We start from the raw sequence: 57,671 nt of genomic DNA, 5'->3' as shown, positions 1-57,671 counted from the left end.
GCTAATGATTAGTAAAGAAACTCAATAGGCTACGGCCAATGAGTAATCAACTGTTGCGGAGCCTGCACAATCGTAACCCTCAATTGCTGCTTAATAACAATAAATTAGCGCACAACAACAAAACAAAGCCACTCAACGGGCAGCTAATGATCAATAATATGCATAACCTGTTAATCAAGCTGCTAAATTCGACGAAGTAGTTACCGATATCAATGCACAATATCGGAAGGTTTTAAGTGATATTGTTAATACATAAATACCTATTGCAGTTGTATCGGTTATAACACAAACAGCTGCAGTTGCTGTTACTATAAATAGTGACATAAAAGACAAATTGTTGATTTAGCTGCCATCGTAAAAAAAGCGTCGTAAACTATTCCGCAGCGGTTAATAAATACAGAAGAGAGCGAGGCAGAAGCCACTCGTGTCTTCGTTTTTCGACGCGAAGCTAGTCCCCGTAAGCAATAATAGGCCTCCAATGTTCGGTTTTACCGAGCGTTGGAGGCCTATTGTTGTACTGCGCTATTTATATATCCTATAGTCTATCAATCAATGGTTGCATAAAATTATTATTGATCTTAGTAAGTTTATGGTGATTGACTAAGTTTAATTCATAGGCTAATCGTTCAGGATCATTTTGGTCATTAACTTTAATGATTCCTCGTTTTTTAAAGTTAAAATTTTCAACAATATGCTGCATTGCTTTATTGTGACGGTGAGTATCAACCCGAAAGTTGTTGATTCCTTGCATTTGGCCTACTGTTAACAAGTTAGAAAAGAGCAACTTGCTAAGCCCTTGTCCCCGGTAATTACTACTGATAGCGACTCGGTGGATGGTAGCGTAGGGCTCATCTGGTTGTTGCCACTGTCCCTGTGCAATGTTACGATAAGTCGGTTCTGGTGTAAGTTGAAGAGTAGCAGTTGCCGCTACCTCATTATCATTAATTAATACCCAGTTTGCTTGCATTGCAATATCTTGAGCAAAAGTTTCCCGATCTGGATAACCGTTTTGCCATTGTGGACTACCATTCTTCTTTAGAAGTTTTTTTGCATCATTAATTATTTTCATGATCGCTGCTAAATCTTGAGTTTGAGCGCGTCGTAAATATACTTCTGCCATTGAAATCCTCCCTTAATTGATAATATTTCTATTGTACGACATTTGGCTTGATTCGGTGAAAAAATAGGTGAGATGATATTTCAGAAACAAGTAGTTTGCGTTAGAATGAAAAGCAATGATATGAATGGGGGATAAGCGATGGCATTAACATGGGCAATTATTTGGTGGTGTTTGCTACTGGTTATTCTCGTCAATGAAATTGCCGCTATTTATACTGTTTTTCGTGAAAAACGGGATATTGCTGCAACTTGGGCATGGCTCTTGGTACTAACATTGATTCCTGGTTTTGGCTTTATTTTATATGCCTTCTTTGGGCGAAAACTACCTCATAAACGATTAGCCCGAATAAAATCACAGACACAATTAAAACTAAAACAAGCACTAGAAAAGCAAAAGCAACAATTTATTAATATGCCGAAGCCTAAAGACCAGACAGTCCAGATTTATCGACGGACTATCATGCTCTTTCAGAGTATTGATGACTCGTTTTTGACTCGACATAACACCGTTAATATTTTTACAAATGGTAATGTGCTTTTTAAAAAAATGTTTGATGATATTGCGGCAGCAAAAAAGAGTATCCATATTGAGTTTTATACAATTTATAATGATCAAATTGGTAATGAATTACGGACATTACTTGAACAAAAGGCTGCTGAAGGGGTTGAAGTTCGCGTTCTTTATGATTCATGGGGATCGATGGGAGTCTGGCCAAGTTTCTATGATCATTTACGTGAAGTCGGTGGTTATGCGGCTCCGTTCTTAATGTCGCGAAGTAATTTTTTTGACTTTCGGATAAACTATCGGGACCACCGGAAAATCGTTGTTCTTGATGGTGAGATTGGTTATATTGGTGGCTTTAATGTTGGTGACCAATATCTAGGACGAGTTCCTAAATTTGGCCCATGGCGGGATACCCACCTTCGAATTATTGGCGGGGGTGTTTATGGCCTTCAGCGAAGGTTTATCGGCGACTGGAATGCGTCAATGAAAAAAGATAAAGATAAGATTATGCATTACCATCCTTACTTCCAACCAATTAGGGTTCACGGTAATGTTGCGCTACAGACTGTCTCTAGTGGTCCTGAAGCGCCATTAGAAAAAATTAAAATGGGGTATTTACGTCTAATTAATGCTGCTCAGGATCACATTTGGATTCAAACTCCCTATCTAATCCCTGACGATAGTATTTTGGATGCGTTAAAAGTAGCAGCTCGCTCAGGGATCGATGTTCGGATTATGATTCCTTCAATGCCTGATCACGCCTTTGTATATCGGGCAACGCAGTATTATGCACGAGAGCTCGCTAATCATGGTGTAACAATTTATTATTACCAAAAAGGTTTTCTCCATGCCAAAACAATGATGATTGATGGGCGGATGGCTTCGGTTGGGTCTGCTAACCTTGATTTTCGAAGTTTTAAATTAAACTTCGAAATTAATGCCTTTATTTACAGTCAAAATACGGTAGATAATCTCGAGCAAATTTTTGTTAATGATATCCGCGATTGTCAGGTAATTACGCCTGCAATGTTTGCCGATCAACCACGCTGGTTAAGATTTAAACAAACGGTATCGCGGTTACTTTCCCCAATTTTATAATGATAGAACGAGTAGGAGTGAAATACATGCCTACTCGTTTTTAGCTAAAGAATATATGTTCGTTTTATGATAAAATTAGGGCAGCACTTTAAACGATAGAAAGGATTAAAGATTATGGGAACACTGGGATTTGTTTTAGGAACAGCAGCGATGGACCATCAGCAAGTGTTGGTTGATCAATTAGTCGACCAGATAAAGAATGCGTCTGCTGAGGAGACTTTTTATTATTTAGTGCCTAACCATATTAAGTTTGAAACTGAAATTAATGTCCTTGCTGGTCTTCGTGATCGCCAAGGGCTTAGCGGGAGTGATAGGTTTGCCTCTTCACGAGTGCAGGTGCTGTCATTTAGCCGCCTTGCTTGGTACCTTTTGCGAGATACCCCCGCCTTTCAAAAGCAACACCTTTCTAAGATTGGGATGGCGATGCTAACTTCTCAGGTTGTTCAAGAACAGGCGAATGATCTCCGTTTATATGCGAGCGAAGTAAAGCAACCGGGATTTATTCAAAAGATGACAGCGCAACTTGAAGAATTAAAGAATGCCAATATAACAGCAGATGACTTAGCTGATATTATTTCCCAGGTGAAGTCAGCAAATGATCCAGCTGCTAATCAAGCGTGGCTAGCGAAAATGCATGATGTTGAAATCATATATCATGCTTATGAAGACCGCTTGCGTGATCGGTTCATTGGTAATAGTGAGCTATACCGGCAATTAGTAACTTACCTTCAAAAGTCGCCAGAAGTCGCTAAGATGCACTTCTTTATCGATCGCTTTGCTCAGTTTACTGCAAATGAACAACAGGTGGTTGATGCATTAATTACGAATGCAGCTTCGACAACTATTTCTTTAACTCTTGATCGTGGGTACCCAGACCAGAATCATCCGAATCCCAAGGAACTTCCTCCCCACAATAATCTGTTCTATTCCTCCGCAATGCAGTTTCGCCGTTTGTGGAAATTCGGACAAATGCATCAAAAGGAAGTGAAGGTTTTACAAAATGTAGCATTTGCAACGACTCCTCGTGTTAATGCAGACCTACAACAGGTTGATTCGTATTTTAAGCGGTATGCAAGCGAACCGATCGGGCCTGGCGAACGAGAAAATCTTTCTTGTCCTTCCAATATTCAATTTATGACGACCACCAATCGGATGACTGAACTGAATAATGTGGCCACCCGGATTCGACAATTAGTTGCTAGTGGTAAATATCGTTATCGTGACTTTCTTATCCTTAGTCGGCACCTTAATGGTTATCAGACAATGATTGAACCGGTTTTTGCAGCGCATCAGATTCCAATTTTTAATGATCACGAACGCTTGATGGATAATCATCCGCTAGTAACGCTTCTCACAACACTATTAGAATTACCCCAACGAGGATATAAAACAGCAGATATTATCCAATTGCTCAAGACGTGGTTACTTGTTCCGCGGACTGGTACTGGTGATCTGATGGGCCTAAGTGATTTTCAAGCAGCTGTTTTTGCTACTGAGAATTGGTGCCTTAAGCAGGCAATCGAAGGAAAAGGTGCTTGGACAACCAATGATCCAGAAAAGATTAAACAATTATGGCAAGCGCCAGGAACGGACCTGAGCGATCCAAAGTATGAACAGTCTCGGCTGAAAAAATTAAACGACCAGTTAACTCTTGTAAAAGATTTTGTTGCTAACCAACTACTGCCAGTCTTAGACCAGTTTAAACAGGCACAAACAGGACAAGATCTTGCAACTGCTTTATATCAGTTCTTAGCTGCAATAGGAGTTACGGAACGATTATACGCGTGGCAGCAATACCAAAGTACTCGTGATTTGGACCTTGCACGTCAACCACAACAGGTCTGGGCTACTTTTTGCCAGATCCTTCAAGAATATGTAGAGATTTTAGGTCAACAGGAACTACGGGAGGGAACCAATGAGGTGCTTACTAATTTTAGTGAGTTACTCCAAGCAGGGTTTGCAGCCGCACAATATTCACAGATTCCTGCGACTTTAGATCAAGTAGTAATCTCGGAAACTGGAATTGTCCAAAGTGAAAATCGAAAAGTAGTTTTTATGATTGGCTCAACTGATGATGTAATGCCGGAGCTGCAAGAAAGTGATAGTTTGCTAACTGACCAAGATAAAGATATTTTAAGTGCTTATCTTGATGAGGATTTTCAATACCTTCCGGGAACAGCAATTGACCAATTAATTGATGAGCCGTTTGTCAACTATACTGGTTTTATGAACGCTAAGGAACGGTTAATTTTCTCGGCACCGCTAACTGATAGCGATGATAAGGAGCTCAGTATGTCGCCATATATGCATGATATGGCCCGTTACTTTGGTCAAGCTGTTTATGAATATCCATTAGCTACAAGTAAGGCCGGCCAAGAAAACGCTATTGAGTTTGTTAGTGCCCCGCTTGCAACAATAAACCGGTTAGTTGAAGTTAGTCGGCAAATTCGTGATGAACAAGGGGTGGGGATCGATCGTCAACCGGTCATGCCAGTTGGTTGGCAAACGGTCATTGAATCTTTGGTTAAGTTAACTAAGCAATGGCAACAAGCATCTGATGCTAAGCTCCAAACAGAAGGAATATCACTAGGTCAGCGCCTATCCTTAGTTGCAGCTGGGTTCCATTATCAAAATAAGATTGATTCCCTGGGCAATAAACTGGCGCAAGCCCTATATCTCCGGACGGCTCTAGATGCTGATCGTGATCGGGTATTATATGCTTCGATCTCTCAGCTGCAAGATTTTTATATTAACCAGTATGAATATTTCCTTAAGTATGGTTTGCGGTTGCAAAAGCGAGATGAGTTAACCTTATCTAATGATCGAATCGGAACCTTCTTCCATAAAGCAATGGAAAGTTTTGTTACAACAATTCGCGAAAATAATTTGTCATTTGCTGATCTGGCACACAAAGATAACCAGCTGCAACGTGACCAATTGATTGACCATGCATTAGTTACAGCCCAAGAGAATCAGCCCGCCTTATTACGCCTTGTCAATTCTTCGGCCCAAGCCCAATTCCAATATCAGCAATTAACCTCAATTGTTAAAACAATGTTAATTACTCTGTGTCGTCAAGCTGAATACACCGGATCACAGCCAATTAAAACCGAGGTTCAGTTTGGACGAATTGGTAATCAGCAGCCAGGCAACCTTGGCTCGCTTGACTATCCCCTTAAAGATAATCATCATATTTATCTGCGAGGACGAATTGACCGTATCGATAATCTTAAGCAAGGAGACCATAATTTCTTGACGGTTGTTGACTATAAATCGAGTAATCATCTTTTCGATCTTACATCGGCTTATTATGGCCTCTCTCTTCAACTCTTAACCTACCTTAATGGCTTACAGGCAAACTTAACAGAATTAGAAACGAGCAATCCACGACTAGCTGGAGCATTATATCTTCGGTTAAATAATCCAACAATTAAGGCTACAGAGTTAAAGAAAAATTCCCTTGATGATTTGAAATTAAAAGAGCACCAATATAAGGGAATTCTCTTGAATGATCCACAATTATTGCGGGAATTAGATAAAAGCTTAGGTAAGCAAGCCTTCTTATACCCACTCAAGGAATATAAGAACGGAAAAATTAAAGCGAATAAAGAAGCCCTTCTTGTTACTCCACAACAACTTGATTGGCTTCAAAATATGAATAAGGAACTTGTGATTAACGCTGGTAATCAAATTTTGAGTGGTGATTTAAAACTGAATCCTTACCGATTATTAGCTGGAAGCAACCGCCGAACAGGACTTGATTACAGTGACTTTTTGGACGTGTTTCAGTTTGATAATATGCTTGACCAGCAAAACTACCGGGACTTAAATCCTAATTTGGCAAAAGAAGCATTTGATGATGTAGTTCGAAACGATGATGAGGAGGATAAGAAGTAATGGCTGGATTTAAACCAACGCCTGCTCAATCCAAGGCGATTAGTGACCGTGGTGAAAATATTCTAGTTTCAGCTTCCGCGGGATCAGGAAAAACGGCGGTACTAGTAAATCGGACAATTGAATTAATTAAAGAAGGGCAAAGTATTGATCGCATGCTCCTCGTAACATTTACTGATGCAGCCGCAAAGAATATGCGGGATAAAATTAGGGCGGCCTTACAGAAAATAGTCCGCGATTCCTCTAATCCCAAAGATTTGCGTGACCGAATGAGTAACCAGATTAATCGGCTTGCAGCTACGGATATCAGTACAATCCATGCTTTTTGTTTAAAGTTGATAAAGCGCTATTACTACTTAATTGATCTTGATCCCCAGTTTCGGCTCTTAACTGATGAAACAGAGCGCTTGTTACTTCAAGAAGATGTCTGGCATGAAGTTAGTGAAGAGTTGTATCAACATGCGGAAGAGAAAGTTCCTGGAAGAGCTTCTTTTGGCGAACTAGTTCTTAACTTTTCTAGTGACCGTGATGACCAGGGGCTTGACGACTTGATTCTGCGGTTATATGAAATTGCTAATGCGCAGCCTGATCCTGAAAAGTGGCTTCAAAAGTTACCAGATAATTATGATTTAGGATCGCGCTCACTGTTAGAATCTAATTTTTACCAACAACAGTTAAAGCCCCTTGTTATTGAAAAGCTTAATCAGTTTATTCAAGATTATCGTGAATTAGCAACAAGGGCTAGGGATAATGGATTAGACCAAGCAGCGGAGGTTATTAGGAGTGATGAAGACCTGATGCACCAGCTTCTTTCCTCGTTAAGTGGTATTGCTGTTAGTGATGTTTGCCAAATGATGGCCCAGCAAAAATTTGGTAATTTTCGGGGACGGCCAGGGGCAGATGACCCACGTATTGATGTGTTTAAGGATATTCAAAAGCAACGTAATCAGCTAAAAAAACAGTGGGAACAAACAGTCAGTGATTATTTAGGGAAACTGGAAGCACCAGAACCAATTGTCAAAGAAAAGCTGATAACGGACTTAACGACTTTTCGTGATCAGTTTGCGGCCTTGTTGGGTAAAGCGAGTGCCAATCAATTAGACACTAAAACTGTTGATTCATTGCAAAAAGACCAACAGATGATGCAGGAACTTTTAAACTTATTGCAACCACCTACTTGGAATGCTATTCGGGACTTATTTGCTAATGCTAAGTTTGCACGGATGAGTGGTAAACCGAAAGACGATGAGGTAGCTGAGGAAGTATATAAATCATTAAGCAGTGCTCGAACAGGGATAAAAAAACAATTCGAGCAGTTAGTTGATCGCTTCTTTAATTATCGTGAAGATCAATTTCGAACAATTTCAACACGTGCCCAAGAACTTTTACGGGAACTGAGTGCGGTGACGATTAATTTTCGGCGACGGTACCAACAGACTAAATTGAATCGCCATGTCCTTGAATTTAGTGACTTAGAGCATTATGCATACGCTATTTTAACGCCACCAGACAACCGGCCAAACTGGCAAACCCTCGTCAAAGATCTTCAAAACCATTACCAAGAAATTATGATTGATGAATATCAAGATACTAACCGCCTCCAAGAAAGTATTTTAATGAAATTGACATCTTCTGAACGTAAGAACCTATTTATGGTCGGGGATGTTAAGCAATCGATTTATCGATTTCGTGAGGCCGATCCAACATTATTTCTCGGGAAATATCAAAACTATCGTCAAGGTGGAGACGGGGAAGCAATCGTCCTAGGGGAAAATTTCCGGTCGATGACCAACGTGACTAGCTTTACTAATGTTCTTTTTGAACAACTTATGGATAAAGAAGTTGGTGAGATTGATTATGATGAAGATGCTCATTTAAAATATGCGGCAACCTATTATGAAGAAAACCAGGATAATAAGGTGCAACCAACAGAAGTGTTGCTGTATGATGCCAATGCTATTAATCCAGCAAATGGAGACGTTGAACACGAGGATGACAAATTAGCTGGCGAATTTCGGATGATCGGGATGCGCATTAAACAGATGGTTGAAAACCAAGAGTTAATTTTTCATCCAGAAGATGGGCAGATGCATCCAATCCAATATGGTGATATTGTTTTGCTTGAACGGACAAAGTCAATCAATAATACATTGATGGAAGAGTTTAATAAACTTAATATTCCACTGACAGTTCACGATGTTGAAAGTTATTTCCAAGCTACTGAAGTTCGAGTAATGATGTCGTTACTGAAGATAATTGATAATCCACAACAAGATATTCCCTTAGCTGCAGTTCTGCGGTCACCGATTGTCGGGTTAACCAACCAAGAACTAGCCTTTATCCGTCTCCAAAATCGGTCGGTCGATTACTACGCTGCTTTGCAATCATTCATGAGCAATTACCAACGAAAGGCTCTTCGTCACCAATCACTTCTTACTTCTGAACAGGTAAGCGTGCTCTACCAAAAAGCAGATCACTTCTTAGGTTTGTTGCGTGTCTTTCGTCAAACGGCACAGCAACAAACTCTTGTTGACTTGATTTGGCAGATATATGACAAAACAGGTTACCTTGATTATGTTGGAGCAATGCCGGGAGGACACCAACGGCAGGCAAATCTCCATGCTCTCTATCAGCGCGCCCACTCCTATGAACAGAGTAGTTTTAAGGGACTTTATCAATTTATTCGCTTTATTGAAAAAATGCAGGAACATGACAAAGACTTAGGAGTGGCACCGACGCAGTTAACAGCAAATACGGTTAATGTTATGACGATTCACGGAAGTAAGGGACTGCAATTCCCCGTGGTCTTCCTAATTGATGCCACGCATGGCTTTAATAAGGGAGCGGCTCGTGAAAATGCAGTTGTTGATGCTGTGGCCGGGGTAGGAATTCGTTACATCGATGATCAACGGGTTATTTATGATACGCCTCAACGACAAGCAGTGATTGAAGAGATCCAGCGGGGAGAACGGGCAGAAGATCTTCGTGTTCTCTATGTTGCATTGACACGTGCTGAACAGCGGTTGGTCATTACGGGATCTTTTAATGAAGAAATGCGGACCCAAAGCCTTGCTGGTTCATGGCAGCGATGGCAAAAAGCCTATCAGAGCAACCGTTTACTAATTGGACCACAGCCGCGAATTACTGCCAATTCATTTATGGACTGGGTTGGTCTTGCCTTAGCGCGCTATCCAGAATTCAATGCTCAACAATTGAGTCGAGGAAACGTTACGCTAGAAGAAAGTACGCTTGCAGATACTAAAGTTACTGGGTTAGCGACTGATCCTCACTTTATGGCAAAAACATACACGGCTATTGATGTTAGTGATGGCTTGGCAAAAATTGGGCAAAGTGCTAGTGCTAATATAGCTAAAAAGAACAATACAGGAGCAACTAATGCCTCTGCCCAAGAGATTGATAAAATTTTGCGCTATCGGTACCCCCACCTGGTTGCTACTCAAACCACAGCTTACCAATCAGTTACCGATGTAAAACGGGTCTTTGAAGATCCTGATACGCGTGATATGGCGCGGTGGGATTTTGATCAGCAAAAAAAGGTAAAGACGCAAGGAATTTACTTAAATAATAATTTTGAGGTTCCAGCTTTTATTCAGCAGACTACTCATGAACCTGCAGCCACAGAAATCGGGACAGCAACACACCTTGTTTTCCAAAAACTACCACTTGATGAAGGGCTCATTGATGCGGCATTTGTTGATCAAGAAATTCAAAAATTAGTAGCAGAAAAATTGATCAATCCAGTTGTGGCAGCGCGAATTAATCTCGAAGGAATAGTAGCCTTTTATCAGACTGATATTGGTCAGAAGATTTTAAACCATCCCACTGATTATCATCGAGAAGTTCCATTCTCAATGATTATGAATGGTCATGAGTTATTTAAAGGAGTAAATGTTAGCGATGATGAACGTATTTTAATTCACGGAATCATTGATGGCTACCTAAAAACTAACGAGGGTATTATTTTGGTTGACTATAAGACTGATCACCTTAACAAAGATTACCGCGATTTTGATTTAGCACGGATAAAGGACCGGTACCGGGGGCAGTTAGAGCTTTACAAAGAAGCTTTGAATATAATGGAAGGGATTCCAGTTGTTCAAATGGGACTTTACCTGTTAGAATTAGGAGAGTTCGTGTTATTTACAAAAGAGGGTGATTAGTTGGTAACGATTAAGGATATTGCACAAAAAGCAGGGGTATCGGTTTCAACTGCTTCCCGAGCGTTGAATCATAATCCACGAATTAGTGAAAAGACACGCCAGCGAATAGCGACGATTGCTGAAGAGTTGGGTTATCAACCAAATTTCAATGCGCAGAACCTAACACGAGGCGAATCAAACATGGTAGGGATTATTTTTCCGGTAACCAGTGATACTGCACCTGCCAACCCGTTTCATATTGACTTGTTGCGGGGAATTAGTGTGGCGTTAAAGCCGATTCACTATGAAATGGTTGTAGCAATTGCACCAACTACTACTGACCTTCTACAAAGTGTAAAATCGATGGTCGAACAGTCAAAGGTTCATAACTTTTTAGTGCTTTATACTATTAAGGATGACCCCATTACCAATTATTTGCGCCAAAATAACCTTAATTTTGTCGCTATAGGTCACCCCGATAAGTTGCAAGACCGTTTTGTCGACAATGATAACGTAGCGGCAGGGCGGGCAGCGGCTGATTACCTGATGGATCATCAACAGGTTCACCACCCGGTATTTCTTCAATCTGCCAGTAATTGGGTATTTGAACAGGATCGAAATCAAGGTTATAAGCAGAGTATGAAAAGTCATCACCTTCCTGCTTTGAGCTGGCGATATTCACCAACAGGAATAGCAGTTAAAGATTTTATTAAACAACATCCACAAATTGATTCAATTGTTTGTGCTGATGACTTGTTGCTGGTACGATTAATACGGCAGCTACAAGAATTTAATTTACCAACTATTTGTTTTAATAATAGTCGGTTAATGGGGATGCTAATTAATCAGGAAGACAAGGTTGACTTACAACCCCGCAAATTAGGTCAGCAAGCTGTCGAATTGCTGTTTAATCCAGAAGAGCAATATCGAATTGTTGGTTTTAAAATAAATAGTTGATAAAAAGGACCACGGAATTACATGCCACGGTCCTCTCTTATTTTTTCAATGGAGGGAAAAGGAATGGAGAAGGTTTACATTGTTGCTGCTCAGCGAACACCAATTGGTAAATTCAATGGTCAGTTAGCCTCAAAATCCGCAGTTGAATTAGGGACGATTGCAATTAAAGCAGCTGTTGAAAAGGCAAAGCTCAGTGGAAACGATATTGACCAAGTATTGATGGGAAACGTTATTCAAGCGGGAACTGGACAAAATCCTGCCCGTCAAGCATCAATGGCTGCTGGATTGGGTGAAGAAGTTCCGGCGATAACGATTAATGATGTCTGTGCGTCGGGAATGTCTAGCATTGACTTGGCAGCAAGCTTAATTCGCGCGGGGCAGGCTGAGGTAATTATTGCGGGGGGGATGGAAAGTATGTCCCAGGCTCCTTATGTTCTTCCTCGTGCTCGGAATGGCTATCGGTTTGGAAACGGCACCTTGCTCGATGCAATGCAAAGTGATGCCTTAACTGATGTTTATGGTGGTTATCCGATGGGAATTACTGCTGAAAATATTAATGATAAGTATCATATTACTCGTCAACAGCAGGATGAATTTGCTTTGGCGAGTCACCAACGTGCAGTAAAGGCACAAAAAGCAGGCTATTTCAATTCAGAAATCGTGCCAGTTGAAGTTAAACAGAAACGAACAACCGTGACTGTTACTGTTGACGAAGCACCACGACCAGATACTTCTCTAGCAGTCCTAGAGAAACTGAAACCATCTTTTAAATCTGACGGAAGTGTTACGGCCGGAAATGCCTCTGGAATTAACGATGGGGGGGCCGCAGTAGTTCTTGCTTCAGAAAGTGCAGTTGACCGATTGGGATTAACTCCATTGGCCGAGTGGCAAGGATCAGCAGTTGTTGGTCTTGATCCAGCATTGATGGGCCTGGGACCATATTATGCTATAAATAAGCTCTTAAAAAACCAGCAGCTAACAGCAGATGTTGTAGATACCTATGAAATTAATGAAGCCTTTGCGACCCAAGCACTCGTCTGCCAAGATTTGCTTCATCTTGATCCTAGTACTGTTAATCCATGGGGTGGGGCAATTGCCTTGGGTCATCCTGTCGGGTGTTCAGGAGCTCGAATTATCGTGACGATGATCAATGAAATGCATAAGGATAATCATGAGCGTGGTATTGCTTCACTATGCGTTGGCGGCGGAATGGGTGAAGCAGTCCTACTTAAGAAAATTTAATTCTAAGAATAACTTTTATTGCAAAAGGTAAGTAATTGAGAAACGATTTGAAATCGTCTCAATTACTTGCCTTCTTTATTATATTAAGCGCAATTTATTTTAAATAATTAACTATAATAAACCTACGACTAGTCAAATCTATAGTGGTAACTTTAAATAACAAAAATCTGCAACCGTTTTCTAAAATTTTGCGCAAGCGGTTGCACAAATATTTTAAATTTGATATTATTGATATTGCAATAATACATGAAGCGCTTACACTTGGATGCAAGTGTCTTTAAGAACTATTTTATAAGTTAAGGAGTTGTTAGCAATGAGTCAAGAAAAGTCCGCGGGAGCAGGCTTGCCTACTCTATCAAAGAGTACCATCTGGATGATTAACTTTGGATTCCTTGGTGTTCAGACAGCATTTACTCTGCAGAGTTCTCAAATGAGTCGGATTTTCCAAACTATTGGGGCTGACCCTAACAACCTTGGCTGGTTCTTCATCTTACCACCATTAGCTGGTTTGATTGTTCAACCAATCATTGGTTATTATTCAGACCGTACATGGGCACCAAAATTAGGTGGTCGGCGGTTACCATACTTACTATTGGGAATGATTGTTGCTGTTATCGTTATGATTTTACTTCCTAATTCAGGAAGTTTCGGCTTCGGGTATGGTTCGCTTGCCGCGCTTTGGTTCGGTGCAATTACTGTTGCTTTGCTTGACCTTTCGTCAAATGTGGCTATGCAGCCATTTAAGATGATGGTTGGTGATATGGTTAACGATGATCAAAAGAGTTATGCTTATGGGATTCAAAGTTTCTTATCTAACACGGGTGCTGTGTTAGCTGCTGTTTTTCCATTTATCTTAACTGCCTGGTTTGGAGTTCGGAACACTGCTAAACGAGGAGTTGTTCCAGATTCCGTTATTATCGCCTTCTACGTTGGGGCAGCTTTGTTAGTTGTTACTAGTTTATTTACAGTTTTCCGAGTTCATGAATATGACCCAGCAACTTACGCAAAGTATCATGGTATTACAGAAGATGATAACAAAGAGGGTGGAAATTGGTTCACACTCTTAAAGCATGCACCAAAGGCATTCTGGACCGTTACCCTTGTTCAATTCTTCTGCTGGTTTGCATTCCAATACCTCTGGACATACTCAGCAGGAGCTATTGCTAAAAACGTTTGGGATACTGTTGATGCTACCTCTGCTGGTTACCAAGCTGCTGGTAACTGGTATGGTGTACTTGCCGCGGTTCAATCAATTGCCGCAGTTATTTGGTCATACGTTTTAGCCAAGGTACCAAACAAGTACCACAAGCTCGGTTATGGTGGTAGTTTACTTCTTGGTGCTTTTGGGTTCATTTCAGTGTTCTTTGTTCATGATCAATGGACGTTGATTGTTTCATACACCCTTATCGGAATTGCTTGGGCTGCGATGAACACCTACCCATTAACAATTGTTACAAACGCATTGACTGGTAAGCACATGGGTACATACCTTGGATTATTCAACGGTTCAATTTGTTTACCACAGATTGTTGCTTCATTATTGAGTTTTGCTTTATTCCCATTATTTGGTCACTCACAAGTTCACATGTTTATCCTTGCTGGTATTGTAATGGCACTTGGTGCCCTTTCAGTTGCCACAATCAAGGAAACTTATGCTGAATAGGAGTTATTTAATAAAATAAATTAATTAAGTTATAATAAAGGTAGGTTAAAGACTACCTTTATTTCAGATGAAAGGAATTGAGATTTCAATGAAACGTACATTTGATATTGCCCCTTGGCATGTTGCTACTCACAAATGGGACCCACAAGACAAGCGTTTACAAGAATCAATGACTAGTTTAGCCAATGAAAATCTTGGTATGCGGGGTTTCTTTGAAGAAGGTTACTCAGGCGACCACATGGAAGGTATTTACCTTGGTGGCGTTTGGTTCCCTGACAAGACTCGTGTTGGTTGGTGGAAGAATGGTTATCCTAAGTACTTTGGTAAGATGATCAATGCTGTCAACTTCATGAAGTTAATCATTAAGGTTAATGGTGAACAACTCGACTTAGCAAAGCAAACGCCAAAAGATTTTAAACTTGATCTTGACATGAAGCGTGGTGTCTTAGAACGGCGCTTTACTGTTGAAATTGGTGGTACTGAAATGTACTTCAATTTTGAACGTTTTGTTAGTGTTACACAAAAAGAATTAGTTGGTCAACGTCTCCACATTAAGAACCGCGGCAACAGTGATGCTAAGGTTGAAATTACCAGCATGATTGATGCTGATGTATACAACGAAGACGCTAACTACGATGAACAATTCTGGAACGTTTTAGGTAAGTCTGCTAATGGCGAACATGCTGAATTAACTTCTATGACTAAGAAGAATGACTTTGGCACTCCACAATTCATCGTTGGTATGAAGACTACTTCAAAGACTAACCTTGACCACGTGAGCGACGGAACTGACGAAAAGCATGCTTACAACACATTTGCTGGTACTGTAGCTGCTGGTAAAGAAGTTAACTTTGAAAAGCGCAGTATTGTAATGACTTCTCGTGATTACGATTCCCAAGCAGATATTGAAAAGAACTTGGATGTATTAGGCGACCAACTCGATAATCAAAGCTTTGACGATTTACTCGATCCACATATTAACGAATGGGCGGATCGTTGGGTTAAGTCTGATGTTGAAATTGAAGGTGACGAAGGAGCTCAACAGGGTATTCGTTTCAACCTCTTCCAACTCTTCTCCACTTACTATGGTCAAGATTACCGTCTTAATATCAGTCCAAAGGGATTCACTGGTGAAAAGTACGGTGGTGCAACTTACTGGGATACTGAAGCTTACTGTATTCCAGTTTACCTTGGGGTTGCAGACCCAGAAGTTGCTCGTAACTTATTAATGTACCGTTACAAGCAATTAGATGGTGCTTTTGTTAACGCTAAGCAACAAGGACTTGACGGGGCCTTATTCCCAATGGTTACCTTCAACGGTATCGAATGTCACAACGAATGGGAAATTACTTTTGAAGAAATCCACCGTAACGGGGACATTGCCTTTGCTATTTACCTTTATACTAAGTACACTGGCGACAAGTCATACGTTCTTAACGAAGGGGCAGAAGTTCTTACTGAAATTTCTCGTTTCTGGGCAGACCGTGTTCACTACTCCCAAAACAAGAACAAGTACATGCTTCATGCCGTAACTGGTCCTGATGAATACGACAACAACGTAAATAACGACTGGTACACTAACCTTCTTTGTCGCTGGACTCTTCAATACACCCTTGACATCTTGGATCAAGTAGATGAAAAGGTAGCTAAGAAGCTTAATGTTTCAGAAGATGAAAAGCGTAAGTGGAAGGGTATTGTAGACAACATGTACCTTCCTTACGACAAGGAAAAGGATATCTTCCCAGAAAACGATGGCTTCATGGACAAGGACTTGACGCCAGTTTCTGAAATTCCAAGTGACCAATTACCACTTAACCAACACTGGTCATGGGATAAGATCTTACGTTCACCATACGTAAAGCAAGGTGATGTTATCCAAGGTCTCTGGGATTTCATTGATGACTTTACTAAGGAAGAAAAGAAGAATAACTTCGACTTCTATGAACAATTCACTGTTCACGAATCAAGTCTTTCTGCTTCCGTTTACTCAATTATCGCTGCTGATATTGGTTACGAAGACAAGGCCGTTGAATTGTATGAACGTTCAGCACGTCTTGACCTTGATAACTACAACAACGATACTTCTGATGGACTTCACATTACTTCAATGACTGGTTCATGGCTTGATATCGTTCAAGGATTTGCTGGTATGCGTGTTCGTGATGGTCAATTACACTATGCACCATTCTTACCTAAGAAGTGGGATTCATACCAATTCCGTCAAATGTTCCGTGGTCGGATTTTGAAGGTTAAGGTTGACAAGCATGGTACTAAGATTGACCTTGTATCAGGTGACCCGATTACCATCGATCTTGACGGTAAGAAGCTTGAATTAAAGTAATTCTTGGAGGCATTTGAGATGAAGTTTGAAGATTTAAAAGGTTTTGCGTTTGACCTTGACGGTGTTATTGCAGACACTGCTCGTTTTCATGGGCAAGCATGGCACCAATTAGCTGATAAGGTTGGTACTGAATGGACTCCTGAATTGGCCGATGCCTTAAAAGGTGTTAGTCGGATGGATTCCTTAGAATTAATCTTAAAGGCTGGCGGTCATGAAAATGACTACACTCAAGAAGAAAAAGAAGCCTTGGCAACTGAAAAGAATGATAACTATATTAAATTGGTTGAAACTTTAACACCTGCTGATATTCTTCCTGGAATGAAAGATTTCTTAGATGAATTGAAAGCTAACGGTTACCACATTGTATTAGCTTCTGCTTCTAAAAATGCGCCAAAGGTTCTTAAGTATTTGCAATTAACTGATTACTTTGAAGGAATTGTTAATCCTGCAAACTTAAGCCATGGTAAGCCAGATCCAGAAATTTACCAGGAAGCTGCTAAATTAATGAATCTTCCAGCTGACCAAGTAGCGGGCCTTGAAGATGCCCAAGCTGGAATTGAATCAATTAACCGTGCTGGTGAATTATCAATCGGGTTTGGTGCTGATTTGAAGGATGCTGACGTTAAGTTCGATAAGACTGGCGATGTGTCCTTGGCTGCTATTAAGGCGCAGATGAATTAAGATTCAATTCTCCTTAACAATCCATAAAGACGTGCTTAGAATGATCTAGGTACGCCTTTTTTATGTGAAATGATGAAAAGAAAAGTAATTATAATATCCTTTATTCTTATTAGTTGCCTATGTGTAGTGGTTACAATTAACTTTAATCGACCTATCCCGCAACCGATTCAGGATAAAACGCAGTCAAATCAACAGTCGCGGCCAAAATTTACTGACCAACAAATTGGTATTTTAGCGGGATTGGCAACTGCCCCTGAATGGTTAAAACAAAATATTGCTGCAAATCAACTCGTTTATGGAATTGTTAAGCCATCTGATACCGTTCCAGCAGGGGTAGATGATTATAGTTATTTAGTAGCTGCCGATAATCAAGATGGAACAGTGATTTTCTTTAAGGAGGAGGGCCAAAACGTAATTATAAAATACACATCTCAGCAAAAGACCAAACTAAAAACAAAAGAATTAACCTTGGCACAATTAAGTAAAGAATTTTACCAAACTGTGTCACAAAAAAAGCAGGTGGATGACGATGTAGCAGCATTACGAACTGAGTAAAATTTAAGTCATCTTAAAAATGATATTTTTAGAGTATTCTTTAGTGATGAGTATTGTATAATATTCAAATTAAAGGAGGAAAATGTGATGTCAATTTATGGCCCATATGAGCAGATTTTGTCAGATATTCTTTCCCTCACAACTGATCGAATCAAAGAGCTAAATCAGCAAACAGTACAGGATAAACAACCGAAACTTTATGAACATTTAATTGCCCGGGTAAAAACTGCCGAGAGTATGGTAGAAAAATGCCAACGAAAAGGCTATCCGGTCTCTACTGAATCTGCCTTACGAAGGTGTCGCGATGCTGTGGGAATCAGAATTATTTGTAACTTTATCGATGATATTGACCGTTGCCTTTATCAACTACGTCAAGCTGACTGGTGTGAGATTATTAAGGAAAAAGATTATATTACAAATGCAAAGCCAAATGGCTATCGGAGCTATCATGTTATTATCGATGAAACAGTTCCATATCAAGATGTTGAAGGAAATAACCCCGGACATTTTTATGTTGAAATTCAGTTACGGACGATTGCAATGGATTCATGGGCAAGCCTTGAACATGAGATGAAATATAAACATAATATTAAAAATCCAGAGCGAATTGGTCGTGAACTTAAACATTGTGCTGATCAATTAGCATCATGCGACGTTCAAATGCAAACAATCCGGCAATTGATTAATTCTAGTGAGGAAGGCGATTAAGATGCGAATCCTTGTAGCAGAAGACGAACAGCAGCTATCTCATGTATTAAGCTCAGCGATGACAGCGAGTGGTTATCAAGTTGATATTGCTAATAATGGCCAAGAAGCTGTTGATCAGGCAAAAGAAAATGCCTATGATGTCATCATTTTAGACATCATGATGCCTGTTAAATCAGGACTGGAAGCATTAAAGGAAATCAGAGCGACTGGTAATCGTACATATATTATGATGCTAACGGCGATGGGTGAAGAAGATGATAAGGTAACTGGTCTTGATGCAGGGGCGGATGATTACTTGACTAAGCCATTTTCCTTAAAAGAACTACTCGCTCGTTTGCGTTCCCGTCAACGCCGAGATGATTCTTACCAAGTAGATGTTCTAGAATTTGGTGATTTGACACTTAATGGTAATGATCAATCACTTGAAAGTCATAATTCGATTAGTTTAACGAATCGGGAAAATCGTTTACTTCAGTATTTTATCTTGAATGCTAATAAAGAATTATCAGCGAATGAACTTATCAATCACGTTTGGGATGAGAATGAGACCGCTGATCAAGAAGATCTCTGGATTAATATCTGTTATTTACGCCAAAAATTACAGGCAATTCAATCTCAGGTAACAATTAGTGGTGAAAAAACTGGTCCATTTATGATTGCACGATAGGGGGAAAAGTGATGATTCAACGTTTTCGCTATAAATTTATTGCAATCTCAACTGCTGCGTTATTGTTTGTGATTTTGACAATTGTTGGCAGTATTTGTACCCTCACTTACTATCAATCATACCAAGAAATCGAACGAGTATTGACGATTTTGGTAAATAATGACGGCCAGATTCCACAAAAAGGAATTCGTGCTGCTGACAATGATCAACCTCAATTTTCACGTGAGGGGCTTCATCAATACCGGTACTTTGCTGTCCTAGTCGATAATAAAAACCAAGTAACTGAAGTACAAGATGATCATATTACAACTGTTACACAGCAGGATGCACGGGTGATGACAGACCGTCTTATAAGAAGAAGGGTTCACAGTGGGCAGTTGCTGTATCATGGAGTAAATTATGCTTATAAGATTCGGAATGAAGACGGCGGGAAAGTAATTGTTTTTCTTGATGAATCACTTCTCATGGCGCGGACACGATCGTTAATGCATACGGGGTTAATCCTAGGTATAACTGTTTTGATTTTATATACCATTGTTTTAACTCTCTATTCGCGCCGTGCAATTCAGCCGATTATTGAAGCGGAGCAACGACAAAAAGAATTTATAACTAATGCTAGTCATGAATTGAAAACGCCATTGACTGTTATTTCAGCCAATAATGAGATGCAAGAGATTGTCAATGGTGAGAATGAATGGACAACAAGTACCAAACAACAGGTTACCCGTCTGACAAAGTTAATTAATAATCTGGTGTCACTTGCACGTATGCAAGAACAACCGATATTAACGGTAGTACCGGTAAATGTAAGTCAAATTGCCGGGGATGTGGCTAGTAGTTTTAAGAGTGTGATTTCAACTGAGCAGAAACAGTTTAATGTACAGATTGATGAAGGATTAGTAGCAAATGCTGATGAAAATTTAGTACGGGAACTGTTGAATATTCTTCTTGATAATGCAAATAAGTATTGTGATCCTCAGGGTGAAATTGATTTTACAGTGGCCTCAGCTAATCATAGTAAAAATATAGTTATTACAATTGCAAATAGCTATAAAGATGGTAAAGACCTTGATGTTAAAAAATTTTTCAACCGCTTTTACCGGGTTGATGAATCGCATACTCAAGGAAAAAAGGCTGGCTTTGGGATTGGGCTTTCGATGGCTCAGTATATCGTTAAACAATTTAAAGGAAAAATTACGGCAAAGTATACAAATGGTAAATTAGCTTTTATCGTGACGCTAAGAGAAGTAGGAAAATAAGAATAAAGGAGCAATTAAATCATTAGTGGAAGTCTTTTAACCTTGGCATATTACAGGGGAAACATCAGGGGTAGAAGTTTCTATAACATATCCTAAAGAAGATATAATAGAAGATGAAAGAAGGAATATAAAGATGCTTAAATTAACTAATATTAACTCAACTTTCAACCTAAATAATGGGGTCAAGATTCCTTGTGTAGGATATGGGACATTTAGAACTCCGGCAGACGTGGCTGAACAAGCAGTTAGAGAGGCAATAGAAACCGGTTATCGACACATTGATACTGCTGCTGTTTACGAAAACGAAGAAGCAGTGGGTAAGGGCATTAAGGATTCGGGAATTAAGCGTGAAGATCTTTTTGTGACTAGCAAGTTATGGAATACTAATCGGGGCTATGATCAAACGAAGAAGGCTTTTCAAGAGTCGCTTGATCGTTTACAGATGGATTATTTAGACCTTTACTTAATTCACTGGCCAGCCAACGAAAAGCAGTTTGGTGATGATGCTGCCAAGATTAATGCTGAAACGTGGCGCGCAATGGAAGACCTTTATAATGAAGGAAAAATTCGGGCAATTGGGGTAAGTAATTTTATGCCTCACCATATTGCAGAATTGATGAAAACAGCCAAGGTAGCACCAGCAGTTGATCAAATAGAAGTTCATCCGGGATGGCCACATACAGAAGAGGTTAAATACTTACAAGCACACAACATCTTAGTAGAGGCTTGGGCTCCTTTGGGTGGTCAAGGTGCGGAAGTATTAACTAACCCAACAATAATTCAAATTGCTGATAAGTACCAAAAGACACCAGCACAAGTCTGCTTACGTTGGATTCTCCAACAGGGAATTCTTCCATTACCGAAGTCTGTCCATAAAGAACGGATGATAAGTAACCAAGATATCTTTGATTTCGAATTAACGGATGAGGATATGCGTAAGATTAGTTTATTGCCAAATCTTGGTGGCCAATGTGCTGATCCAGATGAAGTTGATTATTAATAATCTAAAACTAATTTAGAAACAGTGGGTATCCAGTCAAAATTAAAATAGTCTTGCTAAGGTAGCGAGACAGAAGTCACTCGTGAGAGCCCCTGCAAGCGACAATAGGCCTCTAACATTCGGTTTTACCGAGTGTTGGAGGCCTTATACTTGCGCTATTTGTCTTTTGTGAAAGGACCCTGATTTATGTCACACCCCCTTTTTGATATAATTTCTTTTAGCTAATAACGAGGAGAATTTGAAAATGAAAAAGGCTTATCGTGCTTTTCGTCAATACTCTTGCCAGTTTAGGAAAAATTGGCTTGAATATTTAATATTATTTGGCAGTCTTGATATCGTAAACCAGTTTCTGGTAATTCCTTTTTTTCGCTGGATAACAACCTTTGTCCTACAAGCAGGCGAGATTCCGTTTGTTTCATATCAAAACTTAATAACTATTTTAATGAGGCACCCGTTAGTTGTTATTAGTTTATTAGTTGAATTAGGATGTTTGCTGATTATTATCTATGGCGAATTTATGTTCCTGCTTACTGGAATTCATGAAATTGGCTTGCCAGATTTTAGCTGGCGACGAATTTTTAGGCAGACTCGTGAAACGTTATCCTTACTAAATCTTGGATCACTAATTTTACTATTAGGGTACTTTCTGCTAGTAATTCCATTCGCGGATATTATTTTTCGTACGCCGTTATTGGCAAAGATTCAGATTCCACAATTTATTATTGATTATTTGACGCGTAACGTGTGGCTTATTAGCGGATTGGTCTTTTTCTATATTTTGATGACAGTTATCGGTATTCGTTTACTATTAACGATGCCCTTGATGGCTTACCAACACTTACATTTAAGACCCGCCATGCATCGTAGTTGGCAAATGACAAGTAAGTTCAAATGGGCAACGCTTTTTGAGCAAATAATTTTTGTAACAATCCTTACCAGTATCTTTACAGTTTGTTTCTATGCATTAATCTATCTGTTTCAATTAGGACTAGATTTATTACCCGGGAAATTACCTCTTCTTACTGCAATTTTTAATCTATCTTTCTTACAGTTAGGTGGTGAGCTGCTGGCAATATGGACTGGAACAGTTATTTTACTGGTAGTAGTTAACCCGTTAACTAGGATTAGTGAATTGGTGCTCGCCCCTGAACGTCCATCACGAGGATTGCTGATATCCTTTATGCTTGTTTTCCTTGTAATTGGTTTAGCGACCTTTACTGATAATACTTTTTATATGATGGGGACTAGGATTAAACGCCCAGTCACTATTTCCCACCGGGGAGTAGCGGAACAAAATGGCGTCCAGAATACCATTCCAGCAATGGAGAAAACGGCTAAATTAAAGCCGGACTATGTTGAAATGGATTTGCATGAAACAAAGGACCACCAGTTTGTTGTGATGCATGATGAAAATTTGAAAAAACTTACTGGAGTAGATAAAACACCGCATGAATTAACGCTTAACCAATTAACCCAGCTAACAGCACATGAAAATGGCTATCGTGCTAAGGTAGCGAGTTTCGACCAATACCTTGCAGCTGCTGAAAAACGTCATCAAAAATTATTAATTGAAATAAAATCCACTCCTCGTGATTCTAAAGAAATGCTTCGAAACTTTAATGCGCGTTATGGAAAGCGAATCTTGCGTGACCATGATCAAATTCATTCGCTTGACTATAGTGTAGTGACCAGCTTGAAGAAAATTAATCCAAAGTTAAAAGTTTTATATATTCAGCCTTATAATTTTGGCAATCCACAGGGAGCAGCAGATGGGTATTCGATGGAATATTCTACGTTAAATCAGGACTTCATCACTCAAGCTCATTGGCAACGACAGCCGGTGTATGCGTGGACCGTTAATGAAGAAGGTATTATGAAACAAACAATGTATAATCATACTGATGGAATTATTACTGATAATCTTGGTCAGTTAAACACAGCAATCAAGGATTTTACGGGGAAACAGAGTTATGCTAATCGAATTTTAAACTATATTATTGTTATTCCTACAAGTGGAGGAATTGAACCATAAAAAACACTCGAGAACAGATAAGCCGTTAAGGCGATTGGTTCTCGAGTGTTTTTTATCCAACATGATGCTTCTTCAATTGTCTAATAACAATTAACGCTACTATGCCACCGATCATTCCTTGGATAAAGTTTGAACCTAAACTCAAAAAACGGTAATTACGTGGTACATAACAGTATTGCAGATAAAGTAGATGACGGTCATTATAATTGTTCCTGCTATGATGGCGGTCCATTTGCCCCAGGTGGTGTTGCCGTATTTCTTATAAATCCAACCGCTGATAAATCCTTCTAAACCGTGGGCTGCAAATGAAAATAAGGCATCTTGCGGAAAGCTGGATAAGATCGAGAAACATTCCACCAAAGCCCCCAACAATTGTTCCAGCTCCTGGACCTAAAAGCATTAGCTGCGATGAACACCCCAGCATCACATAAGTTGACGTTACCGTGTGTCCATGGAATAGGGATAAGAAAGAAACGGCCGAGGACAAGCGTTAGTGCTAGTAACATTGCAGCAACAATTGAGCGCCGTAACCGAAAAGTAGATTCCATATTAAAACTCCTAACATAGTCAATTGTGAGTAATTTTACAATAATTTTTAAAAATTTCAGAGAAAAAACGTAACGTTATTTATCTGGTGATATAAACACAAAATCAACTTAATATCTTATATGATAATAACTGTATTGGAATTTTATGTAATAATAGCGATAATTAATTATCAACTGAAAATCAATATTCATATTTTATATATTGATTAAATGGAAATTATGCGTATAATAAATTGTGAAAATCAGAACATGATATGAGGTGTGTTTTATGAAGGTTATTATCGTTGGTTGTACACACGCGGGAACGATTACTGCTACCCAAATTTTGCAAAATCATCCAGAAACAGAAGTCACAATTTATGAACGGAATGATAACGTTTCATTCCTCTCGTGTGGGATTGCTGTTTACTTGAGTGGTGATGTGGGTGATCCAGATGCGATGTTTTACTCCAGTCCTGAACAACTTGCTGCTATGGGGGCAACAGTTCATATGCAACATAATGTAACTGATATTGACCCTAAGACTAAGACGGTCACAGTGACGGACCTTGTGACAGGCGAAACAAAGACTGATCATTACGACAAATTAGTAGATACTACTGGTTCATGGCCAGTAATTCCACCAATTAAAGGTGTAGATGGTCCTCATGTTTATTTATGTAAGAATTACCACCACGCTAAAGAATTATTCAACGTTGCTAAAGATGCGCAACAAATTGTTGTAATTGGTGGAGGCTATATTGGGGTTGAATTAGTAGAAGCTTACACTCGTCAAAACAAGGATGTAACACTGGTTGATGGTTCGCCACGGATGCTCCATAAATACTTTGATCGCGAGTACACTGAGCGGATTCAACAAGAATTTGTTGATCACGGAGCTAATTTTGCCTTTGACCAACGTGTAACTGGATTTGAAAACCACGAAAATGGTGTAACCGTTAAGACGGATAAGGGCAACTACGAGGCAGATATTGCTATTCTCTGTGTTGGATTCCGTCCTAATACTGATCTCTTAAAAGGTAAAGTTAAGATGCATGATAACGGGGCAATTATTACGAACGAATACATGCAATCATCTGATCCAGATATTTACGCTGCCGGAGATTCAACAGCTGTTCACTATAACCCAACTGGCAAGGACGCATACATTCCATTAGCTACTAACGCTATTCGCCAGGGGACGATCGTAGGGACCAATCTTTTTGGTAATACGATGCGCGATATGGGAACCCAATCTAGTTCAGGCTTAAACTTATATGGAACAACGATGGTATCATCTGGCTTAACTTTGGAGAACGCCAAAGAAGCGGGCTTTGATGCAGCTGCGGTGACAGTTGAGGATAACTACCGTCCAGAATTTATGCCGACAACAACTCCTGTATTAATGACATTGGTGTGGGATAAGAAGACTCGGCAAATTCTTGGTGGACAGTTTATGAGTAAGCATGATGTTTCTCAATCTGCTAACATCATTTCCTTATGTATCCAAGATAAGCACACGATTGATTATTTAGCGTTTGTTGATATGCTTTTCCAACCACACTTTGATCGGCCATTTAACTATGTAAATATTCTTGGTCAAGCGGCTGTAAAGAAGCAAGCTGAATTAGAAAAATAATCATAAAAAAGCCGAGGCTCAGAAAGAACAACAAAAGTTTTTTCTGAGTCTCCATTATTTTTAAAAATCACCGTTCATAATTGAATCTTTCACAATCATATAATCAACTTTACGAATAGCTTCGAGGTCACGACCACCTGAGTAAGAGATAGCCGATTGTAAGTCTTCTTGCATTTCATTTAAAGTGTCTTTAATGGAACCGTGGTAGGGAACAAGCATCTGCTTTCCTTCGACATTTCGATAAGCGCCCTTTTGAACTTCAGATGCAGATCCCCAGTATTGTTTGTATTGTTTTCCATCAATATTAATGACCTGTCCCGGTGATTCGAGGTGTCCTGCAAGCATTGAACCAATCATTACCATGGAAGCACCAAAACGAACAGACTTAGCAATGTCGCCATTATGTCTGATACCGCCATCAGCGATAATTGGTTTCCGCGCAGCTTTAGCACACCAACGAATAGCAGATAATTGCCAGCCCCCAGTACCAAAACCAGTCTTTAACTTAGTGATACAGGCTTTACCAGGACCAACACCGACCTTCGTAGCATCTGCCCCAGCGTTTTCAAGGTCGCGAACGGCTTCGGGAGTGGCAACGTTCCCCGCGGTTACAAAGGTATCCGGGAGTTTTTCTTTGATGTATTCGATCATTTTGATCACAAAATCTGAATGACCATGAGCAACATCAATTGTAATATATTCTGGATTTAATTGTTCGGATTTTAGCTGATCAATAAATTTGTATTCACCATCTTTAATGCCGACCGAAATTGAAGCAAATAACCCTTTTTCGTGCATCGTTTTAACGAAAGCTGCTCGTGTCTCGGGATTAAATCGGTGCATAACGTAATAATAGTCATTTTTGGCAAGCCAAATAGCCAGATTTTCATCGATGACGCTTTCCATGTTTGCAGGTACAACAGGAATCTTGAATGTATGGGGACCAAACTTGATACTTGTATCTGCTTCTTTGCGACTCTTGATCACACATTTATTGGGGACCAATTGAATATCATCATAATCAAATGTTTTCATGGGGGCAGCTCCTTTTAAAAATTTAACGTAATTATTATGCGCTAAAATATATGTAGCGTCAATAAAAATGTCGTACATTTATGGGGTGTTGGTAAAAAATAGTTCGATAAACTGTTGACGGTCGAATTTAAATTCGGTAAAATAGCGAGGTAAAAACGTTAATTTTAGAAAATATAACTATGAGGTGAAAATAAATGTCATCAGTTGTTATTGTTGGTAGTCAATGGGGCGATGAAGGAAAGGGTAAGATGACCGATTACCTGAGCCAAGAAGCAGATGTTGTTGTTCGTTCACAAGGTGGTAATAATGCCGGTCATACAATTGCATTTGATGGTAAGAAGTTTGCCCTTCGTTTAGTGCCATCTGGGATTTTTGCTAAAGACAAGTTAGCAGTAATTGGTAATGGTGTAGTTATTAACCCACCTGCATTATTAAAGGAATTGCATTACCTTCAAGATAACGGAATTGACATTTCGGGGTTACGGATTTCTAGTCGTTCACATATTACCTTCCCATACCACATTCTTCTTGATAAGTGTCAAGAAGAGGCAAAGGGGGATCATAAAGTCGGGACAACCAAGAATGGGATCGGTCCTACTTACATGGACAAGGTTTCCCGTATTGGTATCCGGATGTGCGATTTACTTGAAAAGGATACCTTTAAAGAGAAACTTGAACGTAACTTAGCTGAAAAGAACGAATTATTCACCAAGCTATACCATGTTGACCCTATTAACTTTGATGATATTTTTGAAAGTTACTATGAATATGGGCAAGAATTGAAGCAGTATGTTACTGATACGGCTCAAATCGTTAATGATGCTCTTGACCAAAATAAGAAGGTTCTTTTTGAAGGAGCGCAAGGGGTTATGCTTGATGTGGACCAAGGAACTTACCCATACGTCACCGCATCTAACCCAATTGCAGGCGGAGTATGTACTGGTGTCGGTGTTGGCCCTAACAAGATCGAAACCATTGTAGGAATCTGCAAGGCCTACTCTACTCGAGTCGGTGCAGGTCCATTCCCAACTGAATTAACTGATGAGGTCGGTGATCAGATTCGTGAAACCGGTCATGAATACGGGACTGTTACTGGTCGTCCACGGCGTGTTGGGTGGTTTGATAGTGTAGCAATGCGTCATGCACGGCGGGTTTCAGGAATTAGCTGTCTTAGTCTTAACCTACTCGATGTTTTGACTGGCTTGAAGACAGTTAAGATTTGTACCTCATACAAACTTGATGGTAAGCAAATCGATTACTACCCAGCTAGTTTGAAGGAACTTGAACGTTGTGAACCAGTTTATGAAGAACTTCCAGGATGGGATGAAGATATTACTGGTGCGAAGAAGTTTGAAGATTTGCCAATTAATGCGCAAAACTACTTGAAGCGGATAAGCGAATTATCAGAATCACCATTAGCAACTGTTTCGGTTGGTGCTGACCGGATTCAAACAATTATCGTTCAGGATCCTTGGGAATTAGCACACAAATAAATAAGACGTAGGCTTCTAATGTTTGAATAATCTTTAAACGTTAGGGGCTTTTTATTTTCCTTATCTTCGCTATGGTATAATCGAGGCGAATAAACGTTATCGGAGGTAAGATGATGACACAGCCAACATTAACTGTAGAAAAACATTATTTAGATTGGCCACTTGACCGTCCCTTAAATCAAGCCGATATAATACATGAGTTGGGTGTGCATGCATCTGATGAAGCAGGTCAAGATTTAACGAGTAAGGTTATGATGAACTTAACGCAAGTAGATATTAACAAAGCAGGAGAATATCCGGTGATGTTAAGCGTCATGGATAATAACGGCCAGAGTGCGCAGGTAAATATTACCCTGCATATTCAACCGATGCGGACACAGAGTTCAACTCAAGAGACTACCACTACTCAAAATTCTAAACGGGGATGGCTATGGGTTATTATCGCAATTATCGTTATCTTATGTGCATGGTGGGCAATTAGCTCTCATAATCGGCAAGTAGCTAATCAAGCGGCAACTGATAGTCAGCAAAGTAGTCAAATCAGTAACAATTCTAGTAGTATCAGTAACTTAACAAAAGATAATCAACAGCTTGCGAACCAGGTTGCAGAACTGAAAGGGGCAACTCAGCAATACCAAAAAGACCGTGATCAACAGGCATTGGAAAATCGGCTTGATAAGATCCAAAGTCAAACTCAAGACCTACAAAACCAAGTACAAAGTAGCAATGTAAAGCAAGATCTAAATCAAGTTAATGAAACGGTTAATGAAGTACGGGAAAATCCAGATAATGGGACGAAAATTGTCAACAACCTAAAGAATAAGGGAGACTTTCGTGCAATTTGGGGTAATATTAGCCAGGGAGTCCAGAAGTGGCTCGATGAGTTTGCTAATTAATGAGTTTGACAGTAACAGGATAGAACCTTAAAATGGTAGTAACAATTAGCGAGATCCCTATTAAACTGTTAGAGTTGATGGGAAGACTCAAGTAAATGTTAGATCCTTCCTTAGGTTAGTGGAGGATCTTATTCTTTTGAAAGATTTTAAATTAATTAAGGAAGTGACATGATGGCTCATGAGATTGTAGACGGCTCAAGTATGCAGCGCGCATTGACTCGGATTACTTATGAGATTATCGAACAAAATAAGGGTGTCGATAACTTAGTATTTGTTGGAATTAAGACGCGGGGGATATATTTAGCAAAACGCCTTGCCAAACGACTAAATCAGTTGGAAAATGTGGAAATTCCCGTGGCAGCACTTGACGTTTCTCTTTATCGTGACGACCGTCATGTACCAAATCATAACCAAGAACCAATCGTAAAAACTGACCAATTAGATATTGATATTACGAATAAACATGTTATTTTAGTCGATGATGTGCTCTTTACTGGACGAACAGTTCGGGCAGCCTTGGATGCCTTAATGGATTTAGGCCGACCAGAGCGGATTTCATTGGCAGTATTGGTAGATCGGGGACATCGTGAATTGCCGATTCGCCCGGATTTTGTGGGTAAAAATATTCCAACGTCGATGGATGAAACTGTTCATGTTGCAGTTGAAGAATATGATGGTCACGAAGATGTGACTATTGAACATAACTAATGAATTGAATCAAAAAAAAGCCGGGAAAAACTATTAGTTTTTCGCCGACTTTTTTAATATCACCAAGAAGTGTTGTGGAAATTACCTGCCTTGGTAAGTGAGAAGAGAATTTAATTTTATTATCTAATGTTTCGCCACCAGTTAACAGTAGTGTATTCACTAAAAACCCGGGAACCAAATTTTTGCCGAAACCAACGAACCTGACGAGGCGTGTACCCACGACAGATAAAGGGCAACTTTTCCCAATGACGATAAAGTTCATAAAGTAAGAAAATATATTGCTTTTTTTCGATCTCTTGTACGGGGATTTCACTAACCATGGTCGTAGTAATCCCTGTCCCCAGGGCGGGAAAAGTATCGAGACTAACTTTATAGATGGGGTGGTTACCGATATTGGTAGTAAAAACAATGAGCGCCTGCTTTTGGCGTGGCCGGTAATATTGCTGAATACGTTTGTTAATTTGCTGAACTCGGCGTTTTGTTGGATTTAAAATGATATTTCTCATGATAAGGCCCCTGTTCGAACACTTGTTTTGTTCAGTATATCATAAGAAAAAGGGGCAATAAATAGGTTGTTTTTATTTGCTTATTTTTAATAAATAGTTATTATAAAGTTTATGCATAAATAGCAGGAGGATAAAACAATGGACAAACCAATTATTGGAATATCAGGTTCGCGAATCATTGACCAACACGGACCGTTTCCAGGGTATAACCGTAGTTACGTTAATGACGACTATATTGATTCTGTTATTCAGAATGGGGGAATTCCGTATATTATTCCCTTTAATGAAGATGTTACGGTGACAATTGCCCAGTTCGCCAATGTTGATGGTTTAATTTTATCTGGTGGGCATGATATTGATCCCCGTCTTTATGGTGAAGAATCTTTACCCAAAATTGGGGAGATTTGGCCGGCCAGGGATGCGTTTGATATGTTGCTCTTAAAGGAAGCGGAAAAACAACAAAAACCAGTATTAGGTATTTGTCGTGGTGCCCAATTAATCAATGTTGCTCATGGAGGATCGCTCTACCAGGATCAGAGTTATCGGCAAGAATTAACATTTAAGCATAATCAGGGTTATGCGCCAGACCTGGAGACTCAGTCGGTAATACTAGAAGAAGGAAGTTACCTAGCCAATTTATTTGGTAAAAAACATCTTAGTGTAAATACTTTCCACCATCAATTAATCAAAGAGGTGGGAAAAGATTTACGTTCGGTTGCTTACGCTAAGGATGGTGTCATTGAAGCACTGGAAAATAGTGATAAATCTATAATTGGGGTTCAATGGCATCCAGAAATGCTCCATCGTAGTGATCCAGCAATGAACAAAGTATTTATTGATTTAATTAATAAATCAACGAAAGAAGGATAATGGGGATGACAAAAACAAAACTTGGCTTTTGGTCAATCGTATTGTTAGCAATTAATTCGATTATTGGTTCCGGGATCTTCTTAACTCCAGGTTCAGTTGTCTCAATGGTTGGTACGAAAGCGCCATTAGCTTATTTCTTTGCCGCAATCTTTGCTTCTGTCCTAGCAATCACGTTTGCAGCGGCGGCCAAATATGTTAATAAAAGTGGGGCCGCTTATTCATATGCAAAGGCTGCTTATGGGGAGCAGATGGGCTTTTATATGGGAGTGGTCCGCTTTTTTTCTGCTTCCGTTGCCTGGGGAGTAATGGCAGTCGGTGTTATTCGGACGACTTTTTCGATTTTTGGTTGGAATCAATCTTTTGGAAATATCACATTAGGATTTGTTGTTCTAATGCTGATCATCATGGTGATTAACATGATGGGCCGCCGGATTTTTACTATTATTAATGACTTATCAACAATTGGTAAGTTAGGAGCACTGGCCTTAATTATTGTTGCGGGAGTAATCCTGTTACTTAAAACGGGGACTAACCATTTTAATGAACTCAATCAGATGACTAATAGCGCAGGTAAGCCATTAATTCCAGCATTTTCAACATCGGGATTTGTAATGGCAATGATTTCTGCCTTCTATGCATTTACTGGCTTTGAAGCTGTTGCGACCGGTTCAGAGGATATGAAAGAACCAGAGAAAAATTTACCACGGGCTATTCCGCTAGCTATTTTAGTAATTGCAATTGTTTATATTTGTACTATTACTGTGGCGATGATGGTTAACCCGGTAGCCATGGTTACTACTAAACAGGTTGTAGCCCTTGTAGCAATTTTTCATAATAAAGTGTTACAAGATATAATCTTAGTGGGGGCAATTATTTCGATGTTTGGTATTAACGTGGCCTCCTCTTTTCACACGCCACGGGTATTAGAAGCAATGGCAAATGAAAAACAAGTACCACAATTTATTGCGCATCGAACAAAACGTAATTTTCCCTTGGTTTCTTTTATGATTACCTTAGTGTTAGCGATTGGAATTCCAATGGCCTTCCAGTATAATTTGCCAACAATCATTGTAATTAGTGCCACAGTCCGGTTCTTTGAGTTTATTGTGATTCCGTTGGGGGTTATCCGGTTCTACCGGGGAACCAATCGGGAAAAGATCCTTCCAGCACGAAAGAATTACTTTACTGATGTGGTTTTACCGGTTCTGTCCGTCATTATTACGGTCTTCTTATTACTTCGTTATGACTGGGTAAGTGAATTTAGCATTAGTCGTGCGGGGCACTTAGTTCCAAATTGGTTTGCAATTTTTGGAATGTGCTTTGGTTTTATAATTTTACCGTTAGGCTTATTCTGGTTAACGCGTCGTGAACGAGTAGCAAATAAAGATCATCGTTAGCCTGCATAAAATATGAAAAATAAGTCTAGGATTAATTACTAACTAGATAAAACTATAAAGAAATAGGCCTACAAGATCCGGTTTAGCCGGATCCTGTAGGCCTATTTATGCTCATGCCCTTTAGTTATAGTTAGGCTTCGATAAAGAACATTCGTAAAATTAAGATGATACTAGTTAATGCCATGATTATCAGACAACCGACAGGGGCAAAAAATGAAACGATCATCGCTAGGATAAATCCACCATATAAAGCTGATCGATAGGCACGAGAATTGGTGGGATCCTTAAGTGCTTGGGGATTATCATGAAGAATTTGCCGATCTATGACTTCAAACATTAGGCTCCACATCAACATGATAAAAGCATATAAGAATTCGGGAAAAGTCGCCTCAGTCTGGCTACCGACCCACCTAGTAGTAAAAGGAACAAGCGTTAAGAAAAATAACCAAATTCCATTATATAAGAAGGTTCTCATCGTAATATTTTGAGCCTTCTTAAAAATATTATGATGAGAAAACCAAACAATATAAATAAAAATAAAACTAATAACGTATGATAATAGGGTCTGCCATTCCTCTAATAAACCGAAGAAAGTAGGTTCTTTAGGAACTTTTAATTCTAGTACCATGATCGTTGCGGCAATTGCAATAATTGCATCGGTAAAAGCTTCTAAACGTGACTTATTCATGATTTTTCTGCTATCTCCATTTATTAATTTCCCTTCCAGTATCGCGACCTGGTCAATAATTCACGCGAACGTTGATCAGCAGGTCGATACCCCTTTTTGAAGAGGTGACGGAAGTACATCATATTATAGAAAAAACTAAAGAAAATCGATGGCCAGGGGAACTGTAAAAGACTAGTGAGGCCAAAGAAAAGTGCGACTAGCCCATAGTCAAGGGTTAATACGATCATTAAAATAAAATTATAGTAATCTGCCCGAAAAAGCGCTGGCAAAGGCCCAAACCAAAGAGTTGTCCAAGAAAAGCCGACTTTAGCAATCCGGATATCTCCCTGGTCATTAACGACCTTGGCGTAATTTGGTGGTAGGGGGAGATTGTTTAGATTAAACGGATTTTGGTTATTATTGTTATTGTTATTACCAAATGGGTTTTGCATATCTCGTCCACTTCTTTCTATAAATACTAATATTAACATATTGCAAGGGTGATAGGAAACGTCTGTCCCATCTTCAAGGAATATTAACAATTATATGGTAAACTCAAATTGATAACCATGAAAGGGGAAATAGAGAATGCTTTTTTTCCTAAACGATAATCTTCAACGAAATAAATCAGGAATTGAGCATGCGCAAATCAAACGCTTGCACTTATTTGAAAAATATCATCAACCAGCTAAAATCGTTACTCGCCAATATTCAAATGAACTCCATTTGGTGACTGAGGAGGCCGGAATTGATGACCATAATTTTGTAAATTTATTTGATTATTTTCAAGAAGCTTGTGAAGTTCCACAAAAGGATATTCAAATTAAAGATATTCCGGTTAATCCTCATTGGAGACGCAAGGCGGAGGGGATTAATTACAATTATTATCAAAATGGGCAACGTGTTCTCTATATTCGTCGTCGTAGCAATAATGACCGGCGGGTGATTAATCTTCAATATTTTGATCACTTTGGTAAGTTGTTAAAGGTCAGTTGGTTCGATAGCCGGGGCTTTATTTCTGTAGAGCAGCTTTATGACTGGGAAGGAAAGATTGCAACTGAAAATTACTATCGACCGGATGGCTCCATTGCCATCCAGCTGGCTCACCAAAAGAATAAACGCGGAAAAGAAATTAAAACCTACCACTTATTTAACTACCATGGTCATGATTATCACTTTAGTAATTTTGAACAGTTGACACGGTTCTTTCTGGATGAATTGGTGACAGATAAGCAGATTTGTGGTGAGGGACCGGTTGGCTTAGTCGTTGATCGGGTCTATGAATTAGGATGGGCCGTTTTAAACATGCATCATCGCGTTTTCCGTGTTTTACAGTTACATAATGATCACGTTAATAATCCAGCGGACATGTTACACTCCTCCCTTAATTATAACTATGATTGGGGACTTAAGCATCTCCAGAATTGGGATGGGGTTATTACCTTGACGCCACAACAACAACGGGATGTTTACGACCGGTTTGGCAAGTTAGGAGTAAAAATTTATCGAATTCCAGGGCCAATTGTACCAGCAGCAGTAATTGATAAGCCGCATGTCCCGTTTAACCAGCGGACAAAAAACCAAGTGGTAATGGTTGCACGGCTTTCCCCAGAAAAACAGCAAGATCATTTATTGAAAGCATGGCCCCAGGTTCTAAAAGCGATACCGACAGCTAAACTTGATTTTTGGGGCTATACGAATGATGGCTTTGATAAAACTCTTAAGCAATTGGTTAAGGATGAACAGCTTAATCGTTCGGTTACGTTCCATGGTTATACGGAGGATGTTAATACAGTCTACGAAGATGCACAGCTATTAATTTTGCCTAGTCGGGCAGAAGGACTCCCGCTATCGTTAGTTGAGGCCCAATCACATGGGTTGCCAATCGTTGCTAACGACATTAAGTATGGGCCATCTGATGTAATTATTGATCAACAAGATGGGATTTTGACCCAAAATGGTGATATTGATGGTTTGGCTCGGGCAATCATTAGTTTGTTAGGCGATCAAGAACGCTTAGCAAAGATGAGTGCTAATGCCTATGAGGATAGTAAGCGTTATTCTGAACCGAGTGTGATGAAATTATGGACCGAACTAGTAAATGATATGCAGGCAAAGGGGACCAAATAAAATGTACTTTTTTGTAAATCAGTATTTATTAAGTAGTAACTCGAGTGTTGAGCATGCCGAAATGAAGCGGTTGGACTTATTTAAGCACCATGCTACACCAGCAAAATTGGTAACCCGTGATTTTGATCCTATGCTCCATGAAACGATAAAAAAGTTTGGCCTGACAGATGACCAATTAGCTAATATGTATGATTTCTTTGCCGGTACAATTGATTATCAAGGTCACCAATTCCATACTGCCGATTTACAATTCCCCATTGATTACCAAATTGGTATGGGAAATAATTACCGGGAAGTAAAAGATGGCGATCGTCTGGTTTGTGAAGTTCACTTTGCAGCTGGTACGATTGGGCAAGTAAATCATGTTGACTACTTTGATATTGCAGGAAATATGACGCTTAGGCAATACTATGATATTCGTGGTTTTAAAGCTGCGGATGAATTTTTTGGTGAGGATGGTCAAATGTACTATAGCCGTTATTATCGTCCAAATGGGCAAGTTTACCTTGAACGATATTTTGTAAAATCGGTTGAAAATACCTCAATTAATTCGCTAAATGTTTTACGTGCTTATCATGGTCGCGACCATTTCTTTGATAACCTTGATGACTTGTTTACCTTCTTCCTTGATGAACTAAATAAGGAAAATGGTGAAAATAATATCTTTGTTGCTGATCGTCCAGCTATCGCAATTCAGCCAGTTCAAAAGATGAGCAGTGCCGCCAAGAAGTTTTTATGGCTACCCATAAATCAAGTAAATGATGGTCAAGATCTTTTAACAGGGCCCCTAAATCCAATGCTTGTTGAGCCCCTAACCATTGCGGCAGCAAAATGGGATGGGGTAATTGTAATGACCGCGGCCCAAGCAAAGGTATTAAAACGACAGATTAACAATGCGGTCCCAATTTTCGTAATTAACGGGGCGCCAGTATTGAAAGAATATCAACGGATTCCGGAAACGGACCGGATCCATGGTCAATTAATTTATGTTGGCCGACTGGGAGAAGATAAACAAATTAGCCAATTAATTAGGATGTTTACCCAGATTCATCAGCAAGTACCAGCAAGTAAACTAACCCTTTATGGCTATGGGACGGCAGAGGATGTTAATCGTTACAAAAAGCAGGTAAAAGATAGTGGCCTAGAACAGAGCGTTGCTTTTGCTGGCTACCAGGTACCGCTGGCAAAAGCTTATGATCAGGCCCAGCTATTGGTTGATGCGAGTCGGATTGATGCCCAACCGCTGGCAATGGCCGAGGCCTTGAATCATGGGGTGCCAGTTGTTTCATATGATTACCTCTATGGTCCGGCCGCAATGGTTACGTCAGGGGAGAATGGTGAACTTATTCCTTTAAATAATCAAAAACAGTTTGTTCAAACGGTAATCCGGCTATTACAAACACCAACTGAACTACAACACCTCAGTGACGGTGCATATGATCATCTTTCTGAATTAGCCGAAGAAAAAACTTGGCAGCAATGGCAACAGTTATCATCTATCTAATCAAAAGTTAGGTATAATATAAATGAGAAGACGAAGGGCAGAAAAAATAATCTAATTTTTGATGTCTTTGATCATTATCTATTGATAATTTAAGAGCAAAAATGAGGGCGGAAAAATGGATAATTATCAAGCAATGAATTATTATTATGGACTCCTTAATTTGCGTGCGGGTTTCTTTAAGGCAAATTTATGTGAGGGATTAACGCAGAGGGTAGCAAGTGTTTCCGATGATAATAATCAGCAGGTAAAAATGGCATATCATGCAATAACAAAGGAATCACATCATGAGCAATCACGAGCACCCCACTTAGAATTTGGCTCATTCTATAAAGACGGGCATATCTTACATAACGTAAAGATTAATACCCAATCAGAATTTTTTCTTGACCCTACCCGTGGAGATGCTGTTAAGTGGCATGTAGATTTCACTGTTGCCAAAGATGTGCGACCCGCAGACCAGTTCATTATTCAACTATCACCGAATTTGATTGTGGCTCCTAATGGTCACCCGCAAAACCCAATTCCGGATTTTACCGATCAAAATGGTACGATTATTGCCGGTGGAAAGTATCATCCTGACCAACATCAATTAGTTTATACGTTTACTAATTATGTTGTTACCCATCAGCAAATAATTGGTGAACTGACTGGAGACTTAGCAATTGATCCACTAACAACGCCAGAGAATGAGTTCGGCTTAGCATGTTTTATCGATATTGATGGTTACCGCAAAGATTTTACAATTGATGTTGATTATCCCGATCTAGACAACGATACATTTTTGGGAATCTCGAGTCGAATGATGAAATTTGATCAAGATCAACATCTTTTTACGGATTTGATTTATGTTAATCCAGCCCAAAAGGATCTTAACCATGCCTATATTATTTTTAATACAAGTGATTTGGTTGAGGAATTATCAAATGCGATCGTTCAACCAGCAACAATGCGGATTGAAATTTATCGTAATTCCCATGGCCTGAAATTACCACAATCTTACGGGGTTGATTTACAACGTTTGCGGGAAGTTACCAACCGCTTCCCGATGGTTGAAAGTGATCACTTGGTTGAAACACCATTAACCATGTCGTTTGCTGATAATAAGATGCGGTTGAACTTTACAGCTGATGATACTAAGGATTCTTATGTTATTAAGGTAATTGGGCAGTATAATGATGAGCTGGATGGAGCTGTTAGATTACGGGCCCGATTATTTGGTGTTGATCAGCAGAATGTTTATATGAGTAATTCAACAGTCGCAATGGCAGATGGGGTACCAATGCAGGTGAACGGCCAGGCAGTTCTTAAAGCAAACATGATGACAAATGAGGATGGCACGTCTAGAGATAGTGAGGAACCTACAGTTGTTACAGCAGGAGAACCACAAAGAAATACAACTGTTAATACGTCACTAAGAGCGGAAAATTCCACAGTGGATTACCCGACTGAAAATGATAAATTTGAAGAGAGGGTAAGTCAGCATGATGTCGCAGACCAAGAGCCGTCCTCAGATGAATTGGAAGACCTGGAACAGGTAACCGCAGAGCAACCAATAACATTGCAGCATGATCATCAGGCGCTGGCAGATAGTGTCAATTCAGCGGAACCGGCTATGGTAAGGAGCGAATTATCAACCGATTCCAGAAAAACTAAGGAAGAGCGGACAATTAACGATTCTGAAGAATTATCCCCGACTGAGGTCTTTAAGCGTGCTGTTGAAAAAAGGCTGGCAAAAGGTGAGGTTCAAATAGATGAGACCTCTACAGCACCTTTGCCAATGCCGGAACGACGACCACCACGGCGGAAGACACGGCTACGTGAAAATAATCGTTTAAATCATTCTCTCCGACATTTACGAAGATTTTAAAAAATAGTTTGGATAGACGAGTAGTCTAGGCCAGGCTATTTTATTTTTACTAAAATGTAATCGTTTACATAAAACTATTGCAATTAGAGAATCAGGTGTTAAGATGTAATTAAGCTAAAGTAAGCGTTTACAAAAGTGGTTCTCAGTAAAGAAGATAAATCTCGCTAAAAAGGGGTATTGATTTATGGAAAATAATCATTGGTGGAACAAGTCAGTTGTTTATCAAATTTATCCGAAGAGTTTTCAAGATACTAATCATGATGGAATTGGCGATCTTCGTGGCATTATTAATCGTCTTGATTACATTAAAAAGTTAGGCGTTGATGTTATTTGGCTAAACCCAATTTATGAGTCTCCTCAAGTTGATAATGGTTATGATATTAGTAATTATGAAGCTATTAATCCCACCCTTGGAAACATGGCCGATTTCCAAGAATTAATCGATGGAATTCATGAACGTGGGATGAAATTAGTGATGGATTTAGTGGTTAACCATACTTCAGATCAACATGATTGGTTCAAGGAATCACGTAAGGGAAAGGATAATCCATACCGGGACTATTATATCTGGCGTGATGGCAAAGAGGGGAAAGAGCCTAATAATTGGGGATCCTACTTCTCGGGAACTGCGTGGAAATATGATGATGAAACTGACCAATACTATCTTCATCTTTTTGCACCAGAACAGCCGGACCTTAATTGGGAAAATTCACAAGTACGCCGCTCAGTTTATGACATGATGAACTGGTGGGCCGCTAAGGGCGTTGATGGGTTCCGTATGGATGTAATTAATTTAATTTCCAAGCCAGCGGGACTTCCGGATGCTGATAAGAATGATGATGAAAAGTACGCAAATGTTGAACCGCTAGTATCAAATGGTCACCGGATCCATGAATTCTTACAAGAGATGAATAAGAACGTCATGAGTAAGCATAAGATGGTAACTGTTGGTGAAACCCCTGGTGCAACCCCAGAAGATGCAGAAAAATATGCCAGTCTTGATAACAAGGAACTAAACATGGTTTTTCAATTTGAGCACATGGGATTAGATAGTAATCCTAACCCTGCTCTTGGTAAATGGGATGACCGAAAAACGAGCCTTAAGGATTTACGGGCGAACTTAACCAAGTGGCAAGAAAAACTTTATGGAAAAGCTTGGAATTCTCTTTACTGGAATAACCATGATCAGCCACGGGTTGTTTCACGCTTTGGTAATGATCAAACAGAAGATTACCGCGTTAAATCCGCTAAGATGTTGGCAACGATGACCCACATGATGCAAGGGACCCCTTATATTTATGAAGGGGAAGAGATTGGGATGACTAATGCTTACTTCCCCAAGCTTGACGATTATGTTGATCTTGAATCAATCAATGCCTATCACCAACTGGTAGATGATCAACACCTGCTCGATGGCAAGACAATGATGAAGTATATTGCGCTTCATTCCCGTGATAATGCGCGGACACCAATGCAATGGGATGATAGTCAGTATGGAGGCTTTTCAGACCATACCCCTTGGGAAAAGGTTAACCCGAATTACAAACAGGTTAATGTAAAAAATGCGCTTGCTGATAGGAATTCTATTTTCTATTACTATCAAAAGTTGATCGCATTACGCCATACATTGCCAGTGATTACTAATGGAAAATATGCCTTGGTTCCTGGTAATGAAGAAGATGATCAAATTTTTGCTTATACTCGCCAAGATGATCAAACAACTTTGTTAGTAATCTTGAACTATACTGATGAGACTGTTAATCGGCATTATCAAATTCCAGTAAATGCAAAACTCCTGATTAGTAATTATGTGGATGACCAAAATGACACTATTCGTCCATATGAAGCAAAGGTTTATCAATATTAAAGTAAGGATGAAGATTCATGGATAAATCACTTACAAATTCGAAGAAAAAAGTAGAAACTAAGCAGGTTGATCTCGATACCGGAATGCCGGATCTACCTAAAAAAGAGTTATTTGCCATTACCGTTGCTTTTCTAGGAATTAATATGGCTTTTTCATTGCAAAGTTCACAAATGAGTCGGATCTGTCAGACAATTGGGGCCAATCCTAATAATCTTGGGTTCTTCTTCATTTTCCCACCATTAATGGGGATGATTGTTCAACCGATTATGGGGAAAATGTCAGATCATACCTGGAACCGTTTTGGGCGCCGGATGCCATACCTATTATTTGGGACACCGATTGCTGCCTTAGTTTTGATCATGTTCCCATTCTCGGGATCCTTGGGCTTTGGCTATGGTTCAATGGCCGCAATGATCTATGCGGCAATTGCAGTATGTTTAATGGACTTATTTAGTAATATTTGTATGCAGCCATTACGGATGGTCGTTGGTGATATGGTTAATAATAAGCAGAAGAACTTTGCGTGGTCCTGGCAACAAGTTTTCTCTAATGTAGGGGGAATTTTAGCAACAATTTTACCATTTGTTTTTACGATTTTCGGAATGTCTAATACCGCCAAGAAAGGGGTAGTTCCTAACACAGTTATCTGGTCATATTTGTGTGCTGCGGCCGTGTTGCTTATTGCTGGGTTATGGACGGTCTTTAATGTTAAAGAGTATGATCCGGTAACTTATGCTGAGTATCACCACATTACACCCGAAGAACAGAAGAAGTCAGAGAGCATTTGGAAATTAATTAAAACAGCGCCGCGAGCTTTCTGGGAAATTAACCTTGTCCAGTTCTGTAGTTGGTTTGCTATTATGTATGTTTGGACTTATACTACAGGGACTTGTGCCCGTAATATTTGGCACACTTCTGACGTAACTTCAGCTGGTTATCAGGCAGCCGGTAACTGGTACGGGATTCTAACAGCCCTTTATAGTATCGCTGGGATTATCTGGGGGTTAATTTACGCTCACGCAAAAGCTGATTCGCGGAAGAAATGGTACACGTTTGGAATGCTTATTGGTGGTATCGGGTTAAGCTGGATGGCTTTTGCAACTACTAAGACGACTTCGATTATTGCAATGATTATGTTTGGGATTGGCAATTTTAGTATTAATACTATTCCGTTTACTTTATTAACATCATCACTAAATGGTAAAAATGAGGGTGCTTATCTGGGACTCTTTAACGTTGGAATTTGTGTTCCGCAAATCGTTGCTTCATTATGTAGTTTCTTCCTCTTCCCACTTGTTGGGCATAATCAACCGATGATGCTTTTACTTGGTGGAATTGCCCTTCTTCTTGGGGCATTAGCAGTACAAGGAATCCATGAAGGGGTGGTTGTTAAAAAAGCATAGAACTAATTAAATCTTTCCTTAAATATAAAATAGTTAAAACAGAGGGGAGCGAGACAGAAGTCACTCGTGCGTTTTTCGCCACGAAGCTAGCTTCTGAGAGCCCCCGCAAGCAACAACGGCCTCCAATGTTCGTTTTACCGAGCGTTGGAGGCCGTTGTTGTACTGCGCTATTTGTCTTTTGTGAAAGGAACCTGCCTTATCTCGCCCCCCAACTGCTTTCATGAACAATAGTAAAATAACGTAGAACTAGCTTCACGTCGCTACAAAGTTGGAGTTAATTGGACAAGATTGCCGATCAAGTTGGAATCCAAAACAAAAGTTACTAACTTAAAGAAGTTAGGTATGCTATGACGCGTCTCTAAATTCACTGGTATTCGAAAAGGGTATGGGCGGAACATACATAATAGGATGCTGACTACTTTCTTAAAAATGAAAAACTGGAGCAACTTGGATATAGCCATAAATCCAAGTTGCTCCAGTCGATTTAACAGTGTTTAAATTGTCAACTCCCCGTATTCGGTGGGGTGAGAGGTCGATAATTGGACTAATTATCTCCTGCTCGATTTGCTTGCAGGGGCGCAAATGAAGTTACAGGTAACCGCGTTCTCACTCCTATATAGAATATTAGTGGAAGTGCTAGAATAAATATTTTACTGGTTAAATATTTAAGCTTGGTAAGTTTCCTTGATAAAGAGAACTGAAATTGCACCTAAGAGGGCAGAAATACCGGTAACAAGCATCATGTTAACTTGAGAACTGCCGAGTAATGGGAAGAGACCGAAACTAAGTAGTGAGGCAACCATTTGTGGTACACAGATTGAACCGTTGAATAAGCCAAGGTAGGTACCCATGTGTTTACCGGATAAGGCATTGGTAACCATCGTTAATGGGTAAGTATTCATTGAGGCCCAAGCAATCCCGATTAAAACAAAGGAGAAGATAAGGGCGGATTGCGAATGAATAAAGAAGATTGAAGTATAACCAATTGCTCCCAGCAGTAAACTGAAAGCATAGCCAGCTTTGTGGTGGTTATTAGGAACTTTAGCTAAAACATATGACCATACAACTGCCGCAATTGATTGAACTGCAGTCATAACACCGTACCAGTTACCAGCAGCTTGGTAGGCAGCTGAAGAAGCATCAGTTGTTAACCAAACATTCTTAGCGATGGCCCCAACCGCATAAGTTGAAAGGTATTGGAAAGAGAACCAGCAGAAAAATTGGACTAATGCGACATTCCAAAATACTCGTGGAGCGTGCTTTAAGAGGGTAAACCAGTTTCCGCCCTTTTTATTATCTTCCTCTGAAATGCCATGGTAGCGAGCATATGTTGCAGGATCATATTCGTGAACCCGGAAGATCGTAAAGAGACAGGTAATAACTAAAATAACAGCTCCGACGTAGAATGAAATTACAACTGATTGCGGAACAACACCCTTTTTAGCAGTGTTTGATACACCCCACCAAGTCAAAAGGAATGGGAAAATAGCGGCTAAAACGGCACCAGTATTACAAATTAAACTTTGAATCCCGTATGCGTAACTCTTTTGGTCATCGTTAACCATATCACCAACCATCATCTTAAATGGCTGCATTGCCATATTTGATGAAAGATCAAGGAAGGCAACGGTGATGGCCCCAAACCAGAGGGCAGCTAATGAACCGTATCCGAATCCAAAACTTCCTGAATTAGGGAGTAAAATCATAACGATGACCGCAATGACCATTCCGATTAATAAGTAGGGAAGTCGCCGCCCACCAAGCCTTGGTGCCCATGTCCGGTCAGAGTAATAACCGATGATTGGCTGCACGATCAATCCTGCAAGTGGTGGAAGTAAGAAGAACCATCCTAAATTATTAGGATTAGCACCAATTGTTTGGAAAATCCGGCTCATTTGCGAACCTTGTAATGTAAAGGCGATTTGAACACCAAGAAAACCAAAGTTAATCATCCAGATGGTACTCTTTGGTAAAATTGGTAATCCACTCGTCGAAGTTTCTTGGTCTTGGTTAAGTTCAACAGACTTATCTTGACTCATGAAAAACAACTCCTAACAAAAATGTCTAAAATAATTGCAATTTGAGCTCATGTAAGCTCTTACACGAATAATATAACAAATCGATTCTTTTTGTGCAACCGCTTGCAAAAAGAATAATAAAAAGGCGCGACCTGATTCAATAAACAGATAGCGGCTTTTTAATGTTTTAATGATTTTGTAGTTAGGATTCTGACGCTATTTCGTGGTGTGATATGAACTGGAATAAATTGTGAGTCCTCATCATTTAATAGCCCCCTAACCGCGATTGTGCCCATTTGATAAAAGTCCTGAGTTACGCTTGTAATGGTTGGGATGGTGATGTCACAGAGAAAGGTTCCGTCGATACTAATAAATGATAGGTCTTTTGGGATATCGAGATCCAGTAAATGAGCCTCTTTGATCATTCCCACGGCCACCATATCGCTAGCGGTGATGATCGCATCAAGCTCCTTATTCATTAGTATTTTGAGCATATTTTGTTGAGGGCCAAAACTGTAATCGCCATATTCAACCCAGTCCATCCGCGGTATCAATCCGTGTTCAGTCATTGCCCGTTGGTAGCCGTGGAGTCGCTGCTTTCCGGTTGAAGAACGATCAATACCCGCTAACCCAATTCGGAAATGACCACGTTCAATCAAATAGTTAGTGGCTAAATAACCAATTTCCTCGTTATTTGAACTTGTAAATTTAAATCCAGTATACCGGGGATCAGCTTCGTCATAGACCGATATTAACCGACAGGGAGTATTGCTTTCTTGTAAGGTATGGGCCGCTTCTTTATCGAGCGTCGTGGCAACTAGCAGAATACCGGCAACGTGTCGCTCAAGGGCAACACTAATAGCCTGATTTAGCAGTCGTGAATCATGGTTTCCAGCGTACAGGATAAACATTTGGTAGCCAGCCTGATCGGTAGCTGCTTGGATTGCGGCAATAATATCGTCCGCAAAATTGGTTTGCGTATTGTTTAAGATAACCGCGATTAGCTTACTACTATGAGCAGCTAGTTCTGCAGCTGCAAGGTTCTTTTTGTATCCTAGTTCTTTGGCAATTGCTTTAACTTTAGTTGCGGTTTCCGGCCGGTATGATTGTTTCTTATTCGATAAAATTCGGGAAACAGTGGCGGTGGAAACATTCGCCCGTTGAGCAATATCCTTGATGGTCGGTTTCATTTTCAGGCCCCTTTCACTAATCTTAATTATAAAAAACTTATTCCTTGTTGCAAACGCACTCGGGTATCAACCTGGTACAATTGAAAAATTCCTTATTTGGTATGTTATTGGCAGAGATAAAATGCGAACGGCGGTGAACACAAATAAGGCCTCCAGTGTCCGGTAAATTTGAACTCTGAAGACCTATTTGTACTTACGGGAGGTATGAGTCATAACATCTCTTGGTAATGGTGATGCTATTTTCGTAATGATAGTTTGACAACTGCTTCACAACGGGCCGTTTGGGGCATCATATCAATTGGTTGAATGTAGTCAACGTGATAGACACTAGTTAACCGCCGTAAGTTACGGGCGAGAGAAGCCATGCCACAGGAGACATAGGCAAACTTTCGCGGCTTAACTTTTAAGATTTGTTTGATTAGTTGGTCATCCAACCCTGTTCGTGGAGGATCAACAACTAGGGCATCAAAGTTGAGGCCTTCTTTTTGCCAGCGGGGAAGAACTTCTTCTGCCTTGCCAACTTCATATCTAGCGTTAGTAATATTGTTTAACTTGGCATTTTCGTTAGCATCAGCGACTGCTTCGGGGATGATTTCCATCCCGCGAACAGCTTTTACCCGTGATGCAAGGGAAAGACCGATTGTTCCGATTCCAGCATATGCATCGATTAAGGTATCATCTTTGTCTAATTCAAGAGCTTTCGAAGCTTCCTCATACAACACCTCTGTTTGCTCAGGATTTAGTTGTAAGAATGAGCGCGCTGAAAGTTTAAAATCAAGCCCCATCAAGCTTTCAAGAATTGAATCTTTACCAGCAAGATGGATCATTTTATCACCCCAAACTAAGGGGGTATCGCCAGGGTTAACGTTTTGCATAACAGAAACAACTGATGGTAATTCTTTTTCAATGCGTTCAAGCAGTTCGCGTTTATGAGGAAGCTTAGGAGAATTAGTAATAAAGGTTAATTGAACTTCCCCGGTTGACCATGATTCCCGGACTGCTAAGGTTTTGATGATGCCACTATTGTGCTTTTCATCATAGACCGGGATCTGCAAGTCTTCGATCATCTTTGTCACAGCTCGAACCGTCTCCATTGTTCGGGGCATTTGAACAGCACAAGTCTCCATATCAACAAGGGTATGACTATTTGGTTGGTAAAGACCAGCAGCCACTTTGCCATTAACCATTCGTACCTGAAATTGGGCCTTGTTACGGTAACCATATTCTTCAGGAGCTGCAATAGTTGGGCGAACATCGTAATTGCGGTAGCCGTATGGTTGGAACTTTTCGAGACTATCGATGATTACTTGCCGTTTAAATTTTAATTGTTGTTGGTAAGCGAGGTTTTCAAGTTCAAACCCACCAGCGATATCAGCGTAATGATCCCGTGGCGTTACCCGATCCCGACTCTTTTTCCGGATGCGGTGTACTTTAGCTTCAAGATAGCGCGGAAGAACTCGCGTAACTTCGGCGACCACGACTTCATTTGGGAGGGCTCCCGGGACAAAACATACTTTGTGCTTATAGTAACCAATTCCATGCCCATTAACACCAAGACGACGAATTGTGAGTGGAAATCGTTTCCCGACCCATACATCGACATCATGTTCATGTTGTTTAGTTTGTGTCATATTATTTCTCCGTTCTATTAATTCAATGTGTTTAATATTTTAGCACATCTCCAAATATCACTGGACAAATATGTCAAGGGGAGAAAAATTGCATAATTAATTTTTAACATGGCAACTTAACCAAACTTATAATCAATTGTTATGAAAATAGTCAATTAAGTATACAGATTGCTAATAATATGTTTTTTGATTGCGAAAAATATAGTAGAATAACAATGTGAAATGTTGCATAAATAACTTAAAGGAAGTGACACTTTTGAAAATTGCTGCAATTGCCGGGTCTAATGCTAATCATTCTTATAATCGGATGCTCCTAGAATTTATGGCTCGCCATTTTAGTGATGATGATATTGATGTGATTGATATTCGTCAAGTACCGATGTTTAATGAAGATTATAAGGGCAAGATTCCTGAGGTTGTTGCCGATATTGATCGTCGTGTTGCAAGTGCCGACGCTGTTATTATTGCGAGTCCAGAATATAACCACTCAATTACCTCTGCGTTGAAGAGTCTCGTTGAATGGCTTTCATATGAAGTTCACCCCTTACAGGATAAACCAGTAATGATTATTGGGGCGTCGACTCATGATCAGGGAGCTTCGCGTTCGCAGGTTCAATTAAGGGATATCTTGATTTCTCCCGGGGTAAATGCTTATATTTTCCAAAACGAAGAATTCTTTATGAGTGATGCTGCCAGCATTATTGATGGGGAAGGGAATATTACTAATGAGACCACGATTCATTTCTTAGAAAAATGTGTACGTGAATTTAAACACTATGCAAAGGCAATTAACCGGATGGTTGTAGAAAAGAAGGAGGGGAATAAATAATGAAGATTCTTGCCTTAGTTGGAACTAATGCGAAATTCTCATATAATCGAATTTTGCTTAAATACATGAAAAAGCATTTTCGACAAATGGCTGACATTGAAATTTACGAAATTAATCAATTACCACCTTTTAGTGTTGATACTCCCCTTTCCGAGCAAACGGTGGTATGGAAATTAAAACAAAAAGTAAAGGCGGCCGATGGGATTATCTTCTCAACACCAGAATATGATCATGGAATTCCCGCGGCGTTAAAGAGTGCGGTTGAATGGTTGTCCTACCAAACTAACGTATTATCGAATAAACCGACAATGGTAGTGGGGGTTTCCTATGGTCGACAGGCCTCCGCTCGTTCCCAAGTACAGATGCGGCAAATTTTGATTTCTCCTGACTGTAATACGAATTTATTGCCGGGAAATGAAGTATTGATCGGGAATGCGAGTCATTCGTTTTCTAAGGATGGCCGATTAATTAACCCTGAAATGCGAGATAACCTAGAAAAATGTTTTACCCATTTCGTGGAATATATCCAAATTTTTGAAAAAGTAAATAAGGAGGGACTGGAGATGTCCGTTAAACAACCAACGATTAGTGAAGCGTATATTAACTTCCCCACTGGTCGGTTGACATTAAAAGAAGTTCAGCAAATTTTTAGCACAATTCCGTTTGAACTTGACCTGATTGATAGTACGGATCACTTTGTGTGGTATTCTGACAAGCCTAATCGAGAACATGTACGGAATGTAGCATCCCTTGGTGAAACAGTGCAAGAATGTCATCCACCACTAGCCGTCCCAACGGTTATGAAGATTATTAATAGTTTCCGGAACGGTGAAAAAGACGTTGTTACTCGTCCATTATGGATGAATGGCCACCGTTCATTGATCCAATACTACGCTTTACGTGATGTTAATGGGCATTACCTTGGAACCATCGAATTTACTGGTAGCGTAGAATATATTCTTAACCTCTTTGAAAATGGTGCATGGAGTACTGATGGTAACACTGGTGCATCTAAGCATGAAGATGCTAATGACAACAGTGTAGAAGCTGACAGTGTTGACGCATCAACTGGTGCTTCAGAATCAAGTGATGATGCTAACGCTGACAATGTTAGTGAAGTAGGTGCGACTCCAGCACCGGCCGTAAACAATGATGCTGATACAGACGCTACTACAGGAGCATCTGATGCAGGTAGTGTCGATGCAAATAATGAAGAGGCAGATGCTACTACAGGGGCATCTGAAAACTAATTATGAACGATCAGTTGATGGCCCAACGGCATATGATGACTCATCATGCTTTGGGGACTCGAATTAACTTAACGATTTTTGGTAATAAATATTTTTCACTATTAAAGAAGTCGATGGACTTAATTGACCATTATGAAGATCAACTAACAGTCAATCGGGACCAGTCCGAAGTGATGTCGGTCAATCAAGGGGCAGGTAAAACTCCGAAAATGGTCTCGCCCTCGACCTTTGACCTAATTGAAATGGCTGTGAAGTATAGCCGCGAGGATTTCGGCTTTAACGCGTTGATTGGGCCGTTAGTTAAGCTCTGGAAAATTGGGTTTAACGACGCGCGAGTGCCTAGGGATGCTGAAATTAAGGAACGGCTTAAATTGATTGATCCGTATAAGGTTTTGCTAAATCGTGATAACCACACCGTCTACTTAGAAGAGCCAGGGATGGAGTTAGACCTGGGTGGGATTGCGAAGGGCTATATTGCCGATCGGATCCGGGATCAATGGCGAGCAGGGGGAGTACCGGCAGGGATTATTGATCTAGGTGGTAACCTCCTCTTTGTTGGTAAATCACCACGACGGGATGATGGTCAGTGGATCATTGGAGTTCAAGACCCCCAGTTACACCGTGGCGAAAACCTTGCGACAGTACGTGAACCAGCATGCTCAGCTGTTACCTCAGGGATTTACGAACGCTTCTTAATTAAAAATGGTCGACGGTATCACCACTTACTTGATCCGCGTACGGGATATCCGCTTGAAACGACATTAAGTAGTGTAACTGTTTTTACTGATCAATCAGTAATGGGTGAAATTGAGGCTAAACGTCTCTTTTTCAATGGTGGCCCAATTACCGGTTGGGAAAATCATCCAGGCAATCGAGGGGCCATCTTGATTCGAAATGACGAATCGATGCTCAATGTAGGGTTTAAATAAACTTAAGTAAAGTGTGATGAAGTGAAATGCTTGATCACACTTTTTGTTTTTGCTAGAGAAACAAGTATATTTATCAAGTGAAACATAAAAATATAAGGGCTTGCGGTCGGAAAATAGTTAATCTAAAGGGACTTGATAAAGAGGTGCAGGGAATCTAAGAAAATTAAATTGGTAGTTTTAAAATTTGATAGCGTTTATCAAGGATAAAATTTATACGGGTATAACAGTTTTTCAACTCACTATAAATGATTTTATTTTCATATGATTTAAAAATAATTTACACTTACAAACGCTGGTATATCAACATTTGCAATTTTTAATATAACTTATCTGTTGAAAAACATTTTCGAAAGAGTAGTATATATAACCGTAGATTATGAAATTATTTAATCGATATCTTTTATCGAGAGGGGATTAAGAATGTTATCTAAGAATAATAGACAAGAACAATTCCGCAAACAAGAGCAAAAGAAGCAACGGTTTGCGATTAAGAAGTTAACTGTTGGGGTTGCTTCTGTTTTGATCGGTTTTACTTTCATGGGTCTCAATGCCTCTGCAAGTGCCGATGATACACCAACTCAACCAGCTAACAATGATAATAATGTTCAACCAGAAGTAACTAATGTTCAATCAAGCTCGAATGTTGCTTTAAATGGTACTTCTGCTCAAAGCAACAGCGATGCTCAAGCAAATTCTGCTTCTGCTAAGTCAACTAATACTGATGTTGTTACACCAGTGGCTGATAAATTCCAATCAGCTGTTGCTGCTAATTTTGCAGCTAAGAGTGCAGCTCAAACTTCTGTTAGTGCTGCCAGCAACGCTTCAGTAACTAGCTCAGCTCAAGCTTCTGCTAGTGCTGCAGTTGAAGGCAATAGTTCAGTTGCTGCTTCATCATCAGCTGCTAAAGATGACAATGTTATTACTTCAAATGGTAACGGTGTTGTAACTGGTCAAAATTCACAAGGTACTTGGGCAGCTATGGATGAAACTCAAGGTCAAACCGTTGCAGCTACTAATTGGAATGAATTGGCAAATGCTTTGAACAGTTCAACTGTAACTACCATTGACTTACAAGCCGATATTAATGTTGATAACTCTTCAAATGCAACTAAGAGACCAAATCCATTAATTGACCCTACTAAGTTACAATTAACTAATAACAATATTTCACGTGAAGTAACTATCAATGGTAATGGACACATTATTAACTTTGGTGATTACTACATTACTCAAAGTAAAGAAGGTCCTACAGGTGTTATTAAGGGTAACCGTTCAAAGAAATCACCTTGGAAAGTTACTTTTAATGATGTAACTATTAACGCTAACAACACTAACCCATTTGGTTTTGATGGTAATACTGCTGCAGCTCCATCAGGTGATGCATACGACAACCAAAAGTATGATCTTGTTAAATTTAACAACGTTACTGCAAACATTAAGAATGGTTCATTAATTGATTCTGCTAATGTTAATGTTCAATTTAGCGGTGATAACAAGGTTACTTTACAAAGTATCATTAACAAGCATGCCGGAATTGATGCAAACTCAGTTCAAGTATTAAATGGTACTACTATCATTAACGCTGCTTCTCCAGATAAAACTGGTGGTGGTGTAATTGATGGTGAAGGTATGAACGTTATTTTGGTAACTCCACATAACGCAAGTGACTTCTCAGATCCTAAGACCGCTTATGATTCATTACATGTAGCTGAAGGTTCAACTTTAACTATTAACGCTAACACTAAGGATCAAGACGGTAACCTTATTAACTCAACTATTCCAAACCAATACGATCTTCGTGGTATCGTAACTCGTGGTATGGGTGTTGCCAACGCTTCTGACTGGACTGATGGTACTTTAACTATCGATGGTAACTTAAATGAAACTTTAGGTAGTGGTCACTCATCAGCTATTATGGCTCGTAACTTAACTATTAATAAGACTGGTAATGTTAACATTCTTACTCAACAAGATAACGAACATGATGGTTTTGAAAACAGTATTGTTGGTGCTAGTTCAGTCTTCAACGGCTTCCACGCTGGTGTTATTGCCTTAAACGTTGGTGGTATCCAAAGTTCTAACATTCAAGCTCATGACAGTAGCTTAATTGACAATGGTACTTTGAAGATTGTTCGTAAAGATGTTCCAGCAACTAACAAGGCTGATGGTAAGGTATGGGCTCCATTAATTGTTATGGGTACTTATGGTACTAACCCAGTTAAATACACCATGAATGTTGGTGAAGGTGCTACTTTAGATCTTCAAGATCAAGCTTCTTTCGTAAGTCCAGCTTTATACACTGGTAAGGTTATGACCAACACTCCATTTGCTGGTTTAATCAATATGTATGGTACTAGCTCAAATGATGTTTTGAGTTTCACTAAGCCAGCTTACGTAAACTTACAAAGAACTGGTAGTCAAACTGGTACTTTAATTCGTCTTGAAGGTAACAATGACTCCAATAATGCTGGTAACATGATTCAGTTGAATGGTGTAACTCCAGGTGGTACTCCATTATCACAATGGGATACTGGTAACTACACTGATAACCCATCAAACACTTGGCGCATCCAAAACTTAACTGCTCATGATGCTAAGGGTATGAATGCTATCTTAGGTTATGACACTCTTAAGGGTTCAAAAGATAATTACACCCTTAAGTTCCTTGATTCTAACGGTGCTGTAACTCTTACTATGGATAAGACTGGTCAAGTTGTTTACACTCGTAACAGTGATGGCCAAGTAGTTAACGATCCACAAGGTACTGTTCAACAAGAAGTACAATTAAACAACTTCTTAAACAACTTTAACTTCTGGACTCCACAAAGAATTTCATTTGGTAACAAGGCTGCTATTTCACAATCAATCTATGCACCAACTGATGTACAACAAGGTACTACTAAGACTGTAAAACCAACTGTCTTTAACAAACCAGCTGATTCTCCACAACAAGATCAAATCAAGACTACTTATACCAAGACTGCTGATACTCCAGCATGGGTAAGCGTTGATGAAAACACTGGTGAATTAACTCTTACACCAACTGCAGATAACAGTAAGGTTGGTATGTACAACGTACCAGTATTAGTAACTTACACTGATCAAACTAACAGTGGTGAAAGTTCTACACAAACTGTTTTTGCCCCAGTATTCGTAACAGATGGTAATGAAACTGTTGTATGGCCAAAGGACCCAGAAGGTAACCTTAACGGTGCAATCGTAATTACTACTGATCCAAGCGCAATTAAGGCACATGAAACTTCAGACAACAACATGGACTTAAAGGCAGACGCAGCCGTTAAGTCAATTGATGAATACCAAATGGATACTGTTAACACTATTAGCACTACTCCAACTTCTATCGCTAAAGATAGTAAGGGTATTACCATTGCATGGGGAACTGAACCATCAACTGTTGTTTCAGAAGCTACTAAGGGTGAAACTGTTAAGGGTACTGTAAACGTAACCTTTGATAAGGATTCACAACCATTTACTGATGACGTATTAGATCAAGACTCAGCTTACACTACTACTTCAGACTTGAACATTGATGCACCAGGTGCTGTAGCACAAGAAACTGCTCCAGCTACTCCAGTTAAAGCAACTGCTGGTACTCAATTAACTGATGATCAATTTAAGGCATTAGTAAACACTACTATTCCAGCAAGCGAAATTAATCACGCAACTTTACAAAGCGTTGATAAGGATAACGCTGTAGTACGTATTACTTTCAACGATAAAGATGCCAAGGGCCAAAACACTTACTTAGATGTTAAGGTTCCAGCAAGCTACGTTGATACAACTACTCCAGCAAGCGATGCAGATACTTACAACCCACACTACAACCCAGTAAACGTAAACCAAGGTGGTAAAGTTGAAACTGGTGTTCCATCATACGGTGAAGGCGTAACTGCTCCAACAGGAACTACTTACACTATTCCAGAAGGTACTAAATTACCAGATGGTGTAACTGCAACTATTGATCCAAATACTGGTAATGTAACTGTAACTACTAGTGACAACACTCCAGAAGGACCAATCTTTGTACCAGTAACAGTAAATTACCCAGATGGTTCACAAGAAACTATTGATGCCCCAATCGCTGTTGGCGCAAACACATTCATCGGTACTGATTACAGTGTAAGTGTTGACACTAATTTAGATAACCTTCACGAAACTACTGCTAACAGTATGAATCCAGATGCCAAAGATGCAATTACTAAGATTACTTGGTGGAACAACAATGATGTTCGTGCCGGTAAGAACTTAGATGGTACTGTAATTTACAACAAGGCTAATGGTACTGGTGACCTTAATGACGTAACTGTTGAATGGATTAACCCAATCAACACTAACGTAGATAAGGCTACTATGGATGAAGTTCTTCCAGGTTCTAATACTTCAACTGTTGATACTGAAAAGAATCCAGCAATTAAGATTACTTACGGTGCAAACAGCCAATTAATTAAGGATACTGGTAGCGGCTTATTCACTACTCAAGGTGGTAGTCAAACTGCTAGATGGTATGGTAATGGTGTAACTGTTCAAGGTGCAGATGCTAAGAACCCAGCTAAGCCAGTTGACGTAACTGCAGGTGTAAACGAATTAACTTCTGATCAAGTAGCTGCTTTAATTGACACTACTAACTTAGATAAGTTAACTGCTAACAAGCCAGTATCATACACTTGGGCAACTCCACTTAAGAAGGGCGATACTCAAGGTACTGTTAAGATCACATTTAGTGATAAAGCTGCAAATGGTCAAGCAACTTACTTGAACATTGAATTACCAGCAGGTTCAATTAACGTAACTGATCCAACTGACGTAATTAACCCAACTGATCCAACTGACCCAAGTCAAAAGGACTTATTCACTACAGTAACTAGAACTATTGAAGTAACTAACCCAGAAACTGGTAAGACTACTTCAACTCCACAATCAGTAATCTTTGCACGTACTAAGACTATTGATAAGATTACTGGTGAAACCGTAAGTTACGGTGAATACAAAGTTTGGGACGGTACTAAGCAAACTGATAAGACTACTGGCAGCTTCGCAGAATTCGATGTACCACAAATTAAGGATTACACTTCATTAGTTGATGGTAATGTAGCAACTAAGGTAGCCGCAGATAACAACGTAACTCCAGAAACTAAGAGTTCAACTGTAAACGTAACTTACACTCAGAACCCAACAGATGCAGACAAGTACACTCCAGAAGGACAAGATGTACACACTAATGTAGGTGAAACTCCAAATGCTTCAGAAGGTATTGCTAACAAGGGTGATTTACCAACTGGTACTAAGTACAGCTGGAAGACTACTCCAGATGTATCAACTCCAGGTACAAAGGACGCAACTGTAGTTGTAACTTACCCAGATGGTTCTAAAGATGAAGTTCCAGTTCATGTTATTGTTGATACTCCAGAAGTTCACTACAGTGAAAATGCAACTGGTACTCCAATTATTACTGAACAAGGTGTAGAACCAAACCCAGCAGATGGTATTGGTAACAAGGATGAATTAGATCCTAAGACTACTTACACTTGGACTAATGGTGAACCAGATGTAAGCAAGATCGGTGTATCAACTGTAACTATTACAGTTCACTACCCAGATGGTAAGACTCAAAATGTTGATACCCCATTAATCGTTACTGGAACTGAAATTCCAACTAACCCTAACGATCCTAGTCAATCTGACTTATTCACTTACGTAACTAGAAATATCAGCACTACTACTCCAGACGGCAAGACTACTACCCAAACTCAAAAGGCAACCTTTGCACGTACTAAGACTGTTGATAAGAACGGTAAGACTAGTTACAGCGAATACACTGTTTACAACACTGAAACTAACAAGTTAACTAATGATACAGAAACTACTTTACCAGAAGTTCCTGTAACTCAAATTGACGGTTACTTCTCAGAAGTAAATGGTGTAAAGGCAACTGAAGTTTCAGCAATCTCTGTAAATGCTTCAAGCAAACCAGAAGATGTAAACGTAACTTACGTTGAAACTGATGCACACAAGTACACTCCAGAAGGTCAACCAATTAATACTGACAAGGGCGTAATGCCAAACCCAGGAGACGGTATTAAGAACAAGGGTGACTTGCCAACAGGAACCACTTACACTTGGACAAATGGTGAACCAGATGTAAACACACCAGGTACTAAACCAGTAACTATCACAGTTCACTACCCAGATGGGACAACAGATACAGTAACTACTACTATCACTGTAACTGACGATGCTGATAAGTACACTCCAGAAGGTCAGGATGTACACACTAATGTAGGTGATACTCCAGATGCTTCAGAAGGAATTGCTAACAAGGGTGACTTACCAGATGGCACTAAGTACACTTGGAAGACCACTCCAGATGTAACTACTCCAGGTACTAAGGATGCAACTATCGTTGTAACTTACCCAGATGGCTCACAAGATGAGGTTCCAGTTCACGTCATTGTTGATACTCCAGAAGTTCATTACAGTGAAAACGCAACTGGTACGCCAATCGTTACTGACAAGGGTGTAATGCCAAATCCAGCAGATGGTATTGGTAACAAGGATGAATTAGATCCTAAGACTACTTACACTTGGACTAATGGTGAACCAGATGTGAACAAGATTGGTAAGACTACTGTAACTATTACTGTTCACTACCCAGATGGCAAGACTCAAAATGTTGATACTCCATTAATCGTTACTGGAACTGAAATTCCAACTAACCCTAATGATCCTAGTCAATCTGACTTATTCACTTACGTAACTAGAAATATCAACATTACTACTCCAGAAGGCAAGACTACTACCCAAACTCAAAAGGCAACTTTCGCACGGACTAAGACGGTTGATAAGAACGGCGATACTAGTTACAGTGCATACACTGTTTACAATACTGAAACTAACAAGTTAACTAATGATACAGAAACTACTTTACCAGAAGTTCCTGTAACTCAAATTGATGGTTACTTCTCAGAAGTAAATGGTACAAAAGCAACTAAAGTTTCATCACTTTCTGTAAATGCTTCAAGCAAACCAGAAGATGTAAACGTAACTTACGTTGAAACTGATGCACACAAGTACACTCCAGAACCAAACCCAATTACAACTGACAAGGGTCACATGCCAGATCCATCAGAAGGAATTGGTAACAAGGGTGACTTACCAACAGGAACCACTTACACTTGGACAAATGGTGAACCAGATGTAACCACTCCAGGTACTAAATCAGTAACTATTACGGTTCAATACCCAGATGGAACAACAGATACAGTAACTACTACTATCACTGTAACTGACGATGCTGATAAGTACACTCCAGAACCAGCACCAATTACAACTGACAAGGGTCACATGCCAGATCCATCAGAAGGAATTGGTAACAAGGGTGACTTACCAACAGGAACCACTTACACTTGGACAAAT

Annotated in this window: 37 protein-coding genes and 1 pseudogene; 29 read left to right on the top strand and 9 right to left on the bottom strand. The window is 39.7% G+C overall.

Annotation, left to right across the window (positions count from 1 at the left end; translation table 11 throughout):
- Positions 1-535 precede the first annotated feature (535 nt).
- Entirely contained in the window at positions 536-1,120 is a 585-nt protein-coding gene (locus H5R88_RS09515) for a GNAT family N-acetyltransferase (protein ID WP_182578835.1), read from the bottom strand.
- A gap of 138 nt (positions 1,121-1,258) precedes the next feature.
- Here H5R88_RS09515 and cls point away from each other — a divergent pair, with 138 nt between their 5' ends.
- From cls to H5R88_RS09445, 14 genes are all read left to right on the top strand, one after another.
- Complete coding sequence (cls, locus tag H5R88_RS09510) at positions 1,259-2,722, top strand: cardiolipin synthase (RefSeq protein WP_182578836.1); 1,464 nt, start codon at positions 1,259-1,261, stop codon at positions 2,720-2,722.
- Between the two features lie 114 nt (positions 2,723-2,836).
- Positions 2,837-6,619, top strand: a complete 3,783-nt coding sequence (locus H5R88_RS09505; RefSeq protein WP_182600897.1) for a PD-(D/E)XK nuclease family protein — start codon at positions 2,837-2,839, stop codon at positions 6,617-6,619.
- Positions 6,619-10,797: a helicase-exonuclease AddAB subunit AddA gene (gene addA / locus H5R88_RS09500; protein WP_182600896.1), complete on the top strand. Its 4,179-nt coding sequence runs from the start codon at positions 6,619-6,621 to the stop codon at positions 10,795-10,797. Before H5R88_RS09505 ends, addA begins: the two co-directional genes overlap by 1 nt.
- Complete coding sequence (locus H5R88_RS09495) at positions 10,798-11,733, top strand: LacI family DNA-binding transcriptional regulator (RefSeq protein WP_182600895.1); 936 nt, start codon at positions 10,798-10,800, stop codon at positions 11,731-11,733. It abuts the gene before it with no gap.
- A 63-nt stretch (positions 11,734-11,796) separates the two neighbouring features.
- Entirely contained in the window at positions 11,797-12,975 is a 1,179-nt protein-coding gene (locus H5R88_RS09490) for an acetyl-CoA C-acetyltransferase (RefSeq protein WP_182600894.1), read from the top strand.
- Between the two features lie 313 nt (positions 12,976-13,288).
- On the top strand, positions 13,289-14,638 hold the full coding sequence (locus H5R88_RS09485) for an SLC45 family MFS transporter (protein ID WP_182578841.1): 1,350 nt from the start codon (positions 13,289-13,291) through the stop codon (positions 14,636-14,638).
- Positions 14,639-14,726: 88 nt separating this feature from the next.
- Positions 14,727-16,979 carry a glycoside hydrolase family 65 protein gene (locus H5R88_RS09480; protein ID WP_182578842.1) on the top strand — a complete coding sequence of 751 codons (2,253 nt, stop codon included), beginning with the start codon at positions 14,727-14,729 and terminating at the stop codon, positions 16,977-16,979.
- A gap of 18 nt (positions 16,980-16,997) precedes the next feature.
- Entirely contained in the window at positions 16,998-17,660 is a 663-nt protein-coding gene (gene pgmB / locus H5R88_RS09475; protein ID WP_182578843.1) for a beta-phosphoglucomutase, read from the top strand.
- A gap of 126 nt (positions 17,661-17,786) precedes the next feature.
- A complete protein-coding gene (locus H5R88_RS09470; protein WP_231795356.1) occupies positions 17,787-18,215 on the top strand; it encodes an Lreu_0056 family protein in 429 nt (142 codons plus the stop codon).
- 87 nt (positions 18,216-18,302) lie between these two features.
- On the top strand, positions 18,303-18,923 hold the full coding sequence (locus tag H5R88_RS09465) for a GTP pyrophosphokinase (RefSeq protein WP_182600892.1): 621 nt from the start codon (positions 18,303-18,305) through the stop codon (positions 18,921-18,923).
- Position 18,924: 1 nt separating this feature from the next.
- Positions 18,925-19,590 (top strand): response regulator transcription factor, encoded by a 666-nt coding sequence (locus tag H5R88_RS09460; protein ID WP_182600891.1) that lies wholly within the window; start codon positions 18,925-18,927, stop codon positions 19,588-19,590.
- A gap of 11 nt (positions 19,591-19,601) precedes the next feature.
- Positions 19,602-20,849, top strand: a complete 1,248-nt coding sequence (locus tag H5R88_RS09455; RefSeq protein WP_182578847.1) for a sensor histidine kinase — start codon at positions 19,602-19,604, stop codon at positions 20,847-20,849.
- 133 nt (positions 20,850-20,982) lie between these two features.
- On the top strand, positions 20,983-21,849 hold the full coding sequence (locus H5R88_RS09450; RefSeq protein WP_182578848.1) for an aldo/keto reductase: 867 nt from the start codon (positions 20,983-20,985) through the stop codon (positions 21,847-21,849).
- A 244-nt stretch (positions 21,850-22,093) separates the two neighbouring features.
- Positions 22,094-23,881, top strand: coding sequence for a glycerophosphodiester phosphodiesterase (locus H5R88_RS09445; RefSeq protein ID WP_182600890.1), 1,788 nt, complete (start codon positions 22,094-22,096; stop codon positions 23,879-23,881).
- A 52-nt stretch (positions 23,882-23,933) separates the two neighbouring features.
- Here H5R88_RS09445 and H5R88_RS09835 read toward each other — a convergent pair.
- Positions 23,934-24,429: pseudogene (locus tag H5R88_RS09835) on the bottom strand (ECF transporter S component).
- A 268-nt stretch (positions 24,430-24,697) separates the two neighbouring features.
- Here H5R88_RS09835 and H5R88_RS09435 point away from each other — a divergent pair.
- The gene (locus H5R88_RS09435; protein WP_182600889.1) at positions 24,698-26,047 is read left to right on the top strand and encodes an FAD-dependent oxidoreductase; all 1,350 of its coding nucleotides are present in this window, start codon (positions 24,698-24,700) and stop codon (positions 26,045-26,047) included.
- Between the two features lie 60 nt (positions 26,048-26,107).
- Here the strand turns inward: H5R88_RS09435 and H5R88_RS09430 are convergent, their stop codons facing one another.
- Positions 26,108-27,082, bottom strand: coding sequence for a GMP reductase (locus tag H5R88_RS09430; RefSeq protein ID WP_182600888.1), 975 nt, complete (start codon positions 27,080-27,082; stop codon positions 26,108-26,110).
- Positions 27,083-27,276: 194 nt separating this feature from the next.
- Here H5R88_RS09430 and H5R88_RS09425 point away from each other — a divergent pair, with 194 nt between their 5' ends.
- The 3 genes from H5R88_RS09425 (at position 27,277) to pyrR (ending at position 30,179) form a co-directional block, all read left to right on the top strand.
- The gene (locus tag H5R88_RS09425) at positions 27,277-28,575 is read left to right on the top strand and encodes an adenylosuccinate synthase (protein ID WP_182600887.1); all 1,299 of its coding nucleotides are present in this window, start codon (positions 27,277-27,279) and stop codon (positions 28,573-28,575) included.
- Positions 28,576-28,685: 110 nt separating this feature from the next.
- Positions 28,686-29,471 (top strand): immunoglobulin-like domain-containing protein, encoded by a 786-nt coding sequence (locus H5R88_RS09420; RefSeq protein WP_182600886.1) that lies wholly within the window; start codon positions 28,686-28,688, stop codon positions 29,469-29,471.
- Positions 29,472-29,642: 171 nt separating this feature from the next.
- The gene (gene pyrR, locus H5R88_RS09415) at positions 29,643-30,179 is read left to right on the top strand and encodes a bifunctional pyr operon transcriptional regulator/uracil phosphoribosyltransferase PyrR (protein WP_182578873.1); all 537 of its coding nucleotides are present in this window, start codon (positions 29,643-29,645) and stop codon (positions 30,177-30,179) included.
- Between the two features lie 119 nt (positions 30,180-30,298).
- On the opposite strand, the gene H5R88_RS09410 is transcribed toward pyrR, so the two are convergent.
- Positions 30,299-30,685 carry a hypothetical protein gene (locus tag H5R88_RS09410; protein ID WP_182578853.1) on the bottom strand — a complete coding sequence of 129 codons (387 nt, stop codon included), beginning with the start codon at positions 30,683-30,685 and terminating at the stop codon, positions 30,299-30,301.
- Positions 30,686-30,823: 138 nt separating this feature from the next.
- On the opposite strand from H5R88_RS09410, the gene H5R88_RS09405 reads away from it, so the two are divergent.
- Both H5R88_RS09405 and H5R88_RS09400 read left to right on the top strand, forming a co-directional pair.
- Entirely contained in the window at positions 30,824-31,555 is a 732-nt protein-coding gene (locus H5R88_RS09405; protein WP_182578854.1) for a gamma-glutamyl-gamma-aminobutyrate hydrolase family protein, read from the top strand.
- A 5-nt stretch (positions 31,556-31,560) separates the two neighbouring features.
- On the top strand, positions 31,561-32,952 hold the full coding sequence (locus H5R88_RS09400) for an APC family permease (RefSeq protein WP_182600885.1): 1,392 nt from the start codon (positions 31,561-31,563) through the stop codon (positions 32,950-32,952).
- 130 nt (positions 32,953-33,082) lie between these two features.
- Here H5R88_RS09400 and H5R88_RS09395 read toward each other — a convergent pair whose 3' ends face one another.
- Both H5R88_RS09395 and H5R88_RS09390 read right to left on the bottom strand, forming a co-directional pair.
- On the bottom strand, positions 33,083-33,640 hold the full coding sequence (locus H5R88_RS09395) for a TMEM175 family protein (protein ID WP_182578856.1): 558 nt from the start codon (positions 33,638-33,640) through the stop codon (positions 33,083-33,085).
- A gap of 23 nt (positions 33,641-33,663) precedes the next feature.
- Positions 33,664-34,071, bottom strand: coding sequence for a hypothetical protein (locus tag H5R88_RS09390; RefSeq protein ID WP_182600884.1), 408 nt, complete (start codon positions 34,069-34,071; stop codon positions 33,664-33,666).
- Between the two features lie 136 nt (positions 34,072-34,207).
- Here H5R88_RS09390 and H5R88_RS09385 point away from each other — a divergent pair, with 136 nt between their 5' ends.
- The 5 genes from H5R88_RS09385 to H5R88_RS09365 all read left to right on the top strand — a co-directional run bounded on the left by H5R88_RS09385 (position 34,208) and on the right by H5R88_RS09365 (position 42,390).
- On the top strand, positions 34,208-35,749 hold the full coding sequence (locus tag H5R88_RS09385; protein WP_182600883.1) for a glycosyltransferase: 1,542 nt from the start codon (positions 34,208-34,210) through the stop codon (positions 35,747-35,749).
- A gap of 1 nt (position 35,750) precedes the next feature.
- The gene (locus tag H5R88_RS09380) at positions 35,751-37,253 is read left to right on the top strand and encodes a glycosyltransferase (protein WP_182600882.1); all 1,503 of its coding nucleotides are present in this window, start codon (positions 35,751-35,753) and stop codon (positions 37,251-37,253) included.
- Positions 37,254-37,368: 115 nt separating this feature from the next.
- The gene (locus H5R88_RS09375; protein ID WP_182600881.1) at positions 37,369-39,120 is read left to right on the top strand and encodes a fibrinogen-binding adhesin SdrG C-terminal domain-containing protein; all 1,752 of its coding nucleotides are present in this window, start codon (positions 37,369-37,371) and stop codon (positions 39,118-39,120) included.
- A gap of 184 nt (positions 39,121-39,304) precedes the next feature.
- Positions 39,305-40,987 carry an alpha-glucosidase gene (locus H5R88_RS09370; protein WP_182600880.1) on the top strand — a complete coding sequence of 561 codons (1,683 nt, stop codon included), beginning with the start codon at positions 39,305-39,307 and terminating at the stop codon, positions 40,985-40,987.
- Positions 40,988-41,004: 17 nt separating this feature from the next.
- A complete protein-coding gene (locus tag H5R88_RS09365) occupies positions 41,005-42,390 on the top strand; it encodes an SLC45 family MFS transporter (protein ID WP_182578862.1) in 1,386 nt (461 codons plus the stop codon).
- Positions 42,391-43,055: 665 nt separating this feature from the next.
- Here the strand turns inward: H5R88_RS09365 and H5R88_RS09360 are convergent.
- From H5R88_RS09360 to rlmD, 3 genes are all read right to left on the bottom strand, one after another.
- Complete coding sequence (locus tag H5R88_RS09360) at positions 43,056-44,429, bottom strand: SLC45 family MFS transporter (protein WP_182578863.1); 1,374 nt, start codon at positions 44,427-44,429, stop codon at positions 43,056-43,058.
- A 158-nt stretch (positions 44,430-44,587) separates the two neighbouring features.
- On the bottom strand, positions 44,588-45,598 hold the full coding sequence (locus H5R88_RS09355) for a LacI family DNA-binding transcriptional regulator (protein ID WP_182600879.1): 1,011 nt from the start codon (positions 45,596-45,598) through the stop codon (positions 44,588-44,590).
- A gap of 236 nt (positions 45,599-45,834) precedes the next feature.
- Positions 45,835-47,229 carry a 23S rRNA (uracil(1939)-C(5))-methyltransferase RlmD gene (gene rlmD / locus H5R88_RS09350; protein ID WP_182600878.1) on the bottom strand — a complete coding sequence of 465 codons (1,395 nt, stop codon included), beginning with the start codon at positions 47,227-47,229 and terminating at the stop codon, positions 45,835-45,837.
- Positions 47,230-47,485: 256 nt separating this feature from the next.
- On the opposite strand from rlmD, the gene H5R88_RS09345 reads away from it, so the two are divergent.
- From H5R88_RS09345 to H5R88_RS09330, 4 genes are all read left to right on the top strand, one after another.
- Entirely contained in the window at positions 47,486-48,058 is a 573-nt protein-coding gene (locus H5R88_RS09345; protein WP_182600877.1) for an NADPH-dependent FMN reductase, read from the top strand.
- Entirely contained in the window at positions 48,058-49,308 is a 1,251-nt protein-coding gene (locus tag H5R88_RS09340; RefSeq protein WP_182600876.1) for an NAD(P)H-dependent oxidoreductase, read from the top strand. Before H5R88_RS09345 ends, H5R88_RS09340 begins: the two co-directional genes overlap by 1 nt.
- 2 nt (positions 49,309-49,310) lie before the next feature.
- Positions 49,311-50,237 carry an FAD:protein FMN transferase gene (locus H5R88_RS09335; protein WP_182600875.1) on the top strand — a complete coding sequence of 309 codons (927 nt, stop codon included), beginning with the start codon at positions 49,311-49,313 and terminating at the stop codon, positions 50,235-50,237.
- 420 nt (positions 50,238-50,657) lie between these two features.
- Positions 50,658-57,671 (top strand): Rib/alpha-like domain-containing protein (locus H5R88_RS09330; RefSeq protein WP_182600874.1); only part of this gene is annotated, 7,014 nt, incomplete at its 3' end.

Origin of the sequence: Limosilactobacillus agrestis (assembly GCF_014145585.1) — a bacterium.
GTDB lineage: Bacteria > Bacillota > Bacilli > Lactobacillales > Lactobacillaceae > Limosilactobacillus > Limosilactobacillus agrestis.
This window is presented reverse-complemented; position numbering and strand designations above follow the sequence as displayed.

Excerpts from the sequence above, each read along its gene's own strand:
- H5R88_RS09335 (WP_182600875.1), top strand. The coding sequence starts at position 49,311 with ATGAACGATCAGTTGATGGCCCAACGGCATATGATGACTCATCATGCT.
- H5R88_RS09385 (WP_182600883.1), top strand. The coding sequence starts at position 34,208 with ATGCTTTTTTTCCTAAACGATAATCTTCAACGAAATAAATCAGGAATT.
- cls (WP_182578836.1), top strand. The coding sequence starts at position 1,259 with ATGGCATTAACATGGGCAATTATTTGGTGGTGTTTGCTACTGGTTATT.
- H5R88_RS09380 (WP_182600882.1), top strand. The coding sequence starts at position 35,751 with ATGTACTTTTTTGTAAATCAGTATTTATTAAGTAGTAACTCGAGTGTT.
- H5R88_RS09425 (WP_182600887.1), top strand. The coding sequence starts at position 27,277 with ATGTCATCAGTTGTTATTGTTGGTAGTCAATGGGGCGATGAAGGAAAG.
- addA (WP_182600896.1), top strand. The coding sequence starts at position 6,619 with ATGGCTGGATTTAAACCAACGCCTGCTCAATCCAAGGCGATTAGTGAC.
- H5R88_RS09445 (WP_182600890.1), top strand. The coding sequence starts at position 22,094 with ATGAAAAAGGCTTATCGTGCTTTTCGTCAATACTCTTGCCAGTTTAGG.
- H5R88_RS09360 (WP_182578863.1), bottom strand. The coding sequence starts at position 44,429 with ATGAGTCAAGATAAGTCTGTTGAACTTAACCAAGACCAAGAAACTTCG.
- pyrR (WP_182578873.1), top strand. The coding sequence starts at position 29,643 with ATGGCTCATGAGATTGTAGACGGCTCAAGTATGCAGCGCGCATTGACT.
- H5R88_RS09450 (WP_182578848.1), top strand. The coding sequence starts at position 20,983 with ATGCTTAAATTAACTAATATTAACTCAACTTTCAACCTAAATAATGGG.
- H5R88_RS09420 (WP_182600886.1), top strand. The coding sequence starts at position 28,686 with ATGATGACACAGCCAACATTAACTGTAGAAAAACATTATTTAGATTGG.
- H5R88_RS09395 (WP_182578856.1), bottom strand. The coding sequence starts at position 33,640 with ATGAATAAGTCACGTTTAGAAGCTTTTACCGATGCAATTATTGCAATT.
- H5R88_RS09435 (WP_182600889.1), top strand. The coding sequence starts at position 24,698 with ATGAAGGTTATTATCGTTGGTTGTACACACGCGGGAACGATTACTGCT.
- H5R88_RS09355 (WP_182600879.1), bottom strand. The coding sequence starts at position 45,598 with ATGAAACCGACCATCAAGGATATTGCTCAACGGGCGAATGTTTCCACC.
- H5R88_RS09490 (WP_182600894.1), top strand. The coding sequence starts at position 11,797 with ATGGAGAAGGTTTACATTGTTGCTGCTCAGCGAACACCAATTGGTAAA.
- H5R88_RS09505 (WP_182600897.1), top strand. The coding sequence starts at position 2,837 with ATGGGAACACTGGGATTTGTTTTAGGAACAGCAGCGATGGACCATCAG.
- H5R88_RS09370 (WP_182600880.1), top strand. The coding sequence starts at position 39,305 with ATGGAAAATAATCATTGGTGGAACAAGTCAGTTGTTTATCAAATTTAT.
- H5R88_RS09515 (WP_182578835.1), bottom strand. The coding sequence starts at position 1,120 with ATGGCAGAAGTATATTTACGACGCGCTCAAACTCAAGATTTAGCAGCG.
- H5R88_RS09390 (WP_182600884.1), bottom strand. The coding sequence starts at position 34,071 with ATGCAAAACCCATTTGGTAATAACAATAACAATAATAACCAAAATCCG.
- H5R88_RS09430 (WP_182600888.1), bottom strand. The coding sequence starts at position 27,082 with ATGAAAACATTTGATTATGATGATATTCAATTGGTCCCCAATAAATGT.
- H5R88_RS09465 (WP_182600892.1), top strand. The coding sequence starts at position 18,303 with ATGTCAATTTATGGCCCATATGAGCAGATTTTGTCAGATATTCTTTCC.
- H5R88_RS09405 (WP_182578854.1), top strand. The coding sequence starts at position 30,824 with ATGGACAAACCAATTATTGGAATATCAGGTTCGCGAATCATTGACCAA.
- H5R88_RS09455 (WP_182578847.1), top strand. The coding sequence starts at position 19,602 with ATGATTCAACGTTTTCGCTATAAATTTATTGCAATCTCAACTGCTGCG.
- pgmB (WP_182578843.1), top strand. The coding sequence starts at position 16,998 with ATGAAGTTTGAAGATTTAAAAGGTTTTGCGTTTGACCTTGACGGTGTT.
- H5R88_RS09460 (WP_182600891.1), top strand. The coding sequence starts at position 18,925 with ATGCGAATCCTTGTAGCAGAAGACGAACAGCAGCTATCTCATGTATTA.
- H5R88_RS09340 (WP_182600876.1), top strand. The coding sequence starts at position 48,058 with ATGAAGATTCTTGCCTTAGTTGGAACTAATGCGAAATTCTCATATAAT.
- H5R88_RS09375 (WP_182600881.1), top strand. The coding sequence starts at position 37,369 with ATGGATAATTATCAAGCAATGAATTATTATTATGGACTCCTTAATTTG.
- H5R88_RS09480 (WP_182578842.1), top strand. The coding sequence starts at position 14,727 with ATGAAACGTACATTTGATATTGCCCCTTGGCATGTTGCTACTCACAAA.
- H5R88_RS09410 (WP_182578853.1), bottom strand. The coding sequence starts at position 30,685 with ATGAGAAATATCATTTTAAATCCAACAAAACGCCGAGTTCAGCAAATT.
- rlmD (WP_182600878.1), bottom strand. The coding sequence starts at position 47,229 with ATGACACAAACTAAACAACATGAACATGATGTCGATGTATGGGTCGGG.
- H5R88_RS09365 (WP_182578862.1), top strand. The coding sequence starts at position 41,005 with ATGGATAAATCACTTACAAATTCGAAGAAAAAAGTAGAAACTAAGCAG.
- H5R88_RS09400 (WP_182600885.1), top strand. The coding sequence starts at position 31,561 with ATGACAAAAACAAAACTTGGCTTTTGGTCAATCGTATTGTTAGCAATT.
- H5R88_RS09485 (WP_182578841.1), top strand. The coding sequence starts at position 13,289 with ATGAGTCAAGAAAAGTCCGCGGGAGCAGGCTTGCCTACTCTATCAAAG.